This is a genomic window from Neobacillus sp. BF23-41 (assembly GCF_041106275.1).
This window is the reverse complement of record NZ_JBGBPR010000028.1, coordinates 1-51,081: the sequence shown is the minus strand read 5'-3', so window position 1 is coordinate 51,081 and position 51,081 is coordinate 1. Positions and strand designations below refer to the sequence as shown.

At 39.5% G+C, this 51,081-nt stretch carries 54 protein-coding genes; 2 read left to right on the top strand and 52 right to left on the bottom strand.

The genetic code is table 11. From position 1 onward, the window contains the following. Positions 1–377: 377 nt before the first annotated feature. The 42 genes from lysS to metG all read right to left on the bottom strand — a co-directional run bounded on the left by lysS (position 378) and on the right by metG (position 42,752). Entirely contained in the window at positions 378–1,862 is a 1,485-nt protein-coding gene (lysS, locus tag AB7942_RS25900) for a lysine--tRNA ligase (protein WP_369449073.1), read from the bottom strand. A gap of 190 nt (positions 1,863–2,052) precedes the next feature. Then, positions 2,053–3,054 carry a tRNA dihydrouridine synthase DusB gene (gene dusB, locus AB7942_RS25895; protein ID WP_369449072.1) on the bottom strand — a complete coding sequence of 334 codons (1,002 nt, stop codon included), beginning with the start codon at positions 3,052–3,054 and terminating at the stop codon, positions 2,053–2,055. A gap of 27 nt (positions 3,055–3,081) precedes the next feature. Next, positions 3,082–3,288, bottom strand: coding sequence for a helix-turn-helix domain-containing protein (locus tag AB7942_RS25890; protein ID WP_168241482.1), 207 nt, complete (start codon positions 3,286–3,288; stop codon positions 3,082–3,084). Further along, complete coding sequence (folK, locus tag AB7942_RS25885; protein ID WP_369449071.1) at positions 3,240–3,767, bottom strand: 2-amino-4-hydroxy-6-hydroxymethyldihydropteridine diphosphokinase; 528 nt, start codon at positions 3,765–3,767, stop codon at positions 3,240–3,242. Before folK ends, AB7942_RS25890 begins: the two co-directional genes overlap by 49 nt. 2 nt (positions 3,768–3,769) lie before the next feature. Next, on the bottom strand, positions 3,770–4,129 hold the full coding sequence (gene folB, locus AB7942_RS25880; RefSeq protein WP_369449070.1) for a dihydroneopterin aldolase: 360 nt from the start codon (positions 4,127–4,129) through the stop codon (positions 3,770–3,772). After that, complete coding sequence (folP, locus tag AB7942_RS25875) at positions 4,122–4,964, bottom strand: dihydropteroate synthase (protein ID WP_088084948.1); 843 nt, start codon at positions 4,962–4,964, stop codon at positions 4,122–4,124. Before folP ends, folB begins: the two co-directional genes overlap by 8 nt. 149 nt (positions 4,965–5,113) lie before the next feature. Then, on the bottom strand, positions 5,114–6,043 hold the full coding sequence (cysK, locus tag AB7942_RS25870) for a cysteine synthase A (protein WP_088084947.1): 930 nt from the start codon (positions 6,041–6,043) through the stop codon (positions 5,114–5,116). A gap of 147 nt (positions 6,044–6,190) precedes the next feature. Continuing rightward, the gene (locus tag AB7942_RS25865) at positions 6,191–7,084 is read right to left on the bottom strand and encodes a peptidyl-prolyl cis-trans isomerase (protein ID WP_369449069.1); all 894 of its coding nucleotides are present in this window, start codon (positions 7,082–7,084) and stop codon (positions 6,191–6,193) included. Between the two features lie 33 nt (positions 7,085–7,117). After that, a complete protein-coding gene (hslO, locus tag AB7942_RS25860; RefSeq protein WP_369449068.1) occupies positions 7,118–7,996 on the bottom strand; it encodes an Hsp33 family molecular chaperone HslO in 879 nt (292 codons plus the stop codon). A gap of 14 nt (positions 7,997–8,010) precedes the next feature. Beyond that, entirely contained in the window at positions 8,011–8,796 is a 786-nt protein-coding gene (locus AB7942_RS25855) for a type III pantothenate kinase (RefSeq protein WP_369449067.1), read from the bottom strand. A 109-nt stretch (positions 8,797–8,905) separates the two neighbouring features. Continuing rightward, positions 8,906–10,846: an ATP-dependent zinc metalloprotease FtsH gene (ftsH, locus tag AB7942_RS25850; protein WP_335718893.1), complete on the bottom strand. Its 1,941-nt coding sequence runs from the start codon at positions 10,844–10,846 to the stop codon at positions 8,906–8,908. 125 nt (positions 10,847–10,971) lie between these two features. Beyond that, positions 10,972–11,517: a hypoxanthine phosphoribosyltransferase gene (hpt, locus tag AB7942_RS25845; protein ID WP_088084942.1), complete on the bottom strand. Its 546-nt coding sequence runs from the start codon at positions 11,515–11,517 to the stop codon at positions 10,972–10,974. Positions 11,518–11,542: 25 nt separating this feature from the next. Continuing rightward, positions 11,543–12,928: a tRNA lysidine(34) synthetase TilS gene (gene tilS, locus AB7942_RS25840; RefSeq protein ID WP_369449066.1), complete on the bottom strand. Its 1,386-nt coding sequence runs from the start codon at positions 12,926–12,928 to the stop codon at positions 11,543–11,545. A 199-nt stretch (positions 12,929–13,127) separates the two neighbouring features. Continuing rightward, positions 13,128–14,141, bottom strand: coding sequence for a serine/threonine protein kinase (locus AB7942_RS25835; RefSeq protein ID WP_369449074.1), 1,014 nt, complete (start codon positions 14,139–14,141; stop codon positions 13,128–13,130). Beyond that, complete coding sequence (locus AB7942_RS25830) at positions 14,110–14,847, bottom strand: vWA domain-containing protein (RefSeq protein ID WP_335440398.1); 738 nt, start codon at positions 14,845–14,847, stop codon at positions 14,110–14,112. The genes AB7942_RS25835 and AB7942_RS25830 overlap by 32 nt, the downstream gene beginning before the upstream one ends. Positions 14,848–14,941: 94 nt before the next feature. After that, positions 14,942–17,416, bottom strand: coding sequence for a stage II sporulation protein E (spoIIE, locus tag AB7942_RS25825; protein ID WP_369449065.1), 2,475 nt, complete (start codon positions 17,414–17,416; stop codon positions 14,942–14,944). 299 nt (positions 17,417–17,715) lie between these two features. Beyond that, entirely contained in the window at positions 17,716–18,153 is a 438-nt protein-coding gene (locus AB7942_RS25820; RefSeq protein WP_088084937.1) for a S1 domain-containing RNA-binding protein, read from the bottom strand. A 94-nt stretch (positions 18,154–18,247) separates the two neighbouring features. Further along, positions 18,248–18,631, bottom strand: coding sequence for an FtsB family cell division protein (locus tag AB7942_RS25815; protein ID WP_088084936.1), 384 nt, complete (start codon positions 18,629–18,631; stop codon positions 18,248–18,250). A gap of 13 nt (positions 18,632–18,644) precedes the next feature. After that, positions 18,645–19,277 (bottom strand): spore cortex biosynthesis protein YabQ, encoded by a 633-nt coding sequence (yabQ, locus tag AB7942_RS25810; protein ID WP_369449064.1) that lies wholly within the window; start codon positions 19,275–19,277, stop codon positions 18,645–18,647. After that, the gene (gene yabP / locus AB7942_RS25805; protein WP_168241468.1) at positions 19,274–19,576 is read right to left on the bottom strand and encodes a sporulation protein YabP; all 303 of its coding nucleotides are present in this window, start codon (positions 19,574–19,576) and stop codon (positions 19,274–19,276) included. Before yabP ends, yabQ begins: the two co-directional genes overlap by 4 nt. 76 nt (positions 19,577–19,652) lie before the next feature. Continuing rightward, positions 19,653–19,928: an RNA-binding S4 domain-containing protein gene (locus tag AB7942_RS25800; protein ID WP_088084933.1), complete on the bottom strand. Its 276-nt coding sequence runs from the start codon at positions 19,926–19,928 to the stop codon at positions 19,653–19,655. Between the two features lie 18 nt (positions 19,929–19,946). Beyond that, the gene (yabN, locus tag AB7942_RS25795) at positions 19,947–21,413 is read right to left on the bottom strand and encodes a bifunctional methyltransferase/pyrophosphohydrolase YabN (RefSeq protein ID WP_369449063.1); all 1,467 of its coding nucleotides are present in this window, start codon (positions 21,411–21,413) and stop codon (positions 19,947–19,949) included. A gap of 2 nt (positions 21,414–21,415) precedes the next feature. Then, on the bottom strand, positions 21,416–23,026 hold the full coding sequence (locus AB7942_RS25790; RefSeq protein WP_369449062.1) for a putative polysaccharide biosynthesis protein: 1,611 nt from the start codon (positions 23,024–23,026) through the stop codon (positions 21,416–21,418). A gap of 123 nt (positions 23,027–23,149) precedes the next feature. Next, positions 23,150–23,686: a stage V sporulation protein T gene (gene spoVT, locus AB7942_RS25785; RefSeq protein ID WP_088084930.1), complete on the bottom strand. Its 537-nt coding sequence runs from the start codon at positions 23,684–23,686 to the stop codon at positions 23,150–23,152. A 238-nt stretch (positions 23,687–23,924) separates the two neighbouring features. Continuing rightward, positions 23,925–27,470, bottom strand: a complete 3,546-nt coding sequence (gene mfd / locus AB7942_RS25780) for a transcription-repair coupling factor (protein ID WP_369449061.1) — start codon at positions 27,468–27,470, stop codon at positions 23,925–23,927. A gap of 98 nt (positions 27,471–27,568) precedes the next feature. Then, positions 27,569–27,799 carry an anti-sigma-F factor Fin gene (gene fin / locus AB7942_RS25775; protein ID WP_168241463.1) on the bottom strand — a complete coding sequence of 77 codons (231 nt, stop codon included), beginning with the start codon at positions 27,797–27,799 and terminating at the stop codon, positions 27,569–27,571. Positions 27,800–27,944: 145 nt separating this feature from the next. Then, complete coding sequence (gene pth, locus AB7942_RS25770; protein WP_098933560.1) at positions 27,945–28,505, bottom strand: aminoacyl-tRNA hydrolase; 561 nt, start codon at positions 28,503–28,505, stop codon at positions 27,945–27,947. A 174-nt stretch (positions 28,506–28,679) separates the two neighbouring features. After that, positions 28,680–29,312, bottom strand: a complete 633-nt coding sequence (locus AB7942_RS25765; RefSeq protein ID WP_369449060.1) for a 50S ribosomal protein L25/general stress protein Ctc — start codon at positions 29,310–29,312, stop codon at positions 28,680–28,682. A gap of 159 nt (positions 29,313–29,471) precedes the next feature. Beyond that, entirely contained in the window at positions 29,472–30,428 is a 957-nt protein-coding gene (locus tag AB7942_RS25760) for a ribose-phosphate diphosphokinase (protein WP_335439688.1), read from the bottom strand. Positions 30,429–30,451: 23 nt separating this feature from the next. Continuing rightward, complete coding sequence (gene glmU, locus AB7942_RS25755) at positions 30,452–31,825, bottom strand: bifunctional UDP-N-acetylglucosamine diphosphorylase/glucosamine-1-phosphate N-acetyltransferase GlmU (protein WP_098933553.1); 1,374 nt, start codon at positions 31,823–31,825, stop codon at positions 30,452–30,454. 207 nt (positions 31,826–32,032) lie between these two features. After that, positions 32,033–32,323 (bottom strand): septation regulator SpoVG, encoded by a 291-nt coding sequence (spoVG, locus tag AB7942_RS25750; RefSeq protein WP_003347151.1) that lies wholly within the window; start codon positions 32,321–32,323, stop codon positions 32,033–32,035. Positions 32,324–32,476: 153 nt separating this feature from the next. Then, positions 32,477–32,851, bottom strand: coding sequence for a RidA family protein (locus tag AB7942_RS25745; RefSeq protein WP_168241459.1), 375 nt, complete (start codon positions 32,849–32,851; stop codon positions 32,477–32,479). A 15-nt stretch (positions 32,852–32,866) separates the two neighbouring features. Next, on the bottom strand, positions 32,867–33,685 hold the full coding sequence (purR, locus tag AB7942_RS25740; RefSeq protein WP_088084923.1) for a pur operon repressor: 819 nt from the start codon (positions 33,683–33,685) through the stop codon (positions 32,867–32,869). 56 nt (positions 33,686–33,741) lie between these two features. Then, entirely contained in the window at positions 33,742–34,611 is an 870-nt protein-coding gene (gene ispE / locus AB7942_RS25735) for a 4-(cytidine 5'-diphospho)-2-C-methyl-D-erythritol kinase (protein WP_369449059.1), read from the bottom strand. 385 nt (positions 34,612–34,996) lie between these two features. After that, positions 34,997–35,182 (bottom strand): small, acid-soluble spore protein, alpha/beta type, encoded by a 186-nt coding sequence (locus tag AB7942_RS25730; protein WP_369449058.1) that lies wholly within the window; start codon positions 35,180–35,182, stop codon positions 34,997–34,999. A 122-nt stretch (positions 35,183–35,304) separates the two neighbouring features. Next, positions 35,305–35,568 carry a biofilm formation stimulator Veg gene (gene veg, locus AB7942_RS25725; RefSeq protein ID WP_066249244.1) on the bottom strand — a complete coding sequence of 88 codons (264 nt, stop codon included), beginning with the start codon at positions 35,566–35,568 and terminating at the stop codon, positions 35,305–35,307. A 209-nt stretch (positions 35,569–35,777) separates the two neighbouring features. Continuing rightward, positions 35,778–36,662 carry a sporulation peptidase YabG gene (gene yabG, locus AB7942_RS25720; RefSeq protein WP_369449057.1) on the bottom strand — a complete coding sequence of 295 codons (885 nt, stop codon included), beginning with the start codon at positions 36,660–36,662 and terminating at the stop codon, positions 35,778–35,780. 109 nt (positions 36,663–36,771) lie between these two features. Next, positions 36,772–37,650: a 16S rRNA (adenine(1518)-N(6)/adenine(1519)-N(6))-dimethyltransferase RsmA gene (rsmA, locus tag AB7942_RS25715; protein ID WP_088084920.1), complete on the bottom strand. Its 879-nt coding sequence runs from the start codon at positions 37,648–37,650 to the stop codon at positions 36,772–36,774. Continuing rightward, positions 37,643–38,203 carry a ribonuclease M5 gene (gene rnmV, locus AB7942_RS25710; protein WP_369449056.1) on the bottom strand — a complete coding sequence of 187 codons (561 nt, stop codon included), beginning with the start codon at positions 38,201–38,203 and terminating at the stop codon, positions 37,643–37,645. Before rnmV ends, rsmA begins: the two co-directional genes overlap by 8 nt. Positions 38,204–38,414: 211 nt before the next feature. Next, a complete protein-coding gene (locus AB7942_RS25705; RefSeq protein ID WP_369449055.1) occupies positions 38,415–39,596 on the bottom strand; it encodes a ubiquitin-like domain-containing protein in 1,182 nt (393 codons plus the stop codon). A 235-nt stretch (positions 39,597–39,831) separates the two neighbouring features. Further along, on the bottom strand, positions 39,832–40,599 hold the full coding sequence (locus tag AB7942_RS25700) for a TatD family hydrolase (protein ID WP_088084917.1): 768 nt from the start codon (positions 40,597–40,599) through the stop codon (positions 39,832–39,834). 185 nt (positions 40,600–40,784) lie between these two features. Next, entirely contained in the window at positions 40,785–42,752 is a 1,968-nt protein-coding gene (gene metG, locus AB7942_RS25695) for a methionine--tRNA ligase (protein ID WP_369449054.1), read from the bottom strand. A 479-nt stretch (positions 42,753–43,231) separates the two neighbouring features. On the opposite strand from metG, the gene AB7942_RS25690 reads away from it, so the two are divergent. Continuing rightward, positions 43,232–43,522 carry a transition state genes transcriptional regulator AbrB gene (locus tag AB7942_RS25690; protein ID WP_176525588.1) on the top strand — a complete coding sequence of 97 codons (291 nt, stop codon included), beginning with the start codon at positions 43,232–43,234 and terminating at the stop codon, positions 43,520–43,522. 91 nt (positions 43,523–43,613) lie between these two features. Here the strand turns inward: AB7942_RS25690 and rsmI are convergent, their stop codons facing one another. From rsmI to AB7942_RS25640, 10 genes are all read right to left on the bottom strand, one after another. Beyond that, positions 43,614–44,486, bottom strand: coding sequence for a 16S rRNA (cytidine(1402)-2'-O)-methyltransferase (gene rsmI, locus AB7942_RS25685; protein ID WP_335401151.1), 873 nt, complete (start codon positions 44,484–44,486; stop codon positions 43,614–43,616). Beyond that, entirely contained in the window at positions 44,464–44,751 is a 288-nt protein-coding gene (locus AB7942_RS25680; RefSeq protein WP_369449053.1) for a GIY-YIG nuclease family protein, read from the bottom strand. The genes rsmI and AB7942_RS25680 overlap by 23 nt, the downstream gene beginning before the upstream one ends. Then, the gene (locus AB7942_RS25675; protein ID WP_420490915.1) at positions 44,741–45,490 is read right to left on the bottom strand and encodes a tRNA1(Val) (adenine(37)-N6)-methyltransferase; all 750 of its coding nucleotides are present in this window, start codon (positions 45,488–45,490) and stop codon (positions 44,741–44,743) included. Before AB7942_RS25675 ends, AB7942_RS25680 begins: the two co-directional genes overlap by 11 nt. Before the next feature lie 48 nt (positions 45,491–45,538). Beyond that, on the bottom strand, positions 45,539–45,910 hold the full coding sequence (gene yabA, locus AB7942_RS25670) for a DNA replication initiation control protein YabA (protein ID WP_168241447.1): 372 nt from the start codon (positions 45,908–45,910) through the stop codon (positions 45,539–45,541). A gap of 13 nt (positions 45,911–45,923) precedes the next feature. Next, on the bottom strand, positions 45,924–46,751 hold the full coding sequence (locus AB7942_RS25665; protein ID WP_088084910.1) for a PSP1 domain-containing protein: 828 nt from the start codon (positions 46,749–46,751) through the stop codon (positions 45,924–45,926). After that, positions 46,744–47,751 carry a DNA polymerase III subunit delta' gene (gene holB, locus AB7942_RS25660; protein WP_369449052.1) on the bottom strand — a complete coding sequence of 336 codons (1,008 nt, stop codon included), beginning with the start codon at positions 47,749–47,751 and terminating at the stop codon, positions 46,744–46,746. The genes AB7942_RS25665 and holB overlap by 8 nt, the downstream gene beginning before the upstream one ends. Positions 47,752–47,797: 46 nt before the next feature. Beyond that, positions 47,798–48,127: a cyclic-di-AMP receptor gene (locus AB7942_RS25655; RefSeq protein WP_088084908.1), complete on the bottom strand. Its 330-nt coding sequence runs from the start codon at positions 48,125–48,127 to the stop codon at positions 47,798–47,800. 128 nt (positions 48,128–48,255) lie between these two features. After that, the gene (gene tmk / locus AB7942_RS25650; protein ID WP_088084907.1) at positions 48,256–48,891 is read right to left on the bottom strand and encodes a dTMP kinase; all 636 of its coding nucleotides are present in this window, start codon (positions 48,889–48,891) and stop codon (positions 48,256–48,258) included. Positions 48,892–48,923: 32 nt separating this feature from the next. Then, complete coding sequence (locus AB7942_RS25645) at positions 48,924–50,363, bottom strand: aminotransferase class I/II-fold pyridoxal phosphate-dependent enzyme (protein WP_369449051.1); 1,440 nt, start codon at positions 50,361–50,363, stop codon at positions 48,924–48,926. A gap of 142 nt (positions 50,364–50,505) precedes the next feature. Then, the gene (locus tag AB7942_RS25640; protein ID WP_088084905.1) at positions 50,506–50,709 is read right to left on the bottom strand and encodes a sigma factor G inhibitor Gin; all 204 of its coding nucleotides are present in this window, start codon (positions 50,707–50,709) and stop codon (positions 50,506–50,508) included. Between the two features lie 119 nt (positions 50,710–50,828). On the opposite strand from AB7942_RS25640, the gene AB7942_RS25635 reads away from it, so the two are divergent. After that, on the top strand, positions 50,829–51,081 hold a 253-nt coding region (locus tag AB7942_RS25635; RefSeq protein ID WP_369449050.1), incomplete at its 3' end, for a hypothetical protein.

Here is a 51,081-nt window from a genome sequence, read left to right as displayed (position 1 = left end):
GAGCCAGGATCAAACTCTCCAAGAAAGTTGATTAGCTCATTTGTTACGTTGGCTTAGTTTCTTATTTGAAACTAAAATTTTTGTTTGTTTGCACGATTTTGTTTGTTTAGTTTTCAAAGATCAATTTTCTCTATCGCCTAAAAGCGACTTTATTATCTTACCAAGTTATCAATGTAAAGTCAATAACTTTTTTTATCTCTTTTTTCTTGCCATCACTGTCTCGCAGCAACAGATATTAATATACCACCATTAAAGACCTACTGCAATAGTATTTATTATTTTTTTATATAAAATTACAAAGTAAAACTATTCAAACTCTTCACGGTTAAAAGCAATAAAAAAAAATGCCAGTTCAGCACCGGCACTTTTTAAAGATATTACTTATGACGCATTAATGGGAATAACAGTACATCGCGGATAGATGGTGAATTAGTCAGCAGCATAACTATGCGGTCTATTCCAATTCCTAATCCTCCAGTAGGCGGCATACCATACTCCAGCGCTTCAACGAAGTCATCATCCATCATATGGGCTTCATCATTCCCTTGTTCGCGTTCCTTTAATTGCGCTTCGAATCGTTCTCTTTGATCAATCGGATCATTAAGCTCTGTAAACGCGTTCGCATGTTCACGCGCTACAATAAATAATTCAAAACGATCTGTAAATCTTGGATCCTCATCATTTTTCTTCGCAAGCGGCGAAATTTCAACTGGATGGCCGTATATAAAAGTAGGCTGGATTAACTTTTCCTCTACTTTTTGCTCAAAGAATTCATTTACAATGTGACCATAAAGCATGTTGTTATTAATTTCGACACCATGTTCTTTAGCAAGTTCACGAGCCTCTTCCACACTCATCTCTTTCCAGAAATCTGCACCCGTGTATTCTTTGATGGCATCAACCATGTGAAGTCTTTTCCATTCCGGTTTAAGGTCTACTTCATATTCCCCATATTGAATTGTAGTAGAACCAACTACTTCTTGAGCAATGTGGGCGATTAAATTCTCAGTAAGACTCATGATATCACGATAATCAGCGTAGGCTTCGTAAAGTTCAATCATTGTGAATTCTGGGTTATGACGGGTAGAAACCCCTTCATTACGGAATACACGGCCAATTTCATAAACCTTTTCCAGACCGCCGACAATTAACCGCTTTAAGTGAAGCTCAATGGCAATCCTCATAAACAACGGCATATCGAGAGCATTATGATGCGTAATGAACGGACGTGCGGACGCACCCCCAGCGATAGAATGCATCATAGGTGTTTCAACTTCTAAATAACCATGGTCATCTAAATAACGACGCATCGACTGAATAATGCGGCTTCTCGCAATAAATGTCGCCTTACTTTCCTGGCTCATGATTAAATCTAAATAACGCTGGCGGTAACGCTGTTCCACATCTTTAAGCCCATGGAACTTATCAGGCAGCGGACGCAATGCCTTTGTTAAGAACACAAAGTTTTTTACCTTTACCGATAGCTCGCCCACTTTTGTTTTAAATAATGTTCCAGTTACCCCAATAATATCCCCTAGGTCAGCGGTATCAAATAGTTTGTAATTCTCCTCACCAATAGCATCCTGACGAACATATACTTGAATTTGACCTGTTAAATCTTGAACATGCGCAAAACCTGCTTTACCTTTTCCACGCTTCGTCATAATTCGGCCTGCTAAAGAAACGGAAATGTTTTTTGCTTCGATGTCTTCTTTTTCTAATTCTCCATATTGCTCGATCAATTCATTTGTATTGTGTGAACGGTCAAAACGCTTACCAAATGGATCAAGACCATTTTCGCGCATGGTGTTCATTTTTTCACGTCTGACCCTTAATTGGTCATTTAAATCTTCCTGACTCATAAAATCCACTCCAATAATCATTTATTATGTAAAATGCTTTCATTAATCCATCCATTTTTCTACATACTTTATTATTTTACACAAACTTATACTTTCAGACATCAAAAAAGATCTTAATAAAATAAAAACTGCCAGTTATTTCACTGGCAGCATCCAATTAGTATCGAAAAAGACACTTTAAGTGACAAATTTACCCAACAATCAACTGACTTTGTTCTTTTTCCTCAACTTCTAACACTAAGTCGTTTAATAATGTCACTAAGTGATCTCTTGTTTCACACTCATTAATGGCATTACGAACTTTAGCGTTGCCGCGGACCCCTTTTAAATACCAAGCAGTATGCTTGCGCATTTCGCGAACCGCAATATTTTCATTTTTCAGAGCGATTAAACGGTCAAGATGAAGAATACATACATCAATCTTTTCTCTAACAGTTGGTTGAGGCATCAATATCCCAGATTCTAAATATTGTACGGTACGATAAATCATCCATGGATCTCCTAAGGCAGCTCTTCCAATCATGACTCCGTCCACACCAGTTTCCTCGAGCATTCGTTTTGCATCCTGTGGTGTCTGGACGTCCCCATTCCCAATTAACGGAATGTTAAGGTTTTGCTTTACTTCACGGATGATATCCCAGTTAGCTTTTCCTTCATACATTTGAACACGCGTTCGGCCATGAAGCGACACAGCCTTTCCTCCTGCGCGTTCTACTGCTTGGGCATTTTTCACAGCGAAAATATGCTGTTCATCCCAGCCCATCCGCATTTTCACGGTAACAGGCTTTTCCACTTCCGCAACTACCGCAGAAACCATCTCGTAGATTTTATTTGGATCAAGAAGCCACTTTGCTCCCGCATCACATTTAGTGATTTTTGGAACAGGGCAGCCCATATTAATATCGATAATATCAGCATTGGTATTCTTATCAACAAATTTGGCTGCTTCGACAAGTGTTTCCCTTTCGCCGCCAAAAATTTGCAAACTAAGCGGTTTTTCGCGCTCATCGATGTAAAGCATATTCATTGTTTTTTCGTTTTTATTAACGATACCTTTATCGCTTACCATCTCTGCACAAACTAAACCAGCACCGAACTCTTTCACCGTTAGACGGAATGCAGAGTTACATACCCCAGCCATTGGAGCTAAAACCACTGGATTCTTCATTTCAATATCGCCAATTTTCAACATGAAACCACCTCCTATTCTTTGATGAACTTATTCCTTAGGAGTTAAATCATCAATACTTATTTTTAATGAATGCGCAATTCTCTCAAGCAGGTCAACTGCAGGCAGGCGATTTCCTCTTTCAATCTCTCCTAAAATCGATACAGATACACCTAGTTCCTTCGAAAAGCCTTCTTGTGTAAAGCCCTTTAGCTTCCGATAGGCACGAATCCGTCTTCCCCATTTTTCCGCTTCCATATTCGGACTCCTTCTTTATCAGGTAATTCTTCTAACGATGATTCAAGCAATTTATTTATCTTTAAAAATGGACTGTCGTGAATTATCTCTAAAAGTGGAATAATTACAAAAGCCCGTTCTAGCATCCTCGGATGTGGAACTATGAGCTTCTCGCTTTCAATATTTTCTTGGTTAAAGGTTAGAATGTCAAGGTCTATTGTTCGCGGACCCCACTTTATCTCCCTTTTTCTCCCAAGCTCCAATTCGATTTTTAAGCATAAATCCAGCAATTTCATTGGACTTAATGCCGTCTGAATCTCAATTACCATATTTAAAAATAAATCTTGGTCTTCATAGCCAACCGGATCTGTTTCGTATATTGAGGAGTAATTTACCAAATGAAGATCAGTATAGCTTGTTAATTTTTTGATTGCACTCGTTAAATTATCATATCGGTTTCCTAGATTCGAGCCAAGGGCAATAAATGCTGTGTTTTCCACTTTTATCTTCTCCTTGTAATTTCTACTGCAACAGACCTGTAATGTCCTGCAATCGGCGGATTTGGCTTAATCACGGTTACCGTAACCTCGGATACAAGTGGAAACCTCATCAAGACGTTTGAAGCAATGCTTTCTGCAACAGCTTCGACTAACTTATACGGCTGCCCCTCGATTATTTCCTTACATACTTGGTATAACTCAGCATAATTTACTGAGTGCTCCAGTTCATCTGTTTCGCCTGCTTTTTTTAAATCAAGGGAAACGGATAAATCAACCTCAAATCGCTGTCCCAGCTGAGTCTCTTCCGGGAAAACACCATGGTAGCCGTAAAACTCCATTCGATTGACATAAATTTTATCCAATCAGTTCACCCTTTCCCATTAAAGCATCCATCATTTTTGCCATCCTGCTCATTTCCTTGACATCGTGAACACGTATTATGTGGCAGCCCTTTTGGATTCCATAACAAATCGTTGCTCCTGTACCTTCCATTCTTTCGTGAACCGGAAGATCTAATGCCTGTCCAATCATTGTTTTTCTGGATGTCCCTAATAATACTGGATAGCCTAGTTTAACAAATGTATCTAAATTCTGCATAGTTAGCAGATTTTCTTGATAATCCCTCGCAAAACCGATACCAGGATCGAGAATAATATTTTCATCCGTTACACCTGCATTTTTGACAATCGTTATACTTTCATAAAGATCATTAATGACATCTCTCATGAAAACCTTATAGTTTCGGTCATGACGATTATGCATAAGCACGATTGGAACACCGTAGTCTGCAGCAACTTGACCCATTTTTTCATCGGCTTTTGCCCCCCATACATCATTGATTATATGGGCTCCTGCTTCTATCGCCTGCTTTGCCACTTCTGCCTTATACGTATCAATCGAGATTGGTACATCGACATGCTTAGCGATTGCCTCAATTACCGGCATTACCCGTTTGAGTTCTTCCTCGAGGGGAACCGCTGCAAAGCCAGGCCGTGTCGATTCACCGCCGATATCAATGATATCAGCCCCATTTGCGACCATTTCTTTTGCCCGTTCCACAGCCATTTCAACATGATTGAATTTGCCGCCATCTGAAAAGGAATCTGGAGTTGCATTTAAAATGCCCATAATAATGGTTTTTTTACTACTATCCAAGGTATATGGTCCACATTTGATTTGTTCTTGAGTTGCTCTCATACCTAATCCTCCTATACAGGCTATTTTCACTCTTTTTATCATACATGAAATCTTAATTAGTTTACAAAAAAAAGAAGCATCGGTAAGCCGACGCCTCTCTTTAATTGTCTAGTTGCAACGCCGCTAAACAGGCGTTTCCACTTTACTATTTATTCAGCATCATACTGATAAAGCGCTGTACTTAAATAACGTTCACCGTTATCAGGAATAATTGCCAGAACCTTTTTACCTTTTCCAAGTTTCTTCGCAACTTCTAATGCAGCGTGGATTGCTGCTCCTGAAGAAATACCACCAAGAATTCCTTCTTCTCTAGCTGCACGTCTTGATGCAGCAAAAGCATCTTCCGTTCCAACTTGAATCACTTCATCATAAATATCAGTATTTAAAGTTTCTGGAATAAATCCTGCTCCAAGACCTTGAAGCTTATGCGGGCCAGGTGATCCGCCAGAAAGAACAGGTGAATCTGTTGGTTCAATAGCAACGATTTTTATTTCAGGGAATTTTTCACGAAGAACACTTCCTGCTCCAGAGATCGTTCCTCCAGTTCCGATTCCTGAAACAAATGCATCTAATTGATCCATTTGTGCAACGATTTCTTTACCTGTTGTTCTTCTATGAACTTCAGGATTCGCTTGGTTCTTAAATTGCTGGGGTAAGAAATAACCATGTTCCTGTACTAATTCTTCTGCCTTAGCAATAGCACCCTTCATACCAGCTGGACCAGGTGTTAACACAAGTTCCGCACCGTAAGCACGAAGTAGATTCCGTCTTTCCAAACTCATCGTTTCAGGCATAACAAAAACGGCCTTGTAACCTTTTGCTGCAGCAATCATAGCTAGTCCAATTCCAGTATTTCCACTTGTAGGCTCAATAATGGTATCGACACCAGGTTTAATTAAACCTTGTTCTTCTGCTGCTTCAATCATAGCTAAAGCGATACGATCCTTTACACTGCTGCCAGGATTAAAATATTCAAGTTTCAAATAAACCTCTGCACTATTTTCATCTACTAATCTGTTTAATTTAACGATAGGCGTTTGACCGACTAAATCGGCAACTGAATTTGCAACACGAACCATTTTGAGCACCCCTATTCCGAGTAATTTGATTGGATTTATATAATTAAATTTATCAGTTTTATACTTAGTTTGTCAATCGTTTTGTTCGCTATTTTTACAATATTTCAAATTTGGGAATGAAAAAACACAGAAATAACATCTGTGTTTTTAGTTTCCTTCTTTGCCGTAAAACCAATCCACCTTAGCATCATCCCAAAAAGTAGAAGCAGTAGCTGGCGATTTCATTTGTTCAAGAGCAATTTGGCGACGAATTTGCTCTTTTACGTCCTTAAAGGAATATTTCTTTCCATTTATTTTTCCTTCTAGCTTAATGATTGCATAACCTTGGTCTACCTTGATTGGCATACTGTAGGCGCCTTTCTTTAATTCCTTTGCGTTTTGGATATATTGGACCGGATACCGTTCATCTTCCTCACTAAGGTATCCTATATCTCCGCCTTCATTAGCTGAAAATTCCTCAATCGACCGTTCCATCGCTAATGTCGAAAAGTTAGAACCTTGTGCCAATTCTTGTAAAGCCTGGTCTGCTTCTTCCTCTGTACTCACAACGATATGTGATAAATGAAAGGCAGGCGGCACATGAAAAAGCTCTTTATTTTTTTCATAATAGTTACTTAATTCATCGCTTGAAACTTTGACATCTTTTGTTAAAAGTTCTTCTAAAAGGAGGTTGCTTCGGATTTGTTCCTTCCACTTCTCTTCATTCTTGACGGTTTGTTTACTCAAAGAATTATAGGTAGCTTGCAGCATTCTATATTCACGCTCAACATCTTGATTGGTTATTTTGATTTTATATTTCGCTGCCATTTCCTCTATGACCTTTTGATCGACCATTTCTTTTAAAACATCTTTTCCATATCTGGCTTCTAGTTCATTCAGCCATTCTTGTCTAAGGATTGTTTTTTTTCCGACTGTTGCAACTGCCTCTTCATTCATTACTGCTCCGCCTGCCAGATTTGCCTTTGATAGAAAAAAGGCGATTGTTAGGCAATTAACCATGATCAGAGCCGCAATAACCATCCAAAGCTGCTTCCTCCCCAACGTCTCTCCCCCAATCAGAAAAGCGCAAGCACCTTACTTAGCATCCTTTTTCAGTTCTTCTAATTCATCGCTCGAAAAGAGGTACTTTTCATTGCAAAAGTGACAATGAGCCTCAGCCTGTCCATCTTCTTCAATCATGGCATGGATCTCTGCTGCCCCTAAGCCAACAATCGCATTAGCAAAGCGTTCTTTAGAGCAATTACATTCAAAGCCCACTGGCATCGTTTCTAAGACCTTTACTTGCTCTTTTCCAAAAAGCTCTTCGAGGATTTGTTCTGGTGTTAATCCTCGTTCAATTAATTTGGAAATGGGCTCAATGGTATTTAATCTTTCTTCAAGATTTGAAATGATGTGCTCAGGTGTCCCAGGCATTAATTGAAATATAAACCCGCCTGCTGCCAAAATGCTATCATCGGGATTTACTAAAACACCAACACCAACCGAAGAGGGAGTCTGCTCAGATGTCGCAAAGTAATACGTAAAGTCTTCTCCTAATTCACCTGATACCAACGGAACCTGTCCAGAGAAAAAATCACGAAGCCCTACATCCTTGACAACCGCGAGGGTCCCTTCGGTACCCACCGCGCGGCGGACATCAAGCTTGCCATTTTCAGTTGATTCAAAATCAACTTCTGGGTTGGTTACATACCCCCGCACTTCCCCTTTGGCATTGCTATCCACAACAATCGGGCCAATCGGGCCGCCGCCGTTGATTTTAATTGTTAATTTATCCTCACCCTTAAGCATAGCCCCCATCATTACCCCTGCGGTCATCGTACGGCCGAGTGCAGCTGATGCTGTCCGCCAGGTTTGATGGCGCCTTTGTGCCTCACTTACCGTTTCTGTTGTACGAACGGCATAGGCTCGAATATTGCCATCATAGGCAAGTGCTTTTACAAGATAATCCTTCATTTGATAACCCCCTTCTAGCTGTTATTCCTTAGGATATCCACGTTTCTCTTATAGATGAGCTGTAAGCCTTTTAAAGTTAAAAATGGATCGACTATATCAATAATGGTTGATTCTTGGGCAATTAAATTAGCTAGTCCGCCTGTCGCAATGACGGTTGGCTTCTTCTCGCTTTGCTCCATCATCCTCTTTACAATTCCCTCTACCTGTCCCACATACCCGTAGACAATACCAGCCTGCATCGCCGCCACGGTATTTTTGCCGATTACCGCTTCAGGGCGGGCTATTTCAATTCTCGGCAATTTTGAAGCTCTCGAATAAAGGGCCTCTGTTGAAATACCCACTCCCGGTGCAATCGCACCACCCATATATTGGCGTTCCTCATTCACATAACAATAAGTTGTTGCGGTTCCAAAATCGACAATAATCAAAGGACTGCCATATTCGTGGATAGCGGCAACAGCATTAACGATTCGGTCCGCCCCAACTTCTCTTGGATTTTCATATTTAATATTTAAACCCGTTTTAATCCCTGGTCCAACAACATACGGCTTCACATGAAAATACTTTTGACACATTCTTTCCAGCGCAAACATAATTGGTGGAACGACAGAGGAAATAATAATGCCATCAATATCTGAAAAAGAGAGGCCAGCATGATCAAACAATGCTTTAATGTTCATTCCAAACTCATCTTCCGTACGATTTCTATTTGTTTCTACACGCCAATGATATTTAAGTTCCTCACGATCATAAACACCCAGTACAATATTGGTATTCCCTACATCAAATACGAAAATCACATCTATCACTCACTTTTCAGATTATTCACTTCTATACTGAAAACATAATAACATAAATATGTTTTTTGATAAAAAAAAGAGCGCTTCAATGAAGCACTCTTTGGATGATTTATTTATTATCTGTTTCATTAGGAGGGTTAAGCGGCTCAACCTCTTCCTTTTTCGTATTGATATTAACCTTCACGTCTTCTACCTTTTTCGGACCGATTTTAACGGCTTCTAAAGCGACATTAGGTTCTGGCATATGGCCATGATCAACCAAATATTTAATCTGTTCAGCCACAAGCGTTTCAACTTCAAGTAATGTCTTCGCAATTAGGTCAAGCTTATCGCGATTTTCTGTCAGAATTACTCTTGCTCGTTCATAACATTCTTTAATGATTCTTTGAACTTCTAAATCGATTTCATAAGCAATTGCATCGGAATAATTTTGCTCATTATGAATGTCACGTCCTAAGAAAACCTGGCCGCCTGAACCTTGACCAAACTGAAGCGGTCCCAGCTTTTCACTCATACCGTATTCGGTTACCATCTTACGAGCAATTCCTGTAGCGCGTTGGAAATCGTTGTGAGCTCCAGTACTTACTTCACCAAAGACAATCTCTTCCGCTACACGCCCACCGAGTAAGCCAACAATTTTATCAAGCAACTCAGGCTTTGTCATAAAGTAACGATCTTCTCTAGGAAGCATGACAGCATATCCGCCTGCTTGCCCACGAGGAACGATGGTAACTTTGTGAACCATGTCGGCTTCATCTAGCACCAAACCAATCACCGTATGGCCGCCCTCATGGAATGCAACGATATTACGTTCCTTTTGGGAAATAACCCTACTCTTTTTAGCTGGCCCAGCAATTACCCGGTCGGTCGCTTCATCAATATCTTCCATATCGATTTTCTTCTTACTGCTTCGGGCTGCAACTAATGCCGCCTCATTCAACAAGTTCTCTAAGTCAGCACCTGAAAAGCCCGGTGTACGCATGGCAATATTCTTTAAGTTTACAGATTCATCTAACGGTTTATTACGTGCATGTACCTTAAGAACTGCTTCACGTCCAATCACATCCGGACGGTCCACGGTAATTTGTCGGTCGAAACGACCAGGACGTAAAAGAGCTGGATCCAAAATATCGGCACGGTTTGTAGCAGCAATAATGATAATTCCTTCATTAGCCCCAAAACCATCCATTTCAACGAGCAATTGGTTCAAGGTTTGCTCACGTTCATCATGTCCGCCGCCTAGTCCTGCGCCACGTTGACGTCCAACTGCATCAATTTCATCAATAAAAATTATACAAGGTGCATTTTTCTTGGCATTTTCAAATAAATCACGAACACGGGAAGCTCCGACCCCGACAAACATTTCAACGAAATCTGAACCGCTTATCGAGAAAAACGGAACGCCTGCTTCTCCTGCAGTTGCTCTAGCAAGCAATGTTTTACCAGTACCTGGAGGGCCTACTAGAAGCACTCCTTTTGGAATACGGGCACCCAGTTCAGCATATTTCCGCGGATCCTTTAAGAATTCCACTACTTCAACCAATTCTGCTTTTTCTTCATCCGCACCAGCTACATCTCTAAATCGAACCTTTTTCTTATCATCATTATAAAGCTTCGCCTTAGATTTACCAAAGTTCATCACACGGCTGCCGCCGCCTTGGGCTTGGTTTAATAAGAAGAAAAATAAAATAAAGATAATCACAAACGGAATAATCGATGTAAAGAAAGTCACCCATCCGCTTGTTTCCTTGGCAGGCATTACTTCCACTTTAGAATCAGCTTTATCAATTCGGTCAAGAATCTTTTCGCTGTTTGGAATATAGGTTATGAATTTTTTGCTTTTCGCTTCTAACTCACCACGAACTTCATAAACGCCTCGTTCAGGCTGCATTGAAAATGATTTCACTTCGCCATTTTCTAGTTGCGTTACAAACTTATCATATGAAATATGATCCGTTTGTTCATTGCTTCCATTAAAGAAACTTACCACGCCAATAATGACTAAAAATATCAATAAATAAAAGATGGTATTACGGAAAATCCGATTCATCTCTTACCTCCTCCCACGATAGGCAAACTATACTAAATGGTATCATAGAAAATCTTACTAATTCAAGGAATTACTCTCATGCTTAAAGCTTTATATGTTGCTTTAGGAATGAGCGGATAAGTATCTTAAAGATTATTGCTGTATACTTCAGGTTTTAAGACACCGATATATGGAAGGTTTCGATATTTTTCAATATAATCCAAGCCATATCCAACAACAAATTCATCTGGCACAATAAAACCAACATAATCAGCTTTAATTGCACTTTTTCTACCTGTTGGTTTATCGAGCAATGTTACAATCTTGATCGATTTTGCTTTCCGATATTTAAATAGATCAACTAAATAACTAAGTGTTAGACCGCTATCGATAATATCCTCGATGATTAGAATGTCTCTGCCTTCTACAGATGTATCTAGGTCCTTGAGGATTTTTACTTCTCCGGAAGAAACAAGCCCAGTTCCGTAGCTGGAAACATCCATAAAGTCCATTTCAAGGTAGCAATCCATCCGTTTTAATAAATCAGCCATAAACGGCATTGCACCTTTTAGAACACCTATGGCAAGCGGAAATCGATCCTGATACTCTTCCGTTAATTGTCCAGCTAACTCCCGGATTTTAATTTGTATCTCTTCTTCTGATACTAAGACCTTTTCAATATCCTGTTTCATTCTAAATGTGCCCCCTAGAAGATCGTTACTTTTGATATTTGAATAGTATATATTGTTTAACTGAGTAATCTATGCCTTCAAGAGAAGATTTTTTTAAACCTGGAAGCCAGATAATAGAACCTTCTTTGTCGGTGAGTACAGGCCACATATTTCGATCATGAACTGGTACTTTCTGATCAATAAATATGGCTTTTAACTTTTTCGATCCTTGCATTCCCTTAATTGTCATCCGATCACCCAAGTTCCTTGAACGAATGATAATCGGCCACTGAATACTGCTTGTATGAAACAAGGCAGTGTATGGATTCGTCGCTGGAATGTCCCCCTCCATATATTTGCTGCTAATTTCCCCGCCATTTGGCAATAAAATCGTTCCAGGCTCTGTCATTTCAAAATGATATGACCCAACCTCGATCGGTTGAAATTGGAAGGAAAGGGAATGATAGGAACGGGAAACTTTTAAACCATTGGGCAAATCAAGCTGACCTGATGGATGAGGATGATTAATTATGAAAAATACTTGATCGATATGTACGGCAGATAATGAAGCTGGTATTTCTTTGTAAAGATAGTTTAATATTAGTTGAATCCCTCGCCTTTGTAAAGGTATAGGCACTTCAAGAAAGTGTTTAATGTCAATGCAGATTTCACTTTCTTCCTTTTTTGTCATAACTGTATTCATTCGTTGGACAGTTAACTCCAGAAGAAAGGTTTCATCACTTTTTAATTCTTCGCTAAACCGTTGAAAATGTTCATGCACATGTGGATTTTCCTTTTTTAAAAAAGGGACAACTTCTTTTCGAAAGCGATTTCTACTATAGATTCCTTTCTCGTTACTCGGATCTATTCGTGGGCTTAGGTTATGATTTAGGCAATATTCCTGAATATCAGCCCTTTCCAATCCTAAAAATGGACGAAAAATGATTCCCTGTTCAAATGGCCTCGAAAAAGGAATACCCGCTCGAGCCAGTCCCGCACTGCCTCTCGTAAATCTCATTAGCATGGTTTCGATTTGATCATCACCATGATGTGCAAGGGCTAAAAATCGATACTGATACTTTTCCATAATCTTAGAAAAAAACTCATACCTTACATCTCTTGCGGCGATTTGCGAACTTTTTCCTGTGCTTTCGATAATTTCTGGCACATTGACGCGAGTCATCTCAAACGGAAGATTATTCTGTTCACAAAATGTTTTGACGAACATCGCATCCTCATAGGACTCCTGACCACGAAACATATGGTCTACATGGGCTACAACAAGGGTCATATTTTGTTTCTCTTGTTCCGCAAGCAAAAAGTGAAGCAGTGCTAGCGAATCCGGGCCTCCCGAAACACCAATGACAATCTTTTTGGATTCTAATCTGAATCCCTGGTGATTAAGAAAGGCCTTGACCTTAGTTTCCAACATATGATTGCACTCTTTCTTAAAACAAAGTTTAAAGCATTAAAACGTTTAGAATAACATTAGTCTACCACTTTTACGAATAAACTATCAAAGCATTGGCATTACAAAATGCTTAGAAATTTTTCCTAGTTATCCGCTTACAGAACTACATATTAAATAACCTTTCTTCTTATACGAATGACCTTGGGAATAGTTTCAACAATTACAGTAATTTATTAAATGTGTACCAGCCATATAAAAGACCTAACACGATCGCTATTAACCAAAATTCCATCCAGCCACTCTTTTTTTTCTTTTTCCGATAGTGCTGCCTTGTTACAGGATGGTTCCCTTTTGAATCTGGCCGGGGCGGCTGTTTTTGGGAAGGTTTGGTCGGACCAATGGGCTTTAAGGGCGGATCGGGCATTTTTTTATCAACCATAAGATCTAATAAGTCTGCTCTCATTTGTTTAGCGCTGCTATAATGGCCTTGAAGTGCTTTTAGGATGACCTTTTCCCACGCTAGCAGTTCCGGCTTCTGTCGGATCGCATCTCTTAATTGCGATATTCCTCCACTGGTTTTCGTTAATCTTTTTGGATAGGCGGTATTAATCATAATCATTGCCACTGCAAACAGGTCATAGGAAGGCTCAGCTTTCCTAGACCCCAGTCCCCAATATCCGCGGTCATAGAACTCCGTGAATTCCTTAATCGCTCTTCCTTGAATGGTCGTGCCGCCAACATCAATGCATCTTATTTTTGGAGGAGGACCTGTGACGATTAAGTTTTCTGGCTTTAGGTCACCGAATACCCAGCCATTTTCATGAAGCTTGTCTAAATCATTTAAAAGCTGCAAAAATAACACACTTGTCCAGGATTTCCCCTTTTGTTGTAAAAAAGATAAAAAGTCTGGTCCTTGGATATATTCCATCACATAAAAGGAAATGCGTCCGTTATTACTCTGCCAATCATCGACATCAAGCAAAGAAGGTCCAAGGGTTGGGGGTCCCTGGACCTTTGCTAAGGATTTTAAAACATTTACCTCAGAAGTGATTGACATACCATTATCACTCATTTTTAAAGCGACTTGAGTGCTATTATGCTCAGCGAGGTAGACCACCCCGTTTGCTCCAAATCCAAGTTCCTTTATAATTTTATACTTTTTTAAATGCCATTTCCCTGAAATGATTGTCCCTTGGCTTACCTTACATTGACTCTTCAAAGTATGATTCATCATCACGTGAAAGCAGGCTCCTTAGGGATTGTTTTTCTTCGAAAGAGGATAACGCTGTCCGTAACGCGGGTCCTGTCGGTGTTATTCCTCCAGTGGACAACTGGGAGAATACACTTGTCAGAGTTTGCAGTTTAGGTGTCCAATCCAGCAATTTTTCGACATCCTTCTTTTTCCCGGGAAATACATAAACCGAAAATTGATTATCTCCAGTTCGAGCGTTCAAGCTTAGAGAGAGGTCAAGCAGGGCTTCTTTAACTGTCGGAAGTTTGTGTTTCATACTTGCGCTTGTATCGACAAGAATCAACACTTCTAATTCGACAGTTTCTCCTAATTCATCGACAACCTCCATCACTTCCCCGCGTTTTTCAGGCGGGAGGTCTTCCATTGTTTGCGAACGTCCCAAAATTTGTTGCAATTCACGGTTAACCACACCTTGAATAGTTTGGTTCATCGCCTTACGGGTTACCATTTGCACCGTTTGTGAGAGCTGCTGGGCATAGACAATCTGACTGACTCCCCCTCCCGACATCGCAATCCCTTCAATTTCAGTCATTCCTTTTTCATCAATGGTATCCTGCTCCATCACACCGATGACATTGACGGTGATTCCTTGTTCTCTCGCTAGTGCAGCCATGGCAATTGGATCGTCCCCTTGATTGGAACATCCATCGGTAATTAGTAAAATTTGGCGAATTTTCCCTGTATACATAACCTTCTCCCTTCACAACATGTATTGGTACCATTTTCGACGGGATCTAAATGATTTATACATATTTTAATGAGAGACGGTGTAAAATACTCTATTAGGCCTGCCGTTTCAATTTGGGAACAGGAATGGATGCCCATTTTGGCGTATTATGTTTTACTTTCGCTACGGTCACGGTCATATCATCATGGATGATTTCAGATCTTGATCGAATGACTTCCTCGAGAATTAAATCAGCTACCTCCTGCGGATTATCTGTCTCTAATCCTTGTAATTTTCTTTTCATCCATAAATCATAATTTTCTACATGCAAGGGACCTTCAAACACCCCATCGCTCATCATAATTAGTAAATCTCCAGCTTTTAGTTGTTCACTGACCACATCCACTTCAAATTCTTGAATCATTCCTATTGGCAAATTGCTTGCCTGAATTTTAATAATCTTACTCCCTCTTTTAATAAAGCTTGGTGTGGATCCAATCTTAAGGAACTTGGCTGAAGCATTTTGCAGATCAATCATCGCTAAATCTAATGTAGAAAAAATTTCATCCTGTGTCCGGAGCGAGAGGATCGAGTTAACAGATTTAATAGCTACTTTTTCCTCAATTCCTGATTGGAGGATTTTTTGTAATAGAAGCAGTGTTTCTTTACTCTCGTAATGGGCTCTCTCGCCATTTCCCATTCCATCACTAATGGCGATCGCATATTTTCCTAATCCGAGTTCAATCGTCGAATAGCTGTCTCCCGATACAAGACCCCCATCCTTGGCAGCATGGGCCACTCCTGTTTCTACAGTAAACGCCTTTGATGATCTGAATGTCACGCGGCAAAAGTCATTCGGAATGGTTGCACATTCTTCCTTATTAACGACAATGGTTTCACCGAGAATATCTGATAACATCGGTGCTATTAACTTGTCACATTCACCATGGCCATCGCAAAATGGCAAAGACATCTCAATATCGACATTTCCTTGCTCGAGGCTATAGATTTCCACCTGTTCAATATGGATTCCGAACGATTGCATGGCCTCCATAATTTGTTCTTCCTGCTTGTGGTGGTTTTCTCTTTCCCGTTGGATCTCTTTCGCGAAATTATCCATCACTTCGGACACACCTAACAATTGATCCGCAACAAGTCTGCGGCTTTCCTGAACCTGCTTTTTCAACTTTTGATTGGCTTGAAAAAACGTTAATTCTTGCCCAATCGATTCGTACACTCTTTTGGATCGCGTACAAATCTTTTCCCATTCGCGCGATAGTTTAGTAGAAACATTCCCGTCGTTTTGATCCATTTCATGAATAATTTCTTCCATATAGGCATAGGTTGTATTAAAATTGTTCGCCCAGCATTGATCCTTCTTAAAGCATGTTTGGCAGGTTTTTTCGGTTACGTTACTCATAAAGTAATCCATTTCACGTTCATTTTGCTCTTCTTTTGGTTGAATTTCCATTTGTGAAAAGCTTTTGGACAAGGCATGGAAGACATTAGAGAATTGTGAAACCCGCTGTGCCGTAACATCTCGCATCTTACGCATATATTTTTGCTGCTCTGCTGTGTACTCCGGTGTACCAGGGATATACTTTGCTAACCGAGAAGTTAATACCTGAGGTGTTAAGAGGAATAAGAAGATGGCCGCAGCTGACTCCAATACAGTAAGCAGAATGGACCCTCCGCCTTCCCCGTACATGCCAATTAGGAGCGTAGCGATAAATAATCCAATTGAAACACCTATTTTTTTACCTTCCTTCATCAAGCCTCCCAAGACACCTGAAAAAGCAAGTAAACTCATATGGTAAAAACTAGACACGCTAGCAAGACTAAAAATTAACCCAGTGACGACCCCCACTGTCGAACCGACTGTTGCACCAGCTATAAAAGAAAACACTAATACTAGGTATCTCGACATAATATGCTCCACCGATAGGTCATAAACCTTCCAGCCAATGGTCCCCGTCATAATCGAAGCGAGCATAATGATTAGACAAACGATTTCTTCCGTTTTTAACAATTGTCTCCGTTTATTAAAGGTTAGCAATGGGATACTTTGTAAAAAAATTAACGTCAAAATAAAAGCAAGACTTGTTTGAACTCCGACCATCATTAAATCATATAGTGTCAATTGCTGTGAAAGTATAAACGCTTCAGCCAGTTTCCCCAGCCCAAGCACAATACCGACAATAAAAGGTGTCGATTTCATTTCATTCCTTAACCATTTCTTACATATTCGGAAAACTACCATGTAGCTGAGCGTAACTACGAAGGTAAAAGCCGCATTTGTTAGCGAAATGGTCACTGCACCGATAATCAATCCGATCAAGGCAAGCGGTGCCCGATCTCGTTTAATTAAATAAACAGAGGCAAAAAAGGGAAGGCAAAATGGAGTCAACTTTGCCAAAATCAAGGCCCGTCCCAGCAAAAAACCCACCAATAATAACAGGTACCCCTTTTTTATGAAAAAGGACTCTAGCATTAGTTGAATTTTTTTCAATCCACTCTGCATAGCCCATTTGGATGAATGAAGATTAACTTCTCTGACTGGTTCTATGAAACTAGCATTTGTCTTTTCCATAAATCACACTCCCTATTCTTTCATTGTTCAGATAATTATAAAATTAATAGTCAGAAAAGTTTGTCAAATTAGTGAACAAGCAAAAAGAATCGTTCGACGCTTTTCACTATTATCATTCAAATAATAGTAATTTGTGTCGTTGGGTGTCATCATTGGGTGTCAGGCACCATGTGAAGAATTCACATGGTGCCTGACACTTTTTTATTGAAAAACAAAAAAAGACAGGCCATTTAGACCTGTCTTAGATTTATAGATATTGAGTAAGACCACTCTTATTCTGATAAAAGTTAACAGCAAGTTTACCCCCGCTTAGCTCCTCTTCCTCCACGCTTGGACTCCGTGTGCCGTTTTAAGGAAGATAAACGATCCTCACTATCTTTTAAAAATTTTGCCATTTTGGTTTCAAAATTTTCCGGCTTAGCATTATTGCGATCGTTGTTTCTACCCTGACGAGGACGTTGTGATTGTGAGTTTGAATGGGACCTTTGCTGCGTCTCTGGTCGATCCTTCGCTTTTTTAATCGACAGTCCAATTTTCCCATCCTTCTCAACATTGAGGACTTTTACCTCAACTTGGTCGCCAACCTTTAAATGATCATTAATATCTTTCACATAGTTGTCCGCAACCTCGCTGATGTGTACGAGTCCTGTTGAGCCACCCGGCAGCTCCACAAACGCTCCAAAATTAGTAATTCCTGTTACCTTCCCCTGTAACTTGCTGCCTACTTCAATTGACATAGAAAGAATGTTCCTCCTTAAAAGTATAAAAAATCAATCTACTCTATATTATACAAATAGAAAAAAATCAGTGTCAATATGGCTACAAATTGGTTCATTTCCCCTTTTTTTCATCAGGGATCGTAAAAATAATTTCATTTTTCTCAGAGAAGAAATATTCTTTTCTAGCTAACTTTGCAATATAATCATCATCATTTAATTTAATAATATTTTCATTGAGAATATCCTGCTGATTCTTTAAGTCTGTTAATTGGTGATTAAGTTCCTTCTTTTGAGCAATCTTTGCCTTGAGTTTAGCAGTTTGGGAAATGGTGCTGGAAATCATTAAATAAGAGAGAATACTGGCCAAAACCAAAAACATCGACAGCCGCCTTGCTAATAATTTCTTTTTCCTAGCTGAGGCAATTTCTGCATACTCCTGCTGTTTAACATATGTTGTCTGGATCTTTGACACACTTTTCTTTTGTTCTGCTCCCATTTCCCTCACCGCCTTACTCTTTTGGTTTTTTCCATCTATTTATCATCTTACTTATATAATTCCTGATTTTGTGAAAATTTCCTGCCGTTTTATTATATAACTTCTCGACGGAATTTTTAAGACCTTTCGGCAAAAGTTTCCAAAAAATTAACATAATTTTTTGTAACGGTACAAAAATAATCTTAAGTATAAATAGTAAAACCTTACCCATAAATCTAACAAGGGTTAAAAGCCCCCTGCCAATTGAAATGATAATGATAATAATTAGCTGAATAAGACCCAAGATTGGTTTATAAATCAGGAGATGGAAAGCTTTTTTTATAAAGCGGCTGACAGCTATCGTTGTTTTAATCGATACCTCCAGCAAGTGAAGGTAAATCCCTTTAAATAAACTCTGGTAGGCGGCAAATCCACAAATAAGTGCGAGGAAGATATAAAATCTTAATTCCCCATTATTCACTAAAAATAACGTGTAAAATATGATCACAGCTTGGATCATCCAAAATAATAAATCATTAAAGAATACAATCCACTGCTTTCTTTTCGGCCGATTTAAAAACCGCTGATAGGTATCGAACATGGCGCCGAATAACGACCCCATTCCAATCATTGAAAGCAACGTAATAAATTGAGTCGAGAGGGTCATCGGAATAACTTACTAAAGAACCCTTTAGCTTTCTCCCCGTGCTGTTCGTCAAGGTAAACTAAATCAAAAATTTTCCCCTTAATCGAAACAATCCCCTTTTCTACATCGAGATTTTTCATTTGCAAATTCTGTCCTTTGATTGCTAAAAATCCCATCGATGTTTCTAATAAAAATTCTTCATTATCAAAACTCTCCACTTGTTTGACACCGGTAATCTCAAGAAGTTTTCTGCCTCTCATGATGACGTCATGGTCTGGAACACTGCTCTTTGTTGGATTATTATCATAATACTGGCTCATTAACATCCCTCACAATCATTTGTACAACCTTTTTGATACAATTTATGTGAAGGATTTGAAAATTAGAACTCGGTTACTACATTGGGAATTCTGTGGAGCCAATTCTTTCTTCATTGATAATCGTATACATCTCGGCTGCTTCCTCTTTGCGGGTGGTATCCTGGATCCGGTCAATCCTTGCGGTAACTTTTCTTTGCCCCAGTCGGATTGTTAATTCATCCCCGACTTTAACCGTTGAAGAAGCCTTGGCCTCTTTCCCATTAATTTCGATTCTCCCTTGATCAGACACCTCTTTTGCTAAGGTCCTTCTTTTAATTAATCGCGATACTTTTAAAAACTTATCTAGACGCATGGATGATCTCCCCTTCTTCTAAAGTCCTAATAACTTAGCTTCGTCCCAGTATTGGTCGAGTTGTTCCAGTGTATGTTCTTCAAATGTCCTGCCACTGTCCTTTACTTTTTCCTCGACAAATCGAAAACGGCGTGTAAACTTTTCATTCGTTTCAAACAATGCTTCTTCTGGATGAATCTTCAAGAATCTGGCAACATTGACAAACGCAAATAGTAAATCGCCAAATTCCCCTTTAGCCCGTGCCATGCCCTCGTCTGTTCCGTCTAATTCATTCACAAATTCTTCGAGTTCTTCTTTCACTTTCTCCAGCGCAGGTGTGATTTCCTGCCAATCAAAGCCAACCTTTGCCGCTTTCTTTTGCAATTCATACGCTCTTAACAAATTCGGCAGGGCCATTGACACTCCTTCAAGTAAAGAAGAAGGCACTTCACCTTTTTCCTGCTTCTTAATTTCCTGCCAGTTTCTTACCACCTCTTCGGCATTATCCGCCTGACCATTTCCAAACACATGGGGATGGCGGCGAATCATTTTCGCTGATAATCCTTCAATAATGTCATCAATCGAAAAATAACCATCATCTTCACCGATTTGGGCATGGAGCATGACCTGTAGCAGTACATCGCCCAGTTCTTCGATTAAATGGTCAATATCTTCATGGTTAATTGCGTCAATTACTTCGTAGGTTTCTTCTATTAAATATTTTTTTAAGGATTCATGGGTTTGCTCTCTATCCCACGGGCAGCCAGTTGGACTCCGAAGTTCAGCAATAATTTCCCTTAACTTTGAAAAATTCTTCAATAGGATTTGTTCCTCTTTGACTGGCGGAATATAAACGGACGTCAGATTGTTAATCGATACATTTCGGTCCAATTCAAACAATGGAACTTTTTCGATTATTTCTTGACTGCTCCCTGCCGCTGTAACGATATAAACCTGATAATCATCTGGTAATTTTTCCATTAAGGTTAATTTAACGTTAGAGGCAACAAATTGGTCATATACTTGGCTCACAATCATATGTTGGTCAATTTGCAGTTGTGCTGGGTTGAGTGATGTCCCATCAAGTAACTGAAACCCTTCAATCGGGTCAATCTTTAACGAGGTAAATAAGGCATCAATAAAACTTTGTCCTCCGCCAATGCTTATTTCAATATCCCTTGTTGGACCATACGCCAAAAGAAGCTGCACAGCCCGCTCTGCTACTAGTGGATGTCCTGGGACAGCATAAACAATCGTCTCGCTTTCTGCCTTTTGCAACAGCGTCTCGACAATTTCTTCATATACCTCCTCGAATTGATCGTGTTTTTCATAGATTGAATCAAATGAAGTATACCTCAATCCTTCTTTCTCCAACTCAGAGACCACCGGATGTTCCTTCGTCCGCAAAAATAACGAGTTTGCTTTAAGTAACTTCTTATATACACCAACAGGAAGTTGTTCCAAATCTCCTGCACCTAAACCTAGAATTTCAATCCTTCTTACCATTGTTAATTCCTATCCTTTCGGGCCAATAATTTTATTAATGTACTTCCAAATGGAAATAGCGCCAATTCTTCCTCACGAAAGATTTTGCCTCTAATAATAATCAATAAAAAGAGGAAACCACCAACGATTACCGCGCTTAACGATTGAAAGACAGCTTCAATTCGACCATAATTATCCGGGCCGAACATATATAAATAAATCTTTAAAAAGAGAACCATCGATGCGGTGGCCATTATGATCGTTCTCCAAAAGTGAAGGGAGAATAGCGAAATCCGAACGACCTTTTTAAATTGAATGAATAGCAGTGCTGTGACCATTCCCAGCGAAATAAGTGATGAAATGGCAGCACCCATTGTTCCATATAAGGGAACCAAATAAACATTTAGGATATATTTTAACGGAAATATACATGCAACTGCGATGGCTGGAAATAGAAGCACACCCATGCCCTGCATAATGGCGATTATCGTTGCAGTAAGCGACGTAAACAAGATCACAAAACTCAATACCCCTAACACCGCTGAACCAGCTTCATTTTCAAACAGCATCGTGTTAGTCGGTTTAATGATCGCCCATAGACCTGAAGAGGCACCTAAACCGAAAATGATACTCACTTTAAGAGCTACTTGAATTTTATGTTGTAAAAATTCAGGTTTGGCAGCCAACCGCTCTCTTGTGATTAAGGGAACAAGGGTTAAAGACATGGAGGTGGCAGCAATGGTTCCTAACTGAATTAATGGCTGTCCACGGTCAAATATCCCCTTAAGGCTTTTAGCCACGTCTCTATCAATCCCGCTTCCGACAAGCAGGGAGTAAAGATTCAAAGCATCAGCTAATTGGATAAATATCATGAGCATCCCGCTAATACAAATCGTGAGACCCTGATAGACAAGGGCCTTAAAGATCTTTTTTGCATCGTTTGCATATCTTTGAAACATTCCTTGCCTTGGTGCTACTACCTTCCATTCTTTACGGATCCATAAAAACATAAACAAGATAATTCCTGAGATCATACTGCCGGTAATCGAACCAAACATGGCCCCACCGCCGACAAGATAGAGAGAATAACCCTTTTCCTTAAAAAGAGAGGCCAAAAAGAGAATCGTCAATACTCGTGTGGTTTGTTCCCCCACCTGTGATAGTGCCGTGGGGACCATGTTCCCAATCCCTTGGTAATAGCCTCTCAGAGTCGACATCATTGGAAACATTAGAAACACAATCGAGACTACCCTTAATAGAATCGAGAGATGGGGGTCATTCATCCAAACAGCGATGCTGTCCGCACCAAAGTAAAGAATAAGGAAACAGATAAAACCAAATAATTGCAAATAAATAAATGATACAAAAAGAAGCAGGCGTGATTTTTCGTCATCACCTTTTTGTTTCTGCTCCGCATAGAGCTTTGAAATGACGACTGGAAAGCCAGTCGTCGAAAGGACGATGGCCATCCCATAAAACGGATATACTTGCTGATATATGTAAAAGCCAATATCTCCGACAATGTTTTGAAAAGGAATTCGATAAAAGGCACTTAAAATTTTTGTAATAAGGGCCGCTAGCATTAGGATAAAGGCCCCTCTAAACAGAGCCTTGGATTGATTCACAGACTTCATTTATTCACCTACTAAAAAATACAAACTCGAAGGTAATTATATCATGGGGAGTTCCCTTTTAAACTAAATAAAAAAGACAGCAATGGCTGTCTTTTTAAAATTTGTTAAATAGGATTAGTTCTTTTATGACTCCATTTGTCGAGCTAAGAAACCAGCTGCTGTTTCAACAGCCTTCTGCTCCACTTCGCCAAGAGTTCCTTCTTTAGAAAAAATGATGACTGCCCCGATTGGATCACCATTTGCAATAATAGGGCCGATCGTATATGAAGTTATTGCTTCTTCATTTCCATCCACTAAGGCGATGTCACCCTTTTGAGTGAACAGCACTGAATTTCGTTCTTCCATTGTTTTTTCAACTACATCACTAATATTTTTATTTAAGTACTCTTTCTTAGAACCGCCTGCCATTGCAATAACGGTATCTCTATCACAAATTAATACAGGGTTCCCGAGGCTATCGAAAAGTGCTTCAGCATATTCTTTGGCAAAATCACCTAATTCACTTATAGGTGAATACTTTTTTAAGATGACTTCTCCGTCTCGATCAACGAAAATCTCTAACGGATCCCCTTCGCGGATACGCAATGTTCTGCGTATTTCTTTAGGAATGACAACACGACCCAAATCATCGATTCGACGAACTATTCCAGTTGCTTTCATCCAATGTTGCCTCACTTTCATCTGATGATTATTCAACTTGGCGATGACGGTTTTTCCTTTTATTGTAATCATCACCAACTTTGAACTTAGTATCTTTCATCTGGAAAGTTCTATACATAAACGTTATAATTTTTCAAATATATAACAATTATCCCAAATTGGATAAAGCAGGATTCCAGTGAATTGCTTGGGCAAACCACAAGCGGGACACTTTCTACCAATGTTTAGAGGAATCCAGTTAATTTACTGGATTTTCATGACCCTTTTTTGCTTGGGACAGTCCCTTAACCATTTCAAAGGCAATATTCAGCCATTGTGAGGCTTTATAATCCTTGACCTTGATCACAATTTTCAGCCTAGGACCTTCCATTCCAGGGGTAACATTTCGGCCAAATTGGCTTCCAATATGAAAGATCTTACTTCCATCAATCGTGTTGGTAACCTGTTCATTCACTAAAATGGTTATTTCCTGTTTTAACTGCTTAATTTGTTCCACCCCATTTAAAAGTGAATAAACCTTCATTTCAGCGATTTGGAATAGGCAGGAAACCTCATCCGGATATTCACCAAACCGGTCCAACATTTCCGCTTCAAGCTCTTCAATATCTGCAAGAGTCTCGGCCCCTCTAAAACGTTTGTACATCTCTATTTTTTGATGCCCATCCTTAATATATGTATCCGGAATGTAGGCATCAATTTCAAGGTCAATTTCTACCGATTTTTTTACAGCTGCTCCAGTCACGCCGATGTTAACCTTTCGCTCTTCAATGGCTTCTTTCAACATTTGCGAATAAAGATCAAAACCGACGGAGTCAATAAATCCATGCTGCTGGGCCCCTAGTAAATTTCCTGCCCCTCTTATCGATAAATCACGCATCGCAATTTTAAATCCTGAACCTAATTCAGTAAATTCCTTGATCGCTTGAAGGCGTTTTTCAGCAACTTCTGTTAATACTTTATCTTTTCGATAGGTGAAATAGGCGTAGGCAACACGATTGGACCTTCCCACACGACCACGGAGCTGATACAGCTGGGAAAGCCCCATGCGATCCGCATCAAAGACTATTAATGTATTAACATTCGGAATATCCACACCTGTTTCAATAATGGTCGTACTAACAAGAACATCAAAATCACCAGCTAAAAAGCCAATCATCACCGCTTCTAATTCATTTTCTGTCATCTGACCATGGGCAAAGGCCACACGCGCATCGGGGACAAGCATCGATATTTCCTCAGCTTTTCGTTCAATGTCTTCCACTCGGTTATATAAAAAGTAGACTTGTCCGTCACGGGCTAGTTCCCTTTCAATCGCTTCCCGCACCAATGATCCATTATATTCCATCACATAGGTTTGGACAGGAAAACGATTTTCAGGCGGTGTTTCGATAACCGATAAATCTCGGACCCCGAGCATTGACATGTGAAGAGTTCTAGGGATCGGTGTTGCCGTCAATGTTAATACATCGACATTCGTTTTTAATTTCTTAATTTTTTCCTTATGGGTAACCCCAAACCGCTGCTCTTCATCAATGATCAGCAATCCTAAATCACGATAAACAATATCTTTTGAAAGCAGGCGGTGTGTTCCTACGACAATATCAATCGTACCCGCTTTTAAACCTTTAATGGTATCCGTTTGCTGTTTTTTCGAGCGGAAACGGCTTAATAGGCCAATATTAATCGGATAATCCTGAAATCTCTCCCTTAACGTTTCATGATGCTGCTGAGCTAAAATGGTTGTAGGCACAAGAAAAGCGACTTGCTTCCCATCTGCGATGGCCTTGAAGGCCGCGCGAATAGCTACTTCTGTTTTTCCATAACCTACATCACCGCAAAGGAGGCGATCCATCGGACGTGGTCTTTCCATGTCCTTCTTAATCTCATGAATCGAACGCAACTGATCGTCTGTTTCTTGGTAAGCAAACGATGTTTCAAAATCTCTTTGCATATCGCCATCTGGCGAATAGGGATAACCCACAGCAGCTTCCCGCTCCGCATATAATTTGATTAAATCATCAGCAATATCTTGAACAGAGGATTGAACCTTCTTCTTAACCTTTTTCCAATCCGTTCCGCCCAGTTTATAAATTTTTGGCTCTTTTCCTTCTGAACCGACATACTTCATGACCAGGTCAATTTGTTCAACTGGAACATAAAGTTTATCTGTCCCCTGATAGCGGATATGGAGATAATCCTTATGAATTCCATTAATGACCAGCGTTTCAATTCCTAAATACTTACCGATTCCATGGTTCACGTGAACAACATAATCACCGATTTTAAGCTCTGAGTAACTCTTAATTCTTTCAGCATTTGATAGTTTTTGACGGCTAGTAGATTTTTTGACACGTTTATTAAATAACTCTTCTTCGGTAATCACAGCTATTTTCTGGATCGACAGTTCAAAGCCCGTTTGCAGGTTTCCTTGCATAATCTGAACTCGGCCAGGTAACAGCTGCTGTTCACCCTTCGTCATACTTGCACTAATTTCATAGTCCTCTAGTACACGCTCTAATTTTTTTACCCGCTCTTCATCCGGTCCTAAAAATAAAATAGAATAATTGCTTTTCTTCCACCTGTCGATCTCTGCCTTTAATAAATGCATTTGCCCATGAAAGTTTTGCATTTGCTTACAGGAGACATTAATGATATTTTGCGGACTTGTATTGGCGACATGCCGTAAAAACAAGGACATATAAACAATCGGTAATTCTCTTTTTTGCAACAGAACTGAAAGGTCATGGGAAATATGTAAATCATGGATAATCTGTCCTGTGCCAAGTAAGCTTGTATACCATTCTGCCTCTTCTTTTACTAAGGAATCATTCATCTCTTGAACTCGGCTTATTTCGTCAATAAACACAAGGCCATTGCTTGGCAGATAGTCTAGTAAACTAGCAGCCCTATCGTAGGCTAGTGAAAGGTATTTAAAGACTTGGTCAGGCTTTTGACCGTTTTTTAACTGCTCTAATTCAAAACTAATATTTTGCGATAGCTGCATTTTGGCTTTATCATCTTTTAGTTTTCGAAGACTTTTACCTAATCCGGCTTCAAGATGATCAATAATGCGGCTATAATTGTCTGCCTCTAACACTACTTCTGTTGCTGGTCCAATATGAACCTCTGAAACCTTCTCTTTTGAACGTTGATCATCAAGCGAGAAATAACGAATCGAGTCAATTTCAGTATCGAATAATTCAATTCGCAGCGGATTTGCTTCGGTAAGAGGATAAATATCGATGATCCCGCCTCTTACGCTAAATTCCCCTGGAGTTGTGACCATTTCCGCTCGGATATAACCCATTTTTACAAATGTATTTAAGGTTTTCTCGATCGTTATATCTTCCCCTAATTTTAATGAGAGCTGGTATTCTTTCCATAAAGACTTAGGAGGTACGATCTTCTTTAACCCTGCAATTGGGACAATTAATATTCCTTTATTATGCTTGCTCCAGTAGTTTAAAGCTTCAATTCTTTGGGCTTTTAACTCCGGACTGGCAATGCTCATCTCAGCAGCAATTAACTCATTGGCTGGAAAAAGAAAAACATCTTTCTCACTTAATAGATTGACAATATCATCATAGAGTTTTTGTGCTTGTAATAGATTGTGGGTGACGAGCATGATCGGCCTTTGCGTTTGTTCGTAGATAGAAGCGGTTAAAACTGTTCTTGACGAACCCGATAACCCCGCAATCAACTGTTCCTTTAATCCCTCATCCACTCCCGCGATTACGGAATGGACATCTTCCTGCTTTAGAAATAACGATTTTAAAGCTTTCAAGGTTTCTCCTCCCTCCTCAACAAAATTCATATTAATAACGTTCTTATGTTAGTAAATTATAAATAGAAAAACGCTTTGGACGGTACTCCAAAGCTGGGTTAATGAATAAGGAAATCGTATTGATGGTAATCTGGATTCCGCTCTAAAGCTTCCTGACAGTCTTCACAAATGGCTGTGATGTGAATATCGCCGGACGAGTCATACGCAACCATTTCCAGTCTTTCTTGATCTGTTAATTTATGAAGACCGAGGCTTTCGCTGTGTATCGATGCTTTATCAATTGAACCAAGTTTCGTACCACAATGACGACAATGGTAATGGATAGCCACGCCTGTCCCTCCCTAATCTAGGATTCCTTATTAGTATTAACCTACTAGGAGGAACTTATTCATTAGATTAACCGCTCGTATGATGATCCTTCCATTTCGTTTTAATGCTTTATTGTATGAAACAATGGCTTGTGTCATGAATAATTTACTGATTATATTCATTCATGACCTGCAAGAAGGGCTTCTCCAGCCATGCAGAGCAGGCTTCAGCACTTTTTTTCACTGCATCCTCAGTTGGAGCCTTTTCGTCCGGATGAAAACGTCCTAGAACATAATCAGGCACACTCATTCCAGGCTGAGGGCGGTCAATTCCAATCCTTATTCTGTTGAACTGCTGTGTTCCAAGATGGGCTACTGTGGACTTAATCCCGTTATGTCCGCCTGGACTCCCTTTTTGCCGAAGTCTAATCTTCCCGACTGGCAAATCCAGATCATCATAAATCACGAGCAGATCTTCTATGTCAATATCATAATAATCCATGACCGCTCTGATTGACTCTCCAGATAAATTCATATAAGTAAGCGGTTTTAATAAAATTACTTTTTCACCACTATAAAAACCAATCCCATACAGTCCTTTAAATTTGGACTGGTTAAGTGGGATCGCAAATTTACTCGATAGAGCATCAATGACTTCAAAACCAATATTGTGCCTCGTCTGGTCATATTGTTTTCCTGGGTTACCTAAACCAACGATTAACTTCATCTGGGGTCCCACCTCTTCTGGCTTAGCCAACCTTTTAAATATTTTACGAAACATAGATTTTTCTCCCATGAATATTTAATGCGATAAAAGACGTAACCTGAAGAGGATTACGCCTTCTAACTCTTAATTTACATTGCGAATGGAACATTGTCTAGCCCAAGTGTTATTGCTTTTCTATTCCGGAGTGGTCTCTCTTCCTTCTTCATTATCAGGATGTCCCGGTGCTTGTTGTTCACCTGCATTAATTTCCTCTTCTACCTTCGGTGGAAGAATCGAAGCGATTACCTCATCATTCTCATGGTTAATCGTAAAAGAAGATCCTTGATATAGAATGTCGGCAATGGTTAACGTTTCACCTACTTGTAGGTTTGTTACATCCACTTCAATTTGCGGTGGAATATTATCCGGTGTCGATGTAACTGCTAATTGATGAAGCGGTTGCTGCATCACGCCGCCATCTTTTACTCCTGCTGCATCCCCAACGAGAACAAGTCTTACATCCACATTAATTTTTGAGGATTTATCTACAGCTAAGAAATCAACGTGTATGATTTCCTTTTTAATAGAGTCCTCTTGGTATTCGGTTAAGACTACATCCTGTTTACTGCCATCTACATCAAGAGAAATAACACCATTCCTGCCCACTTGACGGATCGTCTTTGTTAAGTCTGCTGAACTAATCGACACGGGCTTATTATCGACCTTCGCACCATAAATAATCGCGGGGATGTCCCCGTTTTTTCTAATGGCCTTTAATGCGGAATGACGGAATTCCTTCCGTTCTTTTGCCTGTAGTACAGTACTCATGTTTAGTTACCCTCCTATTTTATCAAAAACTGTCTATATAAAAATGCCCCAAAAGAGGGCGGTCTAAACATTTTTTTGGACTGTTTATTCCAAAATAGGTAACTATACATAAGCAAAAGTAGGATCTGACCAAAGAGGCCAGACCCTTCATTCTTATCATCAATCAAACAAAGTACTTACTGATTGCTCCTCATGAACACGAATAATTGCTTCACCAAGCAGTGGCGCTACAGATAAGTTAATAATCTTATCAATCTTTTTCTCTTCTGGAAGTGCAATGGAATTAGTGATCACTAATTCTTTAATTTTTGAATTTTGAATCCTTTCGATTGCAGGACCCGATAAGACAGGATGGGTACAGCAAGCATAAACTTCTGATGCACCGTTTTCAATTAAAGCGTTCGCAGCGAGTGTGATGGTTCCGGCTGTATCGATAATATCATCAATTAAAATCGCCGTTTTCCCTTCAATGTTACCTACGATATTCATCACTTCAGCGACATTTGGTCTTGGGCGGCGTTTATCGATAATCGCAATTGGAGCTTTCATCCGTTCCGCTAATTTCCGAGCTCTAGTTACGCCGCCATGGTCTGGAGAAACGATGACAATTTCGCTATTGAAATCTCTAGTTTTAAAATAGTCAGCTAAAATAGGTACACCCATTAAATGATCCGTAGGAATATCAAAGAATCCTTGAATTTGTGGTGCGTGCAGATCAAGACAGATCACACGGGTTGCTCCTGCCGTTTCAAGCAGGGTTGCCACTAATTTAGCTGTAATCGGCTCACGAGCACGCGCCTTACGATCCTGACGTGCATAGCCATAGTATGGCATCACAATATTAATCGTTTTAGCAGAAGCTCTTTTTAATGCATCAATCATGATTAATAATTCCATGATATTTTCATTTACCGGCTGGCTAGTCGATTGGATGACATACACATCACCACCACGAATACTTTCTTCAATATTGATTTGAATTTCTCCATCACTAAATCTTGTGACAGAACATTTACCTAATTCAACACCGATGACTTTAGCAATTTCTCTTGCAAGGGGAAGATTGGAATTTAAACTAAATACCTTAAGATTTGGGTCTAAATATTGATTCGACATAATAGCCTCCTAAATTTCTTAGCCTATTTCTTTAGATTAAGCTTTTGAACGTAATTTTCCTTATTCACTTGCTTTGCCCGGGCAATCGATAAGGCCTCACTTGGTACATCTTTTGTAATCGTTGAACCAGCGGCCACATATGCACCCTTCTTAATCGTAACAGGCGCAACTAGATTTGAATTGCAGCCAATAAAGACTCCATCTTCTATTTTTGTTAAGAATTTATTTTTACCGTCATAATTCACTGTAATCGAGCCACAGCCAATGTTTACATCGGAACCTACCTCAGCATCACCAATATAGCTGAGATGGGAGGCTTTGCTTCCTTTTCCAAAGACAGCCTTTTTAATTTCGACAAAATTGCCAATCTTCACTTCATCCTGGATCGCTGATTCTGGACGAATATGGGCAAATGGCCCAATGTTGACTTGAGCACCGATTGAGCTATTATGGGCAACTGATTGACGGATTACCGTTTCAGCGCCAATTTCACACGAAACGATTTCAGAGTTTGGTCCAATCTGACATTCTGCTCCAATCACTGTTTTGCCTTTGATCATCGTTCCTGGATAGATAACTGTATCCTGCCCTATTTCAACCTCTGTTTCTATATAGGTGTTCGCCGGATCAATAATCGTTACCCCATTCCGCATATGTGCTGCATTCGTACGGCCACGCATAATTCGTTCTGCTTCTGCTAAAGCCACGCGGTCATTCACACCTAATGTTTCTTCAAATTCATCTGTTTGGAAAGCTGTGACAACTTCCCCCTGTTTTTTTAGAATTTCTATCACATCTGGTAAATAATATTCCCCTTGAACATTTTCATTTGAAACATTCTTTAAGGCTTCAAATAATGCAAGATTATCGAAGCAATAAGTACCAGTATTGATTTCATTAATCTTTCTTTCCTCTTCAGAGGCGTCTTTATGCTCAACAATTTTTTCAACTAAGCCTTTTTTATTACGAATAATTCGGCCGTATCCTGTTGGGTCTTCAATTCTCGCAGTGAGGATAGTAGCTTTTGCAGCTAACTCTTCATGATGTTTAAACAGAGACTCCATCGTTTCAGCCTTGATTAGAGGAGTATCCCCACAAACAACAATCGTCACTCCTGCTTTCCCTTCGAGCAGGCTCTGTGCCTGACTAACAGCATGGGCAGTACCTAACTGCTGATCCTGGAGAGCATACCGACTGCTATCGCCCAGCTGTGCTTGCACCATTTCTGCCCCATGACCAATAATTGTGACAACTTCTTGTATATTAAGCTTCATTACTTGGTCAACCACGTGTTGTACCATTGGTTTTCCGCATACCGGGTGTAATACTTTATATAGCTTTGACTTCATCCGCGTTCCTTGCCCTGCAGCCAAAATCACAGCATAACGATTATGCATGTTTAAGTCCTCCAATTAACCTTTTTATCCATTAAAAATATTAACGTAAATGGGCGCTCTTTTCAAGGTATGTGAGGGAAGAGTCTAATTTTGTAATAATGAGTTAATTTATGAGGATATAAAAATAGAGGTAATAAAGGGGATGGGGTTAACTAAAAAACAATAAAAAGAGCCTTCATAGAAGAAAGGCCCTAGTTGTAAAAATCCTTAGGAAGCTCCGGCTTCTTCAAATTCTACTTCTAATTCACCTAAACGGTGGTACTCAGCCAAAACAGCTTCTTGGATTTTACCGCGCGTTCCTGAATTAATTGGATGCGCAATGTCACGAAATTCTCCATCTGGAGTACGTTTGCTTGGCATAGCTACAAATAAACCGTTGTTCCCGTCAATAACACGAATGTCATGAACAACAAATTCATTGTCCAAAGTGATTGATGCAATCGCTCTCATGCGTCCATCCGTATTAACTCGGCGTAATCTTACGTCAGTTACTTCCATGTGCTCACACCCTTTTCTGATATAAAAAGCTAAATAATTAAATTCAACAACTTTTTCAGAAATCCTTCTTTATATTCAAAATATTTTAGAAAAATTAGGGCAAAATAGTGAACAATTGTAAACACGGGAGTAAATTAACAGAAATTAATCAAATTACTTGACGAGTGCGACAACTTCAATTTCAACTAAAACATCTTTTGGTAAGCGGGCAACCTCGACGCACGAACGAGCAGGTTTATGGATTGAGAAATATTCACCATATACCTCGTTTAATGAAGCGAAATCATCCATATTTTTAATAAATACAGTTGTCTTAACGACTGTTTCAAAAGACGCACCAGCAGCTGTTAAAACTGCCTGTAAATTTTGAAAAACTTGGTGAGCTTGTTCTTTAATATCGCCGGTTACCAAGGCTCCATCAGCTGTTAATGGAATTTGCCCTGAGCTATAGAACATATTATTTACGGTAATTCCTTGCGAGTATGGGCCAATAGCCGCCGGTGCTTGATTTGTTTGAACTGTTTTCATCCAAATTCCCTCCAATTATTTAGTAAAATAATTTCCAACTTGAACATTAATCTTTTTTTCCTTCACATCCACATCAGATAACTGAACGAGGGAAATATATTCATCGACTAGACGCTCCTGAATTTTTTCTGCCTCTACTAAAACTGCAATCCCAGCCAGATGCCCATTAAATTCCTCAAGCATGCTGATCATTCCCATGACAGTTCCGCCAGCCTTCATAAAATCATCGACAATAAGAACGCGTGAATCCTGTTTCATGCTTCGTTTTGAAAGGACCATGGTTTGGATTCTTTTGGCTGAACCGGACACATAATTAATACTTACTGTCGGTCCCTCCGTTACTTTACTATCTCTTCGGACGATGACAACTGGAACATTTAACTGACTTGCCACAGCATAGGCAAGCGGAATTCCTTTTGTAGCAACGGTCATGACCACGTCAATCTTTGCATCTGTATAGGCAGAGGCAATAATGCGGCCCGCGTTTTGCACTACTTGAGGATCCCCTAATATATCAGTTAAATATAAATATCCACCAGGTAAAAGCCTGTCAGGTTTAGCAATTAATTCACACAATTCATTGATAAAAGGTTCTGCTGCTTCTTGACTTACTTTTACAAAGAACTTTACCCCGCCTGAAGCCCCTGGCACTGTTTGTATAGTTCCAATTCCTCTTTTTTCAAACGTCTCTTTGATGATACCCAAATCTTCACTAATCGATGATTTCGCAGATGAATAACGATCTGCAAAAAAAGTTAGCGGAACTAGTTGCCGAGGATGATCTAGTAAATAATTTGTCATATCAATCAAACGTTCACTGCGGCGAAATTTCATAACATGCCCCCAAAAACACGAATATTCTAGTTATAGAATACCATTTTCGTACGTTTTTAATCAAGTGAGTGCCGTTCCCCTAACATGCGGACCGCAAATACTTGGTCACAGAATCCTCTTAATCCATTATAAATTCGATGCATTCTTGAATCATGCTGAACAATTCCAAAAACAGTTGGACCGCTGCCGCTCATTAATACGGCATCTGCACCAAAACGCTTCATTTGTTCTTTTATTAATGCAACTTCAGGGTGAAGGTTTAAGGTAACATCTTCTAAAACATTCCCCACGTTTGTACACACCTTTTGGTAATCATGTTCCTTTATTGCTTCAATCATTCCCGGAATGTTTGGATGGGCCATTTTATTGGTATCTAGTCTTCGGTATACTTCAGCTGTTGAAACCCCAATAAAGGGCTTCGCAAGGATCACCCAACATGTCGGAGGGGCAGGTATTTCGGTAATCATTTCCCCTCTTCCCTTTGCCAAAGCAGTACCTCCATAGACACAAAATGAAACATCTGATCCAATTTCGCTTCCTAGTTCGGCCAATTCATCCATTGTTAAACCGAGATTCCAAAGTTTATTTAAACCTCTTAAAGTGGCAGCAGCATCACTGCTTCCCCCCGCAAGTCCAGCCGCAACGGGAATCGTCTTTTCAATCGAAATCAGCACACCTTTTTTTACATTAAATCGATCCTTCAAGAGCTGTGCAGCTTGAAAGGCTAAATTACGCTGGTCATCAGGGACATAGCGATTGTGGGAATGAATATGTATTTTATCATCGTTTAATAACGATAATTCAACCCGGTCAGCCAAATCAATAGTGGTCATAATCATCTCCACCTCATGAAAACCGTCTGATCGTTTGTGTAAAACATCTAATGCTAAATTTATTTTGGCCGGGGCTTTTACTAAAAGCTTCACTACGTCCACCTACTTCTTTATTGTCCAGTTCCTGCGCCCAGCGGCTAGTGGACTTCGCTCTCCGCCCTACGATAAGTCAAGCACGAATGCGCTAACGCTCTTCGTGTTTCCTTTAACTCAGTTGGAGCGCTCCAGTCCATACGCCGCTAAACGAGCGCTTCCACTTTTCTTAGTCCGGAAATCCACATTTTGTCCTATTTTACCACAAAATGATAAAACTAAGACGTGAGATATGATAAATCCTATCAAATTTCATATTTTATTATTAGTTTTTTAAGAAAAGGGTCATAAATTGGAGAAAAAGAAAGCCAGAGGAGATTGTCCTCTGGTCTCGCTGAAGTATGTGATTGATTAATATCAAAAGCGGAAGTGACTTATTTAAAAGTTAAACTCTTGGACCCTGATTAGCCAAATGTTCTTGTGCAAGTTCAACGGCACGCTTGACCATATTCCCTGCATCCTTTGCCTTGATGCCGCCCCATCCTTCTTTTTGAACGACATCATAAAAGCCAAGCTCTTTCGCAAGCTCCTCTTTAAAGCGATTGGACATAATCCCTCTTCTTCTGCCCATCTAAACAACCCCCTTCATACTACAGCATTGTTAGTATGGGATAGATATAGAGTTTTCATGAAACTGTTTTAAAATAGCAAAAAGCAGTAAACAAATGTTTACCGCTGTGTATTGCTTATATTCTAATTTAAGGCTAAATGTCCTGATGCATCTTCGTAGAAAGTAATTTGAACTGTTTCTGTTAATACATCTGCATAGCTGTAAGAAACACGTTCAAATGAGTTTTCATCCTGATCTAATTCAATAACAAAAACAGATGGATAAGTTTCAGCTAAAACACCGGAACGTTCAATCGTCTTCCTTCGTCCTCCGTTGGCTTTAAGCAGTAATCTTTTCCCTAAATTTGTGTCAAGAGCCTTTTTAATATCGGCTAAGGTTTTTGGCATTTCGGTCCACCTCACTGTGTAAAGTATAACACACTGACATAGTCATGTCAAACAAAAACATAAATTATATCAGTCAAACAAAAAGATTGTCAATATTTTTTATTCTACTTTTTCTTCTAAATTTCAACATTTTTATCGTTACCTTATTTGGATGGGAATATGTATCGGCTCAGAAATAAAAAAAATAAGCCTTATCGGACAGCAAAGGCTTATTCATCCTCTTCTTGGATTGGCCGATAAGGCATTCCCGTTCGTAACACTCCTCTTGTTTCAATTCCTCCAAGTCCCTTTTGACCTGTTAATGTGTTCCTTAACACGTCCCAGACACTAATTCTCTCCATAAAAGGTGTAAAGCTGATTTTGGCGACAATATAGACTGGGTCGAGGGCGTGGATGTTAATTCTCGAGGGAGAACTGGCATAATTTGCCCCAGCATGAATCAATGATTCAAAGTGCGATTGACATGCTCCTGCAAAAATAACCAACTGATCTAAGTGGGGAATCTTTTTTCGTGCTTCCTTGACCGTTTGGACGAAATGTTTGGAATGGCGATATGCATTAATATCCGTCATTTTTCCTTTTGCCTTTGAATACGCGTCATGTCCTGTAATAACAAGAATATCCGGGCGGTATAAATCAATCAATTCCCCTATTTTTTCTGGCATTTCTTTTTCATTACAGTGTATACCTAAAACAGGGATTCCCACTTTTTCATACAGTGTCATGCATTTCTTCAAATAGGATGAATCACCATCCAGATGGAGAACCTTGCCTGGCATTTGAAAATAATTACTTGGTTTTACATATCCGCCGGTCGCTTCATATTCCTGACGGTTCTTGATTAATTCAACATCCTGTTTAAACAGCTTAAAAGATTGTTCCTCTAGCGTCCGGTATTCATTCTTCAACCTGACTCTTTGATTATCGTCGATGACGACCAAATCTTCGTATGGTGCGTCTGCCACAAGGCGAAAGTCTTCTCCGTATAGGACTGCAAATTTCTGGTCGTTTATTTTTCGAACATCTATCACGCGAAATAGAATGTCACAATTATACGAACGCCTGCCGACAATATCCATTAATTTTATATCCACTGCCGTCACTCCAATAAGACCAGCAAAAGGGCCTTTAAATAAAGTTTCTCTCATAGGCTATGCAAACCTTTGCTTTCTTGTGAAAAAAAATAGACCCTATAAAAAGGGTCTAGTGGAAAAACGGATATAATTCTTCGCTTAAGCGGCCAAATTCCTCTAAGGAAAGGGTTTCTCCTCTTCTAGCAGGATCGATTCCGCTTGCACTTAAGGCCTGGAGGATGTCTTCTTTCTTTTGCTTACCCTCGGGTAGCTGGCTTGTTAAATTATTAAGCAGGGTTTTTCTTCGTTGCGCAAAGCTGGCCCTGGTCACTTGAAAAAAGAATGTTTCATCTGTGACCGTAACAGCGGGATGTTCCCTCCTGGTTAACCTGATGACGGCAGAATCCACATTCGGCTGCGGCACAAAAACCGTTTTTGGAACGATCATTACTGTTTCTGCCTCTGTGTAATACTGAACGGCGATGGAAAGTGAGCCATAGTCCTTCGTCCCTGGCCGTGCAGAAATCCGGTCTGCTACCTCTTTTTGGAGCATACAAACAATCCCGCGGATGGGTAAATGCTCTTCAAGAAGCTTCATGATGATCGGCGTTGTAACATAATAGGGTAAATTAGCAACCACCATGATATCGTCCATATCATTAAATTCTTCGCTAATAACTTCTGCCACATCTGCCTCTAATACATCGTTATGTATGATTTTTACATTGGGGTAGGGTGATAAGGTATCATTTAAGATTGGTAATAAACGTTGATCAATCTCGAAGGCGACGACCTTTTTGCTTGTGCGGGCCAATTGCTCAGTAAGCGCACCAATTCCTGGTCCGATTTCAATCGCACCAGAATCTTCTGTTAAATTCGCAAAGCTAACAATCTTTTTCAAAATATTTGTATCAATTAAAAAGTTTTGGCCAAGGCTCTTTTTAAATGAAAATCCGTATTTTTTAAGAATATCTTTTGTCCTTACCGGTGTAGCTATATCTTTATTCATGTAGTTCCTCCTGACTTACAACCCTTAGTGCTTCAGCGAATTCCTGCTTACTGATTTGGAATACATTTAAGCGCTTATGAAGCTGTTTTCCATTGGTATAACCAATTTTTAAAATTTTTCCCAACATGATTCTTCTTTCTTTAGCCCCTTCACCGCCGATAAGACCAGCTGTAAGTAGGTCCTCTTGCGTTATTTCCTCTATAAACGTTTCACGCATGGTCTGGGCATCCTTTAGCGCCTCTTGGATGGCTTCAGGACTTGCATGTTCCACACCGAGGCTTTCCCCTGCTTTTCCCGTAGCTGCTTCCTTCGTTAAAAATGCGTGTTTACAACCAGGAACAGCCTCAGCGATCGTCTTTCTAATTTTTTCACCAGGAAAATCAGGGTCCGTAAAAATAATTACGCCTCGGGACTGTTGAGCACGTCTTACCTTTTCAATGGTGGTTTCATTTACAGCTGAACCATTTGTTTCAATTGTATCTGCATTGATTGCCCGTTTAATCGCTGTAGTATCGTCTTTACCTTCCACAACTATAATTTCTTTAATCTTCATTTTAAAAGTGTGAGCCTCCGTAATAAAAAAAATAAAAAATGAAAAAAACTTGAAACATTTTTGTAATGTACATCGTCTATATTATTGAATCCATTCATACAATAAAGTAAAATAAAGATGAAGCATTTTATCAATATGTATTCGATGTTAGTATAAAGAAATTTATGAAAAAAGCAAAATGCAGAGGATAGGACCCTCTGCAAATTGTAAACTAATTTAAAATTTTAATCTTTACTTTTTTTCGCCCCCAGCGGTAGCAATCCTGATTGGATGGCATGAATAAATCAATGATATATCCTTTAATTGCCCCTCCTGTGTCAGCTGCTACAGCATAGCCGTAGCCTTCAACATACACCTTCGTTCCCAGCGGAATAACCCTTGGGTCAACGGCAATTACCTTCATGTTCGGGTTAGCTCGGAGATTAAGTCCCGTTGCTGTTCTACCTGAACAGCCATTACAATACGCTGTATAAGCAGTTGCAGTAACGTAAAACTCCTGTCCCGACTCATCTGCACCACGTGAAACTTGTAACGATAAATCCTTCGTTCCGACAGCCACAACTTTATCTTGCTTTTCTGCAATCTTCTGCTCACTAATTAATTTTCTAGTTACTTCTTTGCCATTTTCAATTAGGACTTCATATTGTTTAGAAACGCGACCGTGCTTGCCTTCGGTAATGATCTTTTCTTTGCCTTTTTCTAAACTTTCATCCTTTTTGGTTACTACAGCAAATTGAACAGGTTCTTCCACTACATCGGTGACTTTTTCTACTCGAATGACGTTAACAACACCATTCTCTGAGATGGTTTCTGTTAATGACGGTTCAACTCGGTCTAGTGTGCTTAACTGAATGCCCTGTTGTGATAAAAAGTCAGCGACCGTAGCCGAAGTGGCCCAAACTTGTTGCTTTTTACCGCCGTCAACATATGTAAGATGAAATGCTTCTTTTATTCCAATCTTCATCTTATCTTGTATTGCTGCTTGCGGTCTAGGTGAGATTTGGTCATGTTTGCTCAAAACAATTTTCTGCTCTTTTAGGAGTTCAGCTACTGTATCAGCTGTCGTCCAGATCGTTTTTTTCTCGTTGTCCTTGACAATGTGAACCTGGTTAGCTTGCTTCCATTCGACTTTCAGGTGGTCCTTCACCTTTGCATTCGCCTTAGGTTGCAAATAGTCTTGTGAGCGGGTGGATACATCCAATTCATCTAATAATTCTTTGATGGTATCTGCATGTGTTTTCACGACCTTTTGCTGATCGTTAAGAGTGATGGCAACAGTTTTCTTTGATCCTTCGTAAAAAAGAATACCAAGAGTTGTCAGCAAAACTACGAAACTAGCAAAAGCAATGGTCAATGTCTTCCGGCTCAAAGACTTGGAAAACAGGTTTTTCATGTTTTTGAATACGATGAAAAACGCCTCCTTTTCTTAGAGAGATTAATGAACCATGCTGTCGGCTGTTAATCTTTGCATACTGTGCGAAGGTATTTCTAATTATGCACAAAGTTGGGAAAATTGCAAAGATAAACTTATCGACACGGTTATCCTATGTAGAAAAGGAGACATGTAGAACTTTTTGTTATCGCTAAAATATAAGACAAGCTTCCACCAGCTTCGACAAATTCCCCTATCATTTTATGGCGAATAATTTTTTAGCATTTCGTGTCGTTGCTTCTGCTACTTCTTCGATTGTCAATCCTTTTATTTCGGCAATTTGTTCAGCTACTAATTTTACATAACTAGGCTCATTTCTTTTCCCACGGTAGGGATGGGGAGCCAAATACGGGCAATCTGTTTCTATTAATAGTTTATCGAGTGGAATTTCTGCAGCTACTTCTTTCGGTTTTTTGGCATTTTTGAAGGTAACAGGGCCGCCAAGAGAAATATAAAAGTTCATTTTCACGCATTCCTTCGCCACTTCAGGGCTGCCGCTAAAGCAATGCATAATCCCGCCTACTTCTTCGGCATCTTCTTCCTTTAAAATTTCCACAATATCAGCTGTTGCTTCGCGATTATGAATCACGATTGGGAGATTAACCTTTTTAGCAAGTCTGATTTGTTTTCGAAAAACTTCCTTCTGAATATCCTTTGGAGATTTGTCCCAATGATAATCCAAGCCCATTTCACCGATGGCAACTACCTTTGGATGGGCAGTTAATTCCTCTATCCAACGTAAATCCTCCTCGGTCATGTCGATCGCATCAACAGGATGCCACCCAATGCAGGCAAAGATAAAATCATAGCTATCAGCTAATTCCATTGCCCTTTGAATGGTCTTGCGGTCAAACCCGACCACGACCATAGTAGTGACTCCCTCACTTTGAGCCCTGGTGATCACTTCTTCTAAATCTTCGTTATATTGGTCATCATTTAAATGTACATGGGTATCAAATAGCATAGTTTTGCTCCTTCACCATTTTTTTCAATAAGAACTTTATTTTTCGCTAACATTTTCTTATTCGCGTTGGAAATGCCAATATTCAACAATAACCAAGTAATAAATAGAAATATCACGAAAAATGTTCCACGTGTAACATTGAAAAGCGCCTTGTGCAGGCGCTTTTCTTGTAAAGTTATTAACCTTTATTTCACCTTGGAACCATTCGGTAATGTTTGATCGACGGTTGCCAGTGAAAGTTGACCATCTTTTGAACCTGCTAGGATCATTCCCTGTGAAAGTTCACCACGAAGTTTAACTGGTTTTAGATTGGTTATACAAATGACCTTTCGACCAACTAATTCTTCCGGCTTATAATATTGGGCAATTCCAGAAACGACCTGACGCTTTTCATAGCCTAAATCAAGCTGAAGCTTAAGCAATTTATCCGCCTTTTTAATAGGCTCTGCTTGGACAACTTCGGCTACCCTTAAATCAATTTTCATAAAATCGTCAATGGCAATTTCATCGATTTCTTCAGGTTTTTCTTCCGGCTTTTCTTCTTTCTTTTCTTCAACTACGGGAGCAGAACCTTGCATTTTCGTCTTAATAAATTCTACTTCCTCAGCAATTTCAAGTCTTGGGAATATCGGTGCATCCTTTTCGACTTTTGTTCCGCTTGGAATGACACCAAAATCAGAGAGGCCTTCCCATGTTTTAAGGCTCTCATCCTGAATACCCAGCTGCGTAAAGATGGAATTCGGTGTACGTGTTAGGAATGGCTGCAGTAAAATCGCAATTCTTCGTAAGGATTCGGCCAGATGAACCATTACACTAGCGAGCTCACCTTTATTCTCCTCATTCTTTGCCAATGTCCAAGGTTTTGTTTCATCGATATACTTATTCGTCCGGCTGACTAATTGCCAAATCGAAGTTAACGCAACAGAAAACTCCATTTTCTCCATTGCTTCCTCATATTTATTAACGGTATCTAGATTGACCTGCAGCAGCGATGCATCAAATTCCCCAGTAGAGCCGGAATAATCAGGTATCACACCGTTGAAGTATTTTTCAATCATTGCGACCGTACGATTTAAAAGATTTCCTAAATCATTGGCTAAGTCAAAGTTGATTCTTTCAACAAATCCTTCCGGTGTAAATACACCATCCGCCCCAAACGGCACTTCCCTTAATAAATAATAACGAAGTGCATCCAGACCATAACGATCAATTAAGGTGACAGGGTCAACCACATTCCCTTTGGATTTGGACATTTTTCCATCCTTCATTAACAGCCAGCCATGGGCAAATACCTTTTTGGGCAGTGGAATATCTAATGCCATTAGCATAATTGGCCAATAGATGGTGTGGAAACGTACAATTTCCTTACTCATTAAGTGAACATCGGCTGGCCAGTAATTTAAATATTTTGCATCATTTTCTGTTCCATAACCAAGTGCCGTAATATAGTTGGAAAGGGCATCAATCCAAACATAAATAACATGCCTTGGATTCCCCGGCACCTTGATCCCCCAATCAAACGTTGTCCTTGAAACAGCAAGATCCTCCAGGCCAGGTTTGATAAAGTTATTAATCATTTCATTTTTTCGAGATTCAGGTTGGATGAAATCGGGATTTTCCTCGTAGTACTGCAAAAGACGATCTACATATTTACTCATTCTAAAAAAGTATGATTCTTCTTTAACCTTTTCCACCGGACGGCCACAATCCGGACAATTTCCATCCGTTAACTGTCGGTCTGTATAAAAGGATTCACATGGTGTACAGTACCAGCCTTCATACTGATCGAGATAAATATCTCCTTGTTCAAGCAGTCTCGCAAACATCTTTTCAACGACTTGTTTATGTCTTTCATCCGTTGTTCGGATAAAATCATCATAAGAAATATCGAGTCTTTTCCATAATTCTTTAATTCCATCGACAATTTCATCGACATACTGCTGCGGAGTAATCCCTGCTTCTTCAGCTTTCCTTTGAATTTTCTGCCCATGCTCATCCGTTCCAGTTAAGTACATAACATCATAGCCGCGCATCCGCTTATAACGGGCCATTGCATCACCTGCAACAGTTGTATACGCATGCCCAATATGTAAATTACCGCTTGGATAGTAAATCGGTGTCGTTAGGTAAAAAGTCTTTAATTTATTCTCCATCTTAATCCCTCCGCTATTTTGCGAGTCCAAAGCTCTATTTAACCATTATTGCCTCTTTTTTCCCGCTTCTATCCTCAAAATATACCGAAAAACCAACTTTTGTGCAAGGAGGCGCTCATTTACCTGATCCCTTTATTTTTTCATATATTCCTATTACACCCATAAAGGTTTCTATTCCTACGAAGGATATATAGTTCAATCGCATCAATTTATGTTGAAGTTTGTCGAAAAAGTAAAGAATTGAACAGTTGTTTTATCCACAATCCAATAGTATTATTTACTGCTAAATATAGGTAATTTTTAGAAAAAACGTTGTTAAATCAACGATCATCTTAATTTAATAAATTTACTATTAATTTTCCAAATAAAATAATTGACGGATATGGGAATTTCTTGTATTATTAGGTTATGAAAATTTTGTCGAATAATGACGAATAAATAGATAGAGAAAAAAATAATTGCAAATGTGAGAGGAGATCATAAAAATGAAATCTACTGGTATTGTTCGTAAAGTTGATGAGTTAGGCCGTGTGGTTATTCCAATCGAATTAAGACGTACTCTTGGTATCGCTGAAAAAGATGCTCTTGAAATTTACGTTGATGATGAGCGTATTATCTTAAAGAAATACAAGCCAAATATGACTTGCCAAGTTACAGGAGAAGTATCTGATGATAATTTAACTCTTGCTGGCGGTAAATTAATTCTTAGCCGTGAAGGTGCAGAACAGTTATTACAAGAAATCCAAAACAACTTTGAATTAGTAAAATAATAGAAAGCTCCGGCACTTCAATTAGTGCTGGAGCTTTTTTCTGTGAAAAGCGGAAACAAACGTTCAGCGGTGTATCCCACTTAAGCTCTATCTATTCGACATGATAGGCCTGATACACTTCTCTTTTATTTATGTCACGATCTTTCGCTGTTAGTTTGATCGCTTCCTTCGAAGGGATATTTTTTTCAGAAATATAGTGATTCACATGTTCTTCCAGCGTTAAATTGTGCCACCAGCTTGGTTCTTCCTCTTGTTGCTGATCCGTCCCCTCAACAATCAAGCAAAACTCTCCGCGGATTTCATCCTGCGTGGTCCAAGCGATTACTTCTTCGATCGTTCCTCGAATAAATTCCTCATACTTTTTCGTTAACTCCCTGCAAATTGCGATCTTCCGGTTACCGAGGACATCTGACATAATCGAAAGCGTTTCTTTTAGGCGATGTGGTGATTCATAAAAGATTAACGTAGCTGACTGCCACTTTAAGTGTTCTAACTCCGCCCGCTTTTCTTTCTTGTTTCGATTCAAAAAGCCAAAAAAGTAAAAGGGCTGGCACACTAAACCGGAGGCAATTAATGATGTTAGTGCAGCATTTGCACCTGGTAACGGTACGACTGTTACCTTTTCTTCAATGGCCGCTGCAACCAGCTCATAACCTGGATCTGAAATAGCGGGCATACCCGCATCACTTACGAGCGCAATCTTTAACCCTTCCTTTACTTTTTGAATCAATTTATCGCCGCTCGTTTCTTTATTGTGTTCATGATAACTTACAACAGGAGTTCCAATTTCAAAGTAATTGCAAAGCTTCTTTGTATTTCTTGTATCCTCTGCAGCAATTAAGTCTGCCTCTTTTAATAATCGAATCGCACGGAAGCTCATATCTTCTAAATTACCAATTGGTGTGGGAATAAGATATAAGATCCCCTTCGTAGCTTCATTCTCAAAGCTTTTTTGCTGCCACATACACATCACCTGTTTCTTTTATTAAAAATTCATCTTTTTTCTTCCTGCTTAATTGCTTAAAGGAGTATTCTGCCCTTAGCGCTTCCCCTTTATTTTCATAGCTTCTATAGTATGTAAGTTCGACCGGACCTCTGCCCCGCGTATATTTTGCCCCTTTTCCTTCATTATGAAGCTTAATCCGGCGTTCAAGATTATTCGTATATCCACCATATAAACTACCGTCCTTACAGGTAAGTACATAAAAATAGTGATCGCTATTCTCCATATAAAATCTCTCTAATTTCTGGTGTATATTCATTGTTATCATTATAAACAAATAACGGTGGAGAAATTTTTAGATCCGGACTGCCATCCTTAATTGCCTCAATTAAAAGCGTATTAGCCTCTTTCCCCCTCTTCGGATAGACAAATTGAATTCGTTTGGGTTCAAGCCGGTATTGTCTCATCAATGTAATGATATCCAGCAGTCGCCCCGGTCGGTGAACAAAAGCCACCTTGCCGCCTTGTTTTGCCAATTGACTTGAAGCCTTGACCGCATCCTCTAGTGTACAAAGAATTTCATGACGGGCAATCGCTAGATGTTCATTGGGATTCATCTCTTCCTTTGACGCCGTTGTAAAATACGGAGGATTGCAAGTGACGACATCAAATTGCCCATGGCCCAGCTGTTTTGGCATATCCTTGATATCACCATGAATCATTTGCAGTCGGGGTTCTAGTCCATTATATTCAATGCTTCTTACCGCCATATCGTATAGCCGTTCCTGTATTTCAACACCAGTAATCTGGCCCTTTGTTCGTGCACTTAGAAATAAAGGGATGACACCATTCCCGCTGCAGAGGTCAATTAAGTTCCCTTTTTGAATCGGAACATATACAAATCTTGCTAGTAAAACGGCATCAAGGGAAAAGGCAAAAACAGACGGACTTTGGATAATCCTTAAGTTTTCCGCTAATAAATAATCTAACCGTTCATCTTCCTTCAAGTTGACCAAATTATCCATCCCCTAAATGTATGAAAATAGAGGCTGATTTTTGTCAGCCTCTTAAGGTTATTTCTTATTAAGAAAGGAAAGACAGAATAAACAATCGCCTTCCTTGCGTAAACTTCCAAAATGAAGGTTACAGATATGAAACCCTTCTTGATAGAGTCGGGCGAGGTTATCATATCCTTCCCCAACATCAAATGGCTTTACCCCCGGAGACTCGGGCAGGACTGCCCCTTTTTTATTCTCTGTTACCTTTTTTTCCGCTTCAGTCGTTACATCTAAACGACGTCTCAAATGTTCATTTTCAAGCTTTAAATAATGATTCTCTTCTAGTATTTCGGCTAAATGCTGCTTTAATTCCCCCAGCTGCTGGTAAAGATGTCCAATTTGTGTTTCCATATTACTTACTGATTCAAATATTTCTTTTTTATCCACGTCTTCCACCTCGTTAATCTGTGGATTGTATAGAAAAGGCACCTTCTTTATTGATTTCCTCCAAGGTATACTCCAGAACTCGATCCTGTTCCTTTAGTTCAACCTGCAGTACCCGCTCTAATATATTTAATCCTACTACTTTTCCTCTACCCTGTGGTGTTTCAATGAATTCCCCTAAATCCGGCAGCAATGCTTTAGCAGATTCATATTCATCATTTTCATATTTTAAACAACACATCAGCCTGCCGCATAATCCAGATATTTTTGTAGGATTCAATGAAAGGTTCTGATCCTTCGCCATTTTTATCGAAACTGGATCGAAATCCCCTAAAAAGGTCGAACAGCATAACATTCTCCCACAGGGACCGATACCACCAAGCATCTTCGCTTCATCGCGGACACCAATCTGTCGTAATTCAATTCTCGTCCTAAAAATAGCTGCTAAATCCTTCACAAGCTCACGGAAATCAACTCTTCCATCAGCCGTAAAGTAGAAGATGACTTTATTTCGATCAAATGTATATTCCACATCGACTAGTTTCATATCCAGTTGATGCTCATTCACTTTTTCATTACAAACTTCATAAGCTTCTTTTGCGGCTTGCTTATTCTCTTCAACAATCATTCGATCCTTCGGGTCGGCAATTCTCACCACTTTTTTTAGTGGAAGGACAACATCATGCTCCTCCACCTGTTTGCGAGCGATGACTGCTTTACCATACTCAACTCCACGAACTGTTTCGACAATCACAAAGTCATCTTTTTCTATAGAGAGGTCCCCTGGATCAAAATAATAGATTTTCCCCGCTTTTTTAAAGCGTACTCCTACAACATCATACAAATGAAGATCCCTCCTGCAATTTTAACACAAGCTGTTCCATCATCAGCTGAGGATTCATATTCCTCTCAAGCTTTCTTTTTGCATCAAGAATAGCTGACATTTGATCCGATATGCGCCGTCCAGATGTTTGCAATGCAAATTGTTGCAACCGTTCATTTTCCTCTCGAAAAACAATTTGCTCCTGCCTATCTAATTGTATATATAGTAAATCCTTAAAAATAAGAAGTAAAAGGTCTAAACCACGGTGAATTTGTTCTTTATCTTTAAAGTGTGGAAACCACTCAGTCTGAAGCGTTACCATAGCCTCTAACGGATTTTTTTTCAACACCTCATATAATTTTACCACTATTTTTTGAGCTTGTGCAAACCATTCATCGACATTTAATTTATGTGCTTCATCCAAGCTATTGGTCAATTGAGCAAGTAGCGGAGCCTTTAGCGGTTCTACGCCGTTTTCCACCAATTGTTTAATCATAACTTGAGGTGATAATGGATGAAATGTTAGTATTTGGCACCTCGAAAGGATCGTTGGTAGAATTTTCTGCGGCTGTTCTGTTAATAGAAAGGCAACTGTCCCGGGATTGGGTTCCTCTAAAAATTTCAGTAAACTATTGGACGCACTGACACTCATTTTATCTGCATGGATAAGCAAATAAACCTTTTTCAAAGATTCTAATCCCTTTTTGGAAAACTCAACCTGCAGGCTTCTGATTTGGTCAACCTTAATGGATAATCCATCCGGCTCAACAATATGAACATCAGGATGGTTGCCATGATTGATTCGACGACAATTATTGCATTCTTCACAAGGTTTATAACGATCAATGATGGACTCGCAAAATAGGGACTTTGTCAGTAACAACGCAATTTCCCGCTTACCTGTCCCTCTAATGCCCTCAAGAAGGTACGCATGGGCCACTCGATTTTTCACTAAACTGTTTTTTAACATGTTTAACACAGTTGGCTGAAGCTCTTCTAGCTGTTCCCATGATTTTACCAAGCTCATCACTCTCTTACTTTATAAAATTAACCGACATTCACTAGGCTTAAAAATGCATGTATTGCTCAATTGGAAGGACAAATACGGTTGCCCCGCCAACCTCAACTTCAACAGGATATGGGACATACGAGTCTGCATTTCCACCCATTGGTGAAACAGGGGCAACTAACTGTTCTCTGGATCTGCAGTTGTCCTTAATAATTTGGAGGGCCCGGTCCACGCGAATATCCTCAGTACCAATCATAAAGGTCGTGTTACCTGACTTCAGAAATCCACCTGTACTCGCTAGTTTTGTTGCCCTAAAATTGTTATCTACTAGTGCCTTTGATAACCGATTGCTATCCTGGTCCTGTACAACAGCTATGATAAGTTTCATAAGAACCACCCTCTCTTTTATATCCCAATCTAGTTTTGTTGTTTCCTATATTATAACAGGTAACAGAGTTCCTTACATTCGTAATGGCAGGGACGCCTACATATTTCTTTTAGGATACAAAAAAAGCCTTATAGGGAAGGCTTTCTTTTTGCTAATTTTTCTACTATTATTTTTAGGGTTTCTTGAAAAACCTCTTCCACTGTGCCGGAAGCATCAATAGACTTAATTCTATCTGGAAAGCGTTCGATTAATAGATGATAACCTGTGCTAACCTTTTGGTGGAATTCCAGGTTTTCTAAATCCAATCGATTAATCTCTCTGCCTTTATTTTTGTTGATCCGCTTTAAGCCTAACTCTGGTTCGATATCAAAGTAGATCGTTAACTCAGGCATCAAATTTTCAATCGCAAATTGGTTGATTACAAAAACTTCATCAATTCCTAACCCGCGTGCATAGCCTTGGTAAGCCAAAGAACTATCAACAAACCGGTCACACAACACGATTTTCCCCTCTGCTAAGGCTGGTTTCACCTTTTCTATCAAATGCTGCCTTCTTGCAGCAGCATAGAGTAAGGCTTCTGTCCGAGGGTCCATCGCGGTATTTTCTTTATCTAAAATGACGGATCGAATTTGCTCCGCAATATCAATCCCGCCTGGTTCACGCGTTAGCAGTACGTTTCCAAACTCCTGAGCAACCATGTTAATAATGGTCGACTTTCCCGCACCATCCGGGCCCTCAAACGTTATAAATATTCCTTTATCCATTTAAATAAAACCTCCAAAACTGTATCTATCTCTTAAGATGTGTAAAAGGTCTTTATAAGACCATCTTTTAATCGGGCGCCGCCTTGAAATCTAGCTCCTGATTTTAACAGGCTGGCGAGTTGACTGAGTTTCTCTTTTGTTATCCTTTCACCCTTTATCAGCAAGGGAATACCCGGGGGGTAGGGAATAATCGTTTCAGAGCATACCTCACCTATCGCTGCAGATATATCTACTTCTTTTACCATTAAATTACCCATTTCTTTAAAAGGGATCGCTAACGTTGAGATTTTTTGACTAGCCACCTCAAACACCTCTTGGGCGTCATTTAAAGGTATACCAGCTAGTGCCTTCTTAATTTTCAGGACTGCTTCTTCCAAAGGAAAGCTTTGACCTTCTTTTAATAAAGGAAGAATAAAGAGCACATTATGTGGATCGGCTAATTCTGTATAAATGGATACCTCTTCTAATCTTCTTTGGAGCTCAAAGCCATTTAACCCTGAGCGGGACTGGATGGTTAATTTTAAAGGATCGCCGTTATCATTTGGGTATTCTAACACCCGGATTGCTGAAATTTCCGCCAACATTTCTTTAAAGCGTTGGATTTCATTCAAAAGAAAGGTTAAATCGTTTGGTTTATATGTAGCTAAATAATTTCTGGCCAGGTCCAAGGATGCCATAATCGGATAGGACGGGCTGCTTGATTGGAACATGGCTAAGTATTCCTTTACCTTATTGCCATTAATCAACTGGCTATTCACATGCAAAAAGGATCCCATTGTCATGGCCGGGAGTGTCTTATGTGCCGATTGAACCACAACATCTGCACCCCATTGAAGGGCTGACGATGGGAAAGGTCCGCCAAGAATAAAATGTGGTCCATGTGCCTCATCCACTAATACAGGGATATCATGCAGATGTGCTTCTTTGATTATTTCTTGTAAATCATATGCCATTCCATAGTAGCTCGGATAAGTCAAAATGAGTGCTTTTGCATCCGGATATAAGTTAATAGCTTCTTTAACCGTTTCTATTCGTATACCAGAAGGGACTTTCCACTCCTGGTCAAATTCAGGCTCGAGAAACACGGGATCAGCTTTTGCCAAGCTTAGTCCATTTAAAACGGATTTATGGCAATTTCTTTGAACAAGAACTTTTGTTCCATCTGAGCAAGCTGCCATAATCATTGCTAGATTGCCTACGGTGGAACCATTCACAAGGAAATAACTCTTTTGGGTCTGAAATAGGCTAGCTAATAGTGACTCAGCCTCAAGTATCGCCCCTTCTGGCGAATGTAGATCATCTAACCCCGATAACTCCGTCGCATCTATTTGTAAAATCTGCTTAAAATAACGAGTTGCATCTCGGTGATTTATAGTACCATATTTATGTCCAGGGACATGAAAGGAAATAGGGTTCTTTTTGACATGGTCGATTAACACATCATACAAAGGTGTTTTTAATTGATTATTCATTTGTTCCTTCCTTCTAAGAGCTTCGTTTATTCAGCCTTATTAGCAGGCAAGAACCCCCCACTGCCGGAGTTTCACTTCATTCTAACAAAAAATCAGTGCTCAATCTCATTTGAATGCAAAAAAATAAGCCCATAATGGACTTTTATGAAAAAATTTCTGGTGTGGTTATTTTTTTCAGTTGTTTGAGAAAGTATTTATATTTTGGATCCTTTGTATCTGTTTGTATTAAATCATTTTCGCATTCTGTACAAATAAATGAAGTGTATAGATGTATGCCCTTTGGTTTTTGATTTTCACAAATAACGCACGTTTCCTCATGATACTTCTGTGCTAATAATGAACTCAATCCCTCCACCTCCATACAGTCCATTCTGCCCTTATGTGCCTATTTGTATACAATTTTTCGAATAATCTTTTCGCCGTCATCTTAATTAATATATTATGTAACAATTAGCAATTGGGTGTATGTCTATTCGTAATTTCTTTGAAAACACTTCGTACTTTTTTACTATTGTCATTGTCCTTATAGATGACAAACAAAAAGACAATCTTTTAGTATCCTCTTTAGTTACGATCCATGGCTTTTTTTCTGTTGTATGGGCACAATTATCATTTACTGATCACCCATACATAAATCTTCGAAAACACAAAAAAACAACCATTTCTGGTTGTCTTAGATTTGCCTGGCAACGTCCTACTCTCACAGGGACGCGTGTCC

Coding starts and splice junctions, on each gene's coding strand:
- rsmI (WP_335401151.1), bottom strand. CDS start 44,486: ATGTGGCAGCAAAAAAGCTTTGAGAATGAAGCTACGAAGGGGATCTTA.
- yabQ (WP_369449064.1), bottom strand. CDS start 19,277: ATGACCCTCTCGACTCAATTTATTACGTTGCTTTCAATGATTGGAATG.
- AB7942_RS25815 (WP_088084936.1), bottom strand. CDS start 18,631: ATGGGAGCAGAACAAAAGAAAAGTGTGTCAAAGATCCAGACAACATAT.
- AB7942_RS25730 (WP_369449058.1), bottom strand. CDS start 35,182: ATGGGCAGAAGAAGAGGGATTATGTCCAATCGCTTTAAAGAGGAGCTT.
- veg (WP_066249244.1), bottom strand. CDS start 35,568: ATGCCAAAAACCTTAGCCGATATTAAAAAGGCTCTTGACACAAATTTA.
- AB7942_RS25675 (WP_420490915.1), bottom strand. CDS start 45,490: ATGGATAATTTGGTCAACTTGAAGGAAGATGAACGGTTAGATTATTTA.
- yabP (WP_168241468.1), bottom strand. CDS start 19,576: ATGAGCCAGTATTATGATAATAATCCAACAAAGAGCAGTGTTCCAGAC.
- AB7942_RS25700 (WP_088084917.1), bottom strand. CDS start 40,599: ATGCTATTTGATACCCATGTACATTTAAATGATGACCAATATAACGAA.
- AB7942_RS25790 (WP_369449062.1), bottom strand. CDS start 23,026: ATGAAGTCTGTGAATCAATCCAAGGCTCTGTTTAGAGGGGCCTTTATC.
- AB7942_RS25655 (WP_088084908.1), bottom strand. CDS start 48,127: ATGAAACTTATCATAGCTGTTGTACAGGACCAGGATAGCAATCGGTTA.
- glmU (WP_098933553.1), bottom strand. CDS start 31,825: ATGCATAATCGTTATGCTGTGATTTTGGCTGCAGGGCAAGGAACGCGG.
- rsmA (WP_088084920.1), bottom strand. CDS start 37,650: ATGAATAAAGATATAGCTACACCGGTAAGGACAAAAGATATTCTTAAA.
- dusB (WP_369449072.1), bottom strand. CDS start 3,054: ATGTTGAAAATTGGCGATATTGAAATGAAGAATCCAGTGGTTTTAGCT.
- spoVT (WP_088084930.1), bottom strand. CDS start 23,686: ATGAAAGCAACTGGAATAGTTCGTCGAATCGATGATTTGGGTCGTGTT.
- AB7942_RS25745 (WP_168241459.1), bottom strand. CDS start 32,851: ATGAAAACAGTTCAAACAAATCAAGCACCGGCGGCTATTGGCCCATAC.
- AB7942_RS25830 (WP_335440398.1), bottom strand. CDS start 14,847: ATGTATACAGGGAAAATTCGCCAAATTTTACTAATTACCGATGGATGT.
- hpt (WP_088084942.1), bottom strand. CDS start 11,517: ATGAAACAGGATATTGAAAAGGTCTTAGTATCAGAAGAAGAGATACAA.
- metG (WP_369449054.1), bottom strand. CDS start 42,752: ATGGAGAATAAATTAAAGACTTTTTACCTAACGACACCGATTTACTAT.
- AB7942_RS25705 (WP_369449055.1), bottom strand. CDS start 39,596: ATGAAAAACCTGTTTTCCAAGTCTTTGAGCCGGAAGACATTGACCATT.
- AB7942_RS25800 (WP_088084933.1), bottom strand. CDS start 19,928: ATGCGTCTAGATAAGTTTTTAAAAGTATCGCGATTAATTAAAAGAAGG.
- yabN (WP_369449063.1), bottom strand. CDS start 21,413: ATGGTAAGAAGGATTGAAATTCTAGGTTTAGGTGCAGGAGATTTGGAA.
- tilS (WP_369449066.1), bottom strand. CDS start 12,928: ATGTTGGAAACTAAGGTCAAGGCCTTTCTTAATCACCAGGGATTCAGA.
- spoVG (WP_003347151.1), bottom strand. CDS start 32,323: ATGGAAGTAACTGACGTAAGATTACGCCGAGTTAATACGGATGGACGC.
- spoIIE (WP_369449065.1), bottom strand. CDS start 17,416: ATGGAAAAGACAAATGCTAGTTTCATAGAACCAGTCAGAGAAGTTAAT.
- AB7942_RS25835 (WP_369449074.1), bottom strand. CDS start 14,141: ATGATGAATCATACTTTGAAGAGTCAATGTAAGGTAAGCCAAGGGACA.
- ftsH (WP_335718893.1), bottom strand. CDS start 10,846: ATGAATCGGATTTTCCGTAATACCATCTTTTATTTATTGATATTTTTA.
- AB7942_RS25680 (WP_369449053.1), bottom strand. CDS start 44,751: ATGGAGAATAGCGATCACTATTTTTATGTACTTACCTGTAAGGACGGT.
- AB7942_RS25760 (WP_335439688.1), bottom strand. CDS start 30,428: ATGTCGAATCAATATTTAGACCCAAATCTTAAGGTATTTAGTTTAAAT.
- cysK (WP_088084947.1), bottom strand. CDS start 6,043: ATGGTTCGTGTTGCAAATTCAGTTGCCGATTTAGTCGGTCAAACGCCT.
- rnmV (WP_369449056.1), bottom strand. CDS start 38,203: ATGAAGATTAAAGAAATTATAGTTGTGGAAGGTAAAGACGATACTACA.
- AB7942_RS25890 (WP_168241482.1), bottom strand. CDS start 3,288: ATGGAAGCGGAAAAATGGGGAAGACGGATTCGTGCCTATCGGAAGCTA.
- folP (WP_088084948.1), bottom strand. CDS start 4,964: ATGAGAGCAACTCAAGAACAAATCAAATGTGGACCATATACCTTGGAT.
- pth (WP_098933560.1), bottom strand. CDS start 28,505: ATGAAGTTAATCGTTGGTTTAGGTAACCCAGGAAAACAATATGACCAG.
- purR (WP_088084923.1), bottom strand. CDS start 33,685: ATGAAATTTCGCCGCAGTGAACGTTTGATTGATATGACAAATTATTTA.
- AB7942_RS25820 (WP_088084937.1), bottom strand. CDS start 18,153: ATGTCAATTGAAGTAGGCAGCAAGTTACAGGGGAAGGTAACAGGAATT.
- AB7942_RS25765 (WP_369449060.1), bottom strand. CDS start 29,312: ATGAGTACTGTACTACAGGCAAAAGAACGGAAGGAATTCCGTCATTCC.
- lysS (WP_369449073.1), bottom strand. CDS start 1,862: ATGAGTCAGGAAGATTTAAATGACCAATTAAGGGTCAGACGTGAAAAA.
- AB7942_RS25645 (WP_369449051.1), bottom strand. CDS start 50,363: ATGAATAATCAATTAAAAACACCTTTGTATGATGTGTTAATCGACCAT.
- hslO (WP_369449068.1), bottom strand. CDS start 7,996: ATGAAGGATTATCTTGTAAAAGCACTTGCCTATGATGGCAATATTCGA.
- tmk (WP_088084907.1), bottom strand. CDS start 48,891: ATGGATAAAGGAATATTTATAACGTTTGAGGGCCCGGATGGTGCGGGA.